This window comes from Paenibacillus nanchangensis (genome assembly GCF_046543445.1).
In the GTDB taxonomy this organism is placed as follows: domain Bacteria; phylum Bacillota; class Bacilli; order Paenibacillales; family Paenibacillaceae; genus Paenibacillus_AQ; species Paenibacillus_AQ nanchangensis.
The window spans coordinates 57,672-115,342 of record NZ_JBHOFD010000025.1; the positions used below are offsets into that span (position 1 = coordinate 57,672).

Annotated in this window: 41 protein-coding genes and 1 riboswitch (2 of these 42 cut by a window edge); of the genes, 27 read left to right on the plus strand and 14 right to left on the minus strand. The window is 57.9% G+C overall.

Annotated elements, in window-relative coordinates; genetic code table 11:
- From ACE6ED_RS19595 to ACE6ED_RS19605, 3 genes are all read right to left on the minus strand, one after another.
- A protein-coding gene (locus ACE6ED_RS19595) for a Ger(x)C family spore germination protein (RefSeq protein WP_410828944.1) crosses the window boundary here: on the minus strand, positions 1–651 show its 5' portion. It extends 555 nt beyond the left edge of the window; only the first 651 of its 1,206 coding nucleotides appear in the window; its start codon is at positions 649–651; its stop codon lies beyond the left edge, outside the window.
- Between the two features lie 35 nt (positions 652–686).
- The gene (locus ACE6ED_RS19600) at positions 687–2,282 is read right to left on the minus strand and encodes a spore germination protein (RefSeq protein WP_410828946.1); all 1,596 of its coding nucleotides are present in this window, start codon (positions 2,280–2,282) and stop codon (positions 687–689) included.
- 171 nt (positions 2,283–2,453) lie between these two features.
- Complete coding sequence (locus tag ACE6ED_RS19605; protein ID WP_410828947.1) at positions 2,454–3,386, minus strand: AraC family transcriptional regulator; 933 nt, start codon at positions 3,384–3,386, stop codon at positions 2,454–2,456.
- 141 nt (positions 3,387–3,527) lie between these two features.
- Here ACE6ED_RS19605 and yicI point away from each other — a divergent pair, with 141 nt between their 5' ends.
- Positions 3,528–5,849: an alpha-xylosidase gene (yicI, locus tag ACE6ED_RS19610; RefSeq protein ID WP_410828948.1), complete on the plus strand. Its 2,322-nt coding sequence runs from the start codon at positions 3,528–3,530 to the stop codon at positions 5,847–5,849.
- Between the two features lie 191 nt (positions 5,850–6,040).
- Positions 6,041–7,276: an SGNH/GDSL hydrolase family protein gene (locus tag ACE6ED_RS19615; RefSeq protein ID WP_410828949.1), complete on the plus strand. Its 1,236-nt coding sequence runs from the start codon at positions 6,041–6,043 to the stop codon at positions 7,274–7,276.
- Between the two features lie 164 nt (positions 7,277–7,440).
- Here ACE6ED_RS19615 and ACE6ED_RS19620 read toward each other — a convergent pair whose 3' ends face one another.
- From ACE6ED_RS19620 to ACE6ED_RS19635, 4 genes are all read right to left on the minus strand, one after another.
- Positions 7,441–7,941, minus strand: coding sequence for a YbhB/YbcL family Raf kinase inhibitor-like protein (locus ACE6ED_RS19620; RefSeq protein ID WP_410828951.1), 501 nt, complete (start codon positions 7,939–7,941; stop codon positions 7,441–7,443).
- 111 nt (positions 7,942–8,052) lie between these two features.
- The gene (locus ACE6ED_RS19625) at positions 8,053–8,421 is read right to left on the minus strand and encodes a winged helix-turn-helix transcriptional regulator (RefSeq protein WP_410828952.1); all 369 of its coding nucleotides are present in this window, start codon (positions 8,419–8,421) and stop codon (positions 8,053–8,055) included.
- A 17-nt stretch (positions 8,422–8,438) separates the two neighbouring features.
- A complete protein-coding gene (locus ACE6ED_RS19630) occupies positions 8,439–10,250 on the minus strand; it encodes a helix-turn-helix domain-containing protein (RefSeq protein WP_410828953.1) in 1,812 nt (603 codons plus the stop codon).
- Complete coding sequence (locus ACE6ED_RS19635; RefSeq protein WP_410828955.1) at positions 10,247–12,067, minus strand: cache domain-containing sensor histidine kinase; 1,821 nt, start codon at positions 12,065–12,067, stop codon at positions 10,247–10,249. Before ACE6ED_RS19635 ends, ACE6ED_RS19630 begins: the two co-directional genes overlap by 4 nt.
- A gap of 134 nt (positions 12,068–12,201) precedes the next feature.
- Between ACE6ED_RS19635 and ACE6ED_RS19640 the strand changes: the two genes are divergently transcribed.
- From ACE6ED_RS19640 to ACE6ED_RS19655, 4 genes are all read left to right on the plus strand, one after another.
- The gene (locus ACE6ED_RS19640) at positions 12,202–13,083 is read left to right on the plus strand and encodes a carbohydrate ABC transporter permease (RefSeq protein ID WP_410828956.1); all 882 of its coding nucleotides are present in this window, start codon (positions 12,202–12,204) and stop codon (positions 13,081–13,083) included.
- Positions 13,083–13,916, plus strand: coding sequence for a carbohydrate ABC transporter permease (locus ACE6ED_RS19645; protein WP_410828958.1), 834 nt, complete (start codon positions 13,083–13,085; stop codon positions 13,914–13,916). The genes ACE6ED_RS19640 and ACE6ED_RS19645 overlap by 1 nt, the downstream gene beginning before the upstream one ends.
- Before the next feature lie 75 nt (positions 13,917–13,991).
- Complete coding sequence (locus tag ACE6ED_RS19650) at positions 13,992–15,305, plus strand: ABC transporter substrate-binding protein (protein WP_410828959.1); 1,314 nt, start codon at positions 13,992–13,994, stop codon at positions 15,303–15,305.
- Positions 15,306–15,494: 189 nt separating this feature from the next.
- On the plus strand, positions 15,495–17,486 hold the full coding sequence (locus ACE6ED_RS19655) for a beta-galactosidase (RefSeq protein WP_410828961.1): 1,992 nt from the start codon (positions 15,495–15,497) through the stop codon (positions 17,484–17,486).
- Positions 17,487–17,678: 192 nt separating this feature from the next.
- Here the strand turns inward: ACE6ED_RS19655 and ACE6ED_RS19660 are convergent, their stop codons facing one another.
- On the minus strand, positions 17,679–18,512 hold the full coding sequence (locus ACE6ED_RS19660) for an AraC family transcriptional regulator (protein WP_410828963.1): 834 nt from the start codon (positions 18,510–18,512) through the stop codon (positions 17,679–17,681).
- A 116-nt stretch (positions 18,513–18,628) separates the two neighbouring features.
- Between ACE6ED_RS19660 and ACE6ED_RS19665 the strand changes: the two genes are divergently transcribed.
- The 5 genes from ACE6ED_RS19665 to ACE6ED_RS19685 all read left to right on the plus strand — a co-directional run bounded on the left by ACE6ED_RS19665 (position 18,629) and on the right by ACE6ED_RS19685 (position 27,142).
- Positions 18,629–20,659 carry a beta-galactosidase gene (locus tag ACE6ED_RS19665; protein WP_410828965.1) on the plus strand — a complete coding sequence of 677 codons (2,031 nt, stop codon included), beginning with the start codon at positions 18,629–18,631 and terminating at the stop codon, positions 20,657–20,659.
- A 204-nt stretch (positions 20,660–20,863) separates the two neighbouring features.
- Positions 20,864–21,445, plus strand: a complete 582-nt coding sequence (locus tag ACE6ED_RS19670; RefSeq protein WP_410828967.1) for a DUF1273 domain-containing protein — start codon at positions 20,864–20,866, stop codon at positions 21,443–21,445.
- A 109-nt stretch (positions 21,446–21,554) separates the two neighbouring features.
- The gene (locus tag ACE6ED_RS19675; RefSeq protein WP_410828968.1) at positions 21,555–22,526 is read left to right on the plus strand and encodes a DUF6612 family protein; all 972 of its coding nucleotides are present in this window, start codon (positions 21,555–21,557) and stop codon (positions 22,524–22,526) included.
- Positions 22,527–22,749: 223 nt separating this feature from the next.
- Positions 22,750–23,859, plus strand: a complete 1,110-nt coding sequence (locus tag ACE6ED_RS19680; protein WP_410829016.1) for a LacI family DNA-binding transcriptional regulator — start codon at positions 22,750–22,752, stop codon at positions 23,857–23,859.
- A gap of 124 nt (positions 23,860–23,983) precedes the next feature.
- On the plus strand, positions 23,984–27,142 hold the full coding sequence (locus tag ACE6ED_RS19685; RefSeq protein WP_410828970.1) for an alpha-mannosidase: 3,159 nt from the start codon (positions 23,984–23,986) through the stop codon (positions 27,140–27,142).
- A gap of 441 nt (positions 27,143–27,583) precedes the next feature.
- On the opposite strand, the gene ACE6ED_RS19690 is transcribed toward ACE6ED_RS19685, so the two are convergent.
- The 4 genes from ACE6ED_RS19690 to ACE6ED_RS19705 form a co-directional block, all read right to left on the minus strand.
- Positions 27,584–28,306, minus strand: a complete 723-nt coding sequence (locus tag ACE6ED_RS19690) for a hypothetical protein (RefSeq protein WP_410828972.1) — start codon at positions 28,304–28,306, stop codon at positions 27,584–27,586.
- 235 nt (positions 28,307–28,541) lie between these two features.
- Complete coding sequence (locus ACE6ED_RS19695) at positions 28,542–29,033, minus strand: hypothetical protein (RefSeq protein ID WP_410828974.1); 492 nt, start codon at positions 29,031–29,033, stop codon at positions 28,542–28,544.
- Positions 29,034–29,207: 174 nt separating this feature from the next.
- Positions 29,208–30,605 carry a HAMP domain-containing sensor histidine kinase gene (locus ACE6ED_RS19700; protein ID WP_410828975.1) on the minus strand — a complete coding sequence of 466 codons (1,398 nt, stop codon included), beginning with the start codon at positions 30,603–30,605 and terminating at the stop codon, positions 29,208–29,210.
- The gene (locus ACE6ED_RS19705; protein WP_410828977.1) at positions 30,593–31,273 is read right to left on the minus strand and encodes a response regulator transcription factor; all 681 of its coding nucleotides are present in this window, start codon (positions 31,271–31,273) and stop codon (positions 30,593–30,595) included. The genes ACE6ED_RS19700 and ACE6ED_RS19705 overlap by 13 nt, the downstream gene beginning before the upstream one ends.
- Before the next feature lie 181 nt (positions 31,274–31,454).
- Here ACE6ED_RS19705 and ACE6ED_RS19710 point away from each other — a divergent pair, with 181 nt between their 5' ends.
- From ACE6ED_RS19710 to ACE6ED_RS19735, 6 genes are all read left to right on the plus strand, one after another.
- Positions 31,455–32,162 carry a YceI family protein gene (locus ACE6ED_RS19710; protein ID WP_410828979.1) on the plus strand — a complete coding sequence of 236 codons (708 nt, stop codon included), beginning with the start codon at positions 31,455–31,457 and terminating at the stop codon, positions 32,160–32,162.
- 137 nt (positions 32,163–32,299) lie between these two features.
- The gene (locus ACE6ED_RS19715; protein ID WP_410828981.1) at positions 32,300–32,563 is read left to right on the plus strand and encodes an autorepressor SdpR family transcription factor; all 264 of its coding nucleotides are present in this window, start codon (positions 32,300–32,302) and stop codon (positions 32,561–32,563) included.
- Positions 32,564–32,565: 2 nt separating this feature from the next.
- Complete coding sequence (locus ACE6ED_RS19720; protein WP_410828982.1) at positions 32,566–33,240, plus strand: SdpI family protein; 675 nt, start codon at positions 32,566–32,568, stop codon at positions 33,238–33,240.
- A 63-nt stretch (positions 33,241–33,303) separates the two neighbouring features.
- Entirely contained in the window at positions 33,304–34,302 is a 999-nt protein-coding gene (locus tag ACE6ED_RS19725) for a Gfo/Idh/MocA family protein (RefSeq protein ID WP_410828984.1), read from the plus strand.
- 132 nt (positions 34,303–34,434) lie between these two features.
- Positions 34,435–35,385: an ADP-ribosylglycohydrolase family protein gene (locus ACE6ED_RS19730; protein ID WP_410828986.1), complete on the plus strand. Its 951-nt coding sequence runs from the start codon at positions 34,435–34,437 to the stop codon at positions 35,383–35,385.
- A 157-nt stretch (positions 35,386–35,542) separates the two neighbouring features.
- Positions 35,543–35,911, plus strand: coding sequence for a hypothetical protein (locus tag ACE6ED_RS19735; RefSeq protein WP_410829018.1), 369 nt, complete (start codon positions 35,543–35,545; stop codon positions 35,909–35,911).
- Between the two features lie 199 nt (positions 35,912–36,110).
- Here ACE6ED_RS19735 and ACE6ED_RS19740 read toward each other — a convergent pair whose 3' ends face one another.
- Positions 36,111–37,034, minus strand: a complete 924-nt coding sequence (locus ACE6ED_RS19740; protein ID WP_410828987.1) for a hypothetical protein — start codon at positions 37,032–37,034, stop codon at positions 36,111–36,113.
- A complete protein-coding gene (locus tag ACE6ED_RS19745; RefSeq protein ID WP_410828989.1) occupies positions 37,027–37,179 on the minus strand; it encodes a hypothetical protein in 153 nt (50 codons plus the stop codon). The genes ACE6ED_RS19740 and ACE6ED_RS19745 overlap by 8 nt, the downstream gene beginning before the upstream one ends.
- A gap of 277 nt (positions 37,180–37,456) precedes the next feature.
- Between ACE6ED_RS19745 and ACE6ED_RS19750 the strand changes: the two genes are divergently transcribed.
- The 10 genes from ACE6ED_RS19750 to ACE6ED_RS19795 form a co-directional block, all read left to right on the plus strand.
- Positions 37,457–39,295 (plus strand): vWA domain-containing protein, encoded by a 1,839-nt coding sequence (locus ACE6ED_RS19750; protein WP_410828991.1) that lies wholly within the window; start codon positions 37,457–37,459, stop codon positions 39,293–39,295.
- Between the two features lie 16 nt (positions 39,296–39,311).
- Positions 39,312–42,701 carry a tubulin-like doman-containing protein gene (locus tag ACE6ED_RS19755; RefSeq protein ID WP_410828993.1) on the plus strand — a complete coding sequence of 1,130 codons (3,390 nt, stop codon included), beginning with the start codon at positions 39,312–39,314 and terminating at the stop codon, positions 42,699–42,701.
- Between the two features lie 3 nt (positions 42,702–42,704).
- Positions 42,705–45,110, plus strand: coding sequence for a transcription initiation factor TFIID (locus ACE6ED_RS19760; RefSeq protein ID WP_410828994.1), 2,406 nt, complete (start codon positions 42,705–42,707; stop codon positions 45,108–45,110).
- A 53-nt stretch (positions 45,111–45,163) separates the two neighbouring features.
- Positions 45,164–46,426, plus strand: coding sequence for a vWA domain-containing protein (locus tag ACE6ED_RS19765; protein WP_410828995.1), 1,263 nt, complete (start codon positions 45,164–45,166; stop codon positions 46,424–46,426).
- Positions 46,401–46,634: a hypothetical protein gene (locus ACE6ED_RS19770; protein ID WP_410828996.1), complete on the plus strand. Its 234-nt coding sequence runs from the start codon at positions 46,401–46,403 to the stop codon at positions 46,632–46,634. The genes ACE6ED_RS19765 and ACE6ED_RS19770 overlap by 26 nt, the downstream gene beginning before the upstream one ends.
- A gap of 79 nt (positions 46,635–46,713) precedes the next feature.
- Complete coding sequence (locus ACE6ED_RS19775) at positions 46,714–47,346, plus strand: beta-mannanase (protein WP_410828998.1); 633 nt, start codon at positions 46,714–46,716, stop codon at positions 47,344–47,346.
- A gap of 122 nt (positions 47,347–47,468) precedes the next feature.
- Positions 47,469–48,731 carry a TRAFAC clade GTPase domain-containing protein gene (locus ACE6ED_RS19780; protein WP_410829000.1) on the plus strand — a complete coding sequence of 421 codons (1,263 nt, stop codon included), beginning with the start codon at positions 47,469–47,471 and terminating at the stop codon, positions 48,729–48,731.
- Complete coding sequence (locus ACE6ED_RS19785; RefSeq protein WP_410829001.1) at positions 48,728–51,931, plus strand: GAP1-N2 domain-containing protein; 3,204 nt, start codon at positions 48,728–48,730, stop codon at positions 51,929–51,931. Before ACE6ED_RS19780 ends, ACE6ED_RS19785 begins: the two co-directional genes overlap by 4 nt.
- 185 nt (positions 51,932–52,116) lie before the next feature.
- Positions 52,117–52,313, plus strand: a riboswitch (cobalamin riboswitch).
- A gap of 339 nt (positions 52,314–52,652) precedes the next feature.
- On the plus strand, positions 52,653–57,374 hold the full coding sequence (locus ACE6ED_RS19790; RefSeq protein ID WP_410829003.1) for an S-layer homology domain-containing protein: 4,722 nt from the start codon (positions 52,653–52,655) through the stop codon (positions 57,372–57,374).
- A 101-nt stretch (positions 57,375–57,475) separates the two neighbouring features.
- Positions 57,476–57,671 carry the 5' portion of a DUF4430 domain-containing protein gene (locus tag ACE6ED_RS19795; RefSeq protein WP_410829004.1) on the plus strand. Its footprint extends 815 nt past the window's final position, so only the first 196 of its 1,011 coding nucleotides appear in the window; it begins with the start codon at positions 57,476–57,478; the stop codon falls past the right edge of the window.

Below are 57,671 nucleotides of genomic sequence, written 5' to 3' on the forward strand. Positions count from 1 at the left end.
ACGGGTATCGATGCTTTGGACATTTTCGGGGGTTGATCCCGCCTCCGGGTCCCCGGCGATTTCCAGCCCGGTTAAGACGGGATGTTTACCTTCGCTGCTCAAATCGTCAACCAGTTCATCCAAGGTGACGGTTACGCTTGGCGCCCACACCCGCTCCGAGGTTTGCATCGAGTTGAACAGTTTATTGGCCGGAATGGGTTCCAGCGCAGTCATGATTTTTAAAGTTTCTTGGGCGGTAACGCCTTTGGTCGCCACAAGATAGAAATCGGTGCGGAATTCATGGTCCCTCAGCAAAAAGTCCAGCGTGTCGGAGATTCCCTGTCTGGCCATCCGTTCGCCGACCACAAACATCCGCAGGTGGGAAAAATAAATTTTTCGCGGACTCACCTGGGTCATTCGCCGGGCTGCTTCAAAAATCGTATCCCCTTCGGCGGTATATAACGTGGCTGGCGCTTGATCGCCGCCCGCTTTTTTGGAAGCCACCTGCCCGGGAACGACTACTTGAACGGACAACCGGTAACGGTCATCCACGCGGTCGACCCCGGCGGCTACGGCGATAGCCAGCTCATTTAATTCCCTCCGGTTCCAGCAGCCGCTGAGAATCGTCAGACCGAACAAGCACAGCAAAAGCAAAACCCCTTTTTTGTTCATACCGAACCAGCTGCCTTTCCCGGATGATCTTTCATTCAAGAGCGGGATTTCTTGGGCGGATAAGCCCGCCTGCGTGTCCTGTTCGTCTTGTTAAGCAGTCTGGGACGGGTAGTCAGCAGCCAATGCGGGAAACGCAGGATCGAATCTTTTTGCCCTTCGGGAATCAATGGTGCGAAAGGCGTCATATAGGGAACCCCGAAAGAACGGAGACTGCATAAATGAAGAATCAGGGCCATCACTCCCACAAAAATGCCATACAAGCCAAAGGAGCCGGCCAGTGCCATCAGCGGGAAACGCAGCATCCGGAAAGCGATCGACATATTGAAGGAAGGGAGCACAAAACTGGATATAGCCGTAATTGCCACGACAATAACCATGGCGGCGGAGATAATTCCCGCCTCGACGGCCGCCTGCCCGATGACCAGCGTACCGACAATCGAAATGGCGGAGCCGATGTTTTTCGGCAGCCGGATGCCGGCTTCCCGTAAAATTTCAAAGGTTACTTCCATCAGCAGGGCTTCAACGAATGCCGGAAATGGAATCTGCTCGCGCTGCGCGGCCAAGCCGAACAGGAGCTGGGTCGGAAGCATTTCCTGATGAAACGTCGTTATGGCGATGTACAGCGACGGGCCCAGCAGTGAAATGAAAATGCACAAGTAACGAAGCATCCGCAAAAAGCTGCTGATGTCCGCCCGCTGGTAATAATCTTCGGAAGCGTGCAGGAAAGACACCAGGAGAGCCGGGGCGACCAGGGCAAACGGTGTTCCGTCCACCAGGATGGCGACTTTTCCTTCAAGCAGTTCCGCCGCGATGACATCGGGACGTTCGGTATTGTAAATGGTCGGAAAAGGCGAAAAGGTGGTGTCCTGGATAAATTCCTCGATATAGCCGCTTTCCAAAATACTGTCCACATCAATCCGGTCCAACCGTACGCGCACTTCCTCGACGATCTTCGGATTCGCAATTCCGTTGATATACATTATGGCGACATCGGTTTGGGTTACCCGCCCGATCTGCTTTGTTTCCAGCCACAGGTTAGGGTCTTTGATTTTCCGGCGGATCATCGACGTATTGGTGCGGAGGGACTCAGTAAAAGCCTCCCTTGGGCCGCGGACGACATTTTCCGCGGACGTTTCCGTGACACCGCGGTCTTTCCACCCCCGTGTACCCGTAATAATCCCCTCGGCGGAGCCGTCCGCCAGAATAATAGTGTCGCCGGACAACAAGGAGTGAAACAGGGTCTTATAATCCTTGACCCGCTTGATGTCTTGCAAGTATAACGAGATTTCCGACAAAATCCGGTTTTCGCCAGCGGTGACGCCGGGTCCCGGAGCTTGATCCACGGAAGTTTTGGCGATATCCGCCACGGTTTTCATGATTGACTCAAAGATAATGGTCTGGTCTACCAAGCCGTCGGTGTAGAGAATTGCCACGTCCGGCCGCGATTCTCCAAGTGTGATTTCCCGGATGCCGATATCGGTGCTGTTTCCGAGCGCCTGCTTAATCTCCTTCAAGCTGGTCTGAAGGTCGGTAATCAGGGGACCCTCCGGCGGAGCAGGCGGAGGAGGACTTGGGTTTTGTTTGGGGCTGTCCGGGTTCCCGTTCTGGTTGTCCTGTCTGTGCTGCGGCATAGGGATCTTCTTCCTCTCAAGAGTGCTAATCCCATTATTTCCGCAGCGGCGGATGCTTAAACTAGGTGTGCGGGTCCCGGTGCCGCCGTCAAAGGCGGCGCCAGGGGAAATCAAACGCGGAGATTGGGGGAAATCAAGTGCGGTTCTTATGCGGACGTGCTCTGGCTGCGCCTACCCCAGCACAGGATTGTCCAGCGGTTCGGTCCCCGCGGGTGCAGCCGCCGCATTCCGGCGGAAGCCGGACGGGGAACACTGCATGTTGCGGCGGAACACTTTTATAAAATAACTGACGTTATCGAACCCGACCTCCAGCGCGATGTCGGAGATTTTGCGTTCCGTCCGCTGCAGCAGATCGGCCGCCTGACGGATGCGGTACGTGTTGATGTAGTCGACCGGGGTCTTGCGCGTCATGCTTTTGAAGAACCGGCAGAACTGGCCTTCGCTCATTGGAATCAGGCCTGCCAGCTCCTGAATCCGGATGGGATCCCGGTAATGATCCTGAATGTACAAAATCACCTTTTTCAGCCGGTTGATTTTTGTGGTATCGGCTCCTTCGATCCGGCTGCGGTTGACGGCATGGTCTTCGGCGAACAGCTGGGCCAACATCACAAGCAGCAGGCCTTTGATCAGTACGGGATAGCCGGGACTCCGCTGTGTATAAGCTTCCATCATCCGGCGGAGATACCCGATCAGTTCGGCCTGCCAGGCCACTCCGGGAGTAAGCAGCCGGGGGAAAGTCTGGCGTTTCTCCACAAGCGGCAAAACCGCCGTCTGCTGGATGGCGTCGTAACGGGCGGAAGCGAGCAGATCGGGGTCAAAGACGAGCGCAGTGTATACGCATGGCTCTCCGTTCAGCGGATAAGCGGCGTGAATGTCGCCGGACTCAATAAATACCGCTTCGCCCGCCCGCAGCGTAAAGGAATCGGTATCGAGCTGGAACAGAATTTCGCCTTCATGCAGCAGGAAAAACTCGACTTCTTCATGCCAGTGCATATCCAGCACATGCGCGCCTCCGGGCACTTCCATGTCGTATACGGCCAGCGGAAACATATCGTCGCCGTGAAAACGGTTCTCCTTGAGCAGACGGCGGGAGGTGTCATCCATTTTTTATTCCTCCAAACATCAAAATTGTAGTATAAATCAGCTATATTTTATTAGTTTTTGAACAATATTATCAGTATAATGCAATTGTAAGCGAAAACAAGCATGTTATTTTAAACCAATGCGAGAGGTGGCACTTTCCCAATGAAATTCACTGACGGCAACTGGCTGATCCGCGACGGATTCACTCTGGACACGGCGGTACAGCATTATGATACGGAACGCACGCAGGAAGGCCTGACTTCGTATGTCTCCACGACTCCGATTGCAGGACGCGGCAACATGATTAACACGACCCTCCTTACGGTCAAATTCCATTCCCCGCTCCCGGGTGTGATCGGTGTGAAGCTGATTCATTTTGACGGCGTGCAGGAACGCGGACCGGTATTTGAACTGGCCAAAGGCACTGGCGACCATGTGCAGGTGGAAGAAAACGACAACGAAACGGTGCTGAAGAGCGGCAACCTCAGCGTTGTCATCCGCAAAGGCAGCCAGTGGGCGGTTGATTTCTACCGCGGCTCCGAACGGATCACCGGCAGCGGCTACAAATCGATGGCGCACGTAACGGACACCGATGGCGCTACTTATATGCGCGAAGAGCTGGATCTTGGCGTGGGCGAGTGGGTATACGGTCTGGGCGAGCGGTTCACCGCGTTTGTGAAGAACGGCCAAGTGGTCGACATCTGGAACAAAGACGGCGGCACCAGCTCCGAGCAGGCGTATAAGAACATTCCTTTTTACGTAACCAGCAAAGGTTATGGCGTATTCGTCAACCATCCGGAACTCGTTTCTTATGAGATCGCTTCGGAGAAAGTAAAAAAAGCTCAGTTCAGCGTTGCGGGCGAAAGCCTCGAATATTTCGTCATCGACGGCCCGACAGTCAAGGAAGTGCTCTCCCGTTACACCGAGCTGACCGGCAAACCGGCGCTGCCGCCGGCCTGGACATTCGGCCTGTGGCTGACGACTTCGTTCACGACTAACTATGACGAAGAGACGGTCAACTCGTTTGTAGAAGGCATGGCGGAGCGCGATCTGCCGCTCCACGTATTCCATTTTGACTGCTTCTGGATGCGTGAATTCCAATGGACCGACTTCAAATGGGACGAGCGCGTATTCCCTGACCCGGAAGGCATGCTGAAACGTCTGAAAGAAAAAGGCCTGAAAATCTGCGTCTGGATCAACCCTTATATCGGCCAGCGTTCCCGTTTGTTTGAAGAAGGCAAACGCAACGGCTACCTTGTGAAAAAGCCAAACGGCGACGTATGGCAGTGGAACCTGTGGCAGCCGGGCATGGCACTCGTGGACTTCACGAATCCGGACGCATGCGAATGGTTCGCAGGGTACCTGCGCGAGCTGGTGGACATGGGCGTGGACAGCTTCAAAACCGACTTCGGCGAGCGCATTCCGACGGACGTCGTGTACTTCGACGGCTCCGATCCTTACAAAATGCACAACTACTACACACATCTTTACAACAAGGTTGTCTTTAACGTTCTGGAAGAAAAACTCGGCAAAAATGAAGCGGCAGTTTTCGCCCGCTCCGCAACAGCCGGCGGCCAGCAGTTCCCGGTTCACTGGGGCGGCGACTGCTACGCCGACTACGAATCCATGGCGGAAAGCCTGCGCGGCGGCCTGTCGCTGGGCCTGTCCGGCTTCGGTTTCTGGAGCCATGACATCGGCGGCTTTGAGAACACGGCACCTGCGCATGTGTTCAAACGCTGGCTGGCCTTCGGCCTGCTGTCCAGCCACAGCCGCCTGCACGGCAGCACCTCTTACCGGGTGCCGTGGGCGTACGATGACGAAGCGGTTGATGTTACACGTTTCTTCACGAAGCTCAAATGCCGCCTGATGCCGTACCTGTTCGACGTAGCCGGACAAGCGGCGGAGCACGGCTGGCCGTCCATGCGCGCCATGGTGCTGGAATTCCCGGAAGACCCGGCCTGCGAGCTGCTGGACCGCCAGTACATGCTGGGCGATTCGGTCCTCGTTGCACCGGTCTTCCACGAATCCGGCGAAGTGAAATACTACCTGCCTGCCGGACGCTGGACACATCTGCTGACAGGCGAGACGGTGCAGGGCGGATCGTGGCGCAAAGAAACCCACGGCTTCATGAGCCTGCCGCTGTTCGTCCGCCAGAACACGCTGCTGGCGCTTGGAGCAAACGATACACGTCCGGATTATGATTTTGCGGACGGCGTAAGCTTGGGCCTCTACTCGCTGGAAGACGGAGCAACCGCTTCGGCTACAGTACGCGACGTGAAAGGCACGCCTGAGCTGAAGGTTCAAGCTGCCCGTCAAGGCTCGACAATTACCGTATCCGCCGAAGGCAGCGGCAAGGCGTTCAGCCTGACGCTGAATGATCTCGGAGCGGCCGCATCGGTAGACGGCGCGGAGCTGGCCGATGAGAAGACAATTAACGTAGCTGCCGGCTCCAAGCAGGTAAGCTTCACGATCACGTTGAAATAAATGGACATCGAAAGCGGATGAGAGCGGGGGCTAGGGTTAGGGCGAAGGAGCATCTTTAACCCGCTCCTGTTCCTTTTTCCGCTAAAGCAGTCCGCCGCAGCCTTTCCGAGCCGATGCTTTATGCCGGCGCGGAAAGGCTGTTTTGGGTCTTTGGCCCAAACATCTCTTAGGGAGCAGGAAGGAGCAAGGACGTGAAGCATTCAGAGCAGTTTAACGGGGCGGAGGAGCCCCTGCATTCGGGTTATGTGTCGGCGACGCCGCTGTCCACCGCGGCCAATCACATCATGAACCGGGACGGAGCTTTTACGCAGACGTTCCGTTCGTATATTCGCCTGAACGGCACGGGAACGCTGCCGCTGCGGTTTTGGCACAGCAATGCCGTCGATTCGACCTGGGATCAAGGCCGGGAAGCGCTGGGCGGCGAGCCGGGCGGAAGCTGGAGAATTGAAGCGGCGTATATTGCTGATGGAGGACCCGCGCCGGACGGGAGTGCCGCTGCGGGAACGGAGGAACCGCGGACCGGCATTGGCAGTGCCTATGGCAGCGTTGTTCCCGGCACGGAAGTCGCTGTAACCTTTGATGGCGCGGTTTCCAGGGAGGTAGCACCCGGAGAGTGCTTTTGGAGCGACGAGGCGGTAATTGATCTGCCCGAAGGCCATCTTCTGGCGTTTACCTGGACGCTCTCCACACCTGCGGAGGGCAAGTCCATTCCGTTTAACGTTGAAGGGAATCTGGCTTCGGGTTATGAAGCGGCGGGCAGCCGGGCGGCGGAGAGCGGAGCCGAAGGCTTCAAGCGCACGGACAACCAGCTGGTGCTGCCGTCTTTTATCGGCTGGCGCAAGCCGGGAGCGCGCAGTCTGGTGATGCTTGGCGATTCGATTACCCAAGGCGTTCGCACCGCCCGCGACGGGTATGAATATTGGGCGGCCCGGATTGCAGCGGGTCTCGGCGAGGCTTGCGGCGTCTGGAATATCGGCTCGGGTTGGGCAAGAACGTACGACGTGCTGTCCGAGAGCGGAAGCTGGCTGCGCAAAGCCCGTCAGGGGGACGAGCTGCTGATCGTGCTTGGCGTAAACGATCTCGATATCGGCCAACGTACGGCGGCAGAGCTGCTGAACGATCTGGAGAAAGTCATCCGCGAAGTGAGGCGCGTGAATCCGGCTTGTTCCATCATGCTGGGCACGGTGCCGCCGTTTAATTTTGCCGCCGAACGGGAAGGGTACTGGCGCGAGGTGAACGGGAAGCTGCGGACGAATCCGCCGGAAGGCGTGGACCGTGTCTTCGATATCGCCGAGGTGCTGTCCGTGCCGGAGCCTGATGATCACCGCATCCGGCCGGAATACATGAGCAACACGGAAGATCCGCACCCGAACGGCGAGGCGGGCAAAGCGGTCGCCGAGGCGTTTCTTGCGTGGTACCGGAAGTAAGGCGGTTGAACCGCAGCCATAGATAATGAAATTACACGGATAACGAATGTAAGCAAATCACCCGCCGGCTCAGCCTGAACAGGTTAAGCGGCGGGTGATTGTCTATTATTGGCGTATAGTCCGGCCAAGCGGAAGCAGCCTTTGAAAGGGCCAGATGCCGTTTTCTAATGGCGATAGATGCCGCGTAACAGAGCTGTGCCGAGAACTTTACCATCCATTGCACGGTAGAGCTCGTTCAAGTAAAAACCATTCGTCAGATCAAGCGTGGCGCTTAAGGCATACACGCGCAGCTCGTATTCATGCGGACGATCCGGCGGCGTCATTCCTCCGTATTGGGAGCAGCGCATCCGGTCCAGGCTTCCGCCAAGCGGACTGATCCAGCTGTTCGCCCCCTGAACCCAGTCCGTTGCCGCCATGCTTTCATTTTCGAGCAGTTCCGGCCGCGGCAAATTAGCTGCGGTCCAGTGTACCCAGGAGAATCCCACAACTGGGTAGGCGTCGATATCCTCAAGCACCAACGCAAAGCCAACCGTTCCTTCCGGATAACCGGAAATGCTGAGGGGCAGAGAGCGGCTTGGCACCCCGGCTTCATTGAAGTCAGTGCCTCTTTTGCCAAACCGGTCCTGAATATATCCGTCTATAATTCCTGTACTTGTCACAATCATGCTGGTTCCTCCCCAAGATAGCAAATCCCGGGGACTGCGCAGTTCCCGATAAGAAAAGTATAGAATGGCAGGAGCTGTTTGTGAATTACTTACTTTTTTGTGGGTAGGCCGCTATTCCGGCGTAGGACTGCTCTCTTCAAGGACAACGGGTTCAATGCCCATCTGCCGCAAATAGCCGATGCCGATCTGCTGCATGATACCGAGCGCTTTAAGGATGTCCTTGCCCATGGGCTCCGTCAAATAATACTCAACCTGCAGCGGGTAACCGGCCGAGGCGGTTTTTCCGACAAATCCGTATTCCATCAGTTCCTTCAACTGCTCCAGCAGCATTTTTTGGGTGATGCCCTCTATGTCCTTTTCCAGTTTGGACAGCGATGATCCCCCGAGCCGGAGACGCCATAAAATAATCGGCTTCCATTTGCCTTTGATCATGTCGTGTACCAGCTCCAGGGGGCAGGTAAAACGGCTTCGCAATTTCATTCGTCTAACGCTCCCCGTCAAGCCTCCAGCTTGTCCCGGTATTCTTTCGGGGTGAGGCCTTCTTTCTTTTTGAACACCTTGCTGAAATACTTCACGTCATGGAATCCGACCATCTCCGCAACCTGCGACAGCTTCAGATGGGGGTTCAGCATAAGCTGCTTGGATTTGTCGATCCGGTAATTGGCGATGTAATCCGAAAAATTGATGCCGAACTCCTGCTTGAATTTGCGGCTGATGTACTCGCGGCTGACAAAAAATCGGCCGGCTACCTCCTGCAATGAGATCTCCGATTGATAATGCTGCTGAATGTACTTAACGATTTCGGCCATCGGATTGCCTTCCGCATGCTGCCGCTCCGCCAGCTCCCGGGAGAGCCGGGACAGCAGCCCTTCCGCCCAGTCGCTCCAGGCGAACTGGGAGAACGGGGCATGGACCGGTGGCGCCGGGTGCAGCGCATCGGCGCGCTCCAGCACGGTCAGGGCGTCGCCGACTTCCTCGCCAAGCGTCTCGCGCAGCAGCTGGGAACGGAACAGCAGCGCGGAGGACTTCCAGCCGGCGAGCATCTCCGGCGTAACCCGGCCGCGGCGGGTCCATTCCTCGATCCAGTGGCGCGCAGCCTCTGCGATCAGCTCGCCGCGGCGGCTTTCGGCGGCAAGGCGCCAGGCTTCCTGCACCTGCGGGAAAATGAGCGGGGGTTCCGCGCCGGAGCCGGAAGAAGATCCGCCCGAAGCGACTCCCCAGGCCCCACCGGCCGAAGCCCCGCCGGCCGAAGCGCTGCGGCCCGAGCCGCCGGCAGCGTCACCGGATGCCCGGCCACCGCTTCCGCCCTGCGTCCAGCCGCTGCTTCCGCCAGCCGCTGGCCCGCCGCCCGCCCAACTGGCACTCCCGCCAGCCGCCGTCCCGCCCGGAGAAGCGAGGTGGCAGTATTCGTCCGGGGCCAGCAGATTGCGCCGCATCAGCGCGGCGGAAGCCTGCGCATACTGCTCCGGCAGGCTGCCCGGCAGCCCGCCTTCAATGCTGGCGCCAAAATGCAGCCGCAGCTGCAGCGTGCGGAAAAGCCCTTGGTTAAGCGAATTCACCAATTCGCCTACACGGTCCATGTTCTCCCACAGCAGAATTGCAACCTCCGAAGGTGCTCCCCAATAACGGAAAGCGATGCCCTTGCGCCCCTCCAGCATAAACTCGTTGCAGATGTTGACGATGGCGTAATGCATCAGCTCGTTGTCCCCGCCAAAACGCTTCAGCAGCGCGCCGTCACCCGTATCCGTCTGGAGCAGCAGCAGCCGTACGCGGCGGACCTCCGCAGGCAGGACGCCTTCGTCGCGCAGCCGGCGGAGCGCTCCCTCGGCGGTTCCGCTGTCGTCGATCAGCGCCGAGAGCAGCTTCTCGCCGTAAACCGGCTTAAATTCATTCAGCCGGATGTTCTGGCGCTGTCTGCTGCGGCGTTCTTCCTCTTCGGTCTGCCAGGCCGCAACCGCTTTGGCGACCGCGTTGTTGATCGCGTCCGCCTCGATCGGCTTGAGCAGATAGTCAATCCCCCCATGCCGGACCGTGTGGCGGACAAAATCAAAATCGTTATGCCCGCTGACGACGATAAATTTGACCGTATCCGCGAATTCGCTTACCCAGGACATCAGCTCCACGCCGCTGCCGTAATCCATCATCATATCCATAATCACGAGAGCAGGCTTCGCCTGGCGGATGATTTCGATGGCTTCGCTGCCGCTTTCGGCCTCCAAAATTTCCTCAATACCGTGGGCGGACCAGTCGACCAGCAGCCGCACCGCTTTTCTTACCCTGGATTCGTCATCTACTATTAAGGCTTTCATGCCAGCTCACCCTCCGTTTTGATCTCGAATTCCAGCCGTACCGCGACGCCGCCTTCCGGCAGATTGTCTACCGTAAGCGAAGCGCTTGCGCCGCTGACCAGCTTCATCCGGGCCAGGACATTCGCCAGGCCGATGCCTGAGCCGGGAGCGTCTCTAAGGCCGTGGTCTTCCCGCATGGCGCCGAGGTCCAGCTCGCCGGGGCGTTCCAGTTCGGCGTTCAGCAGCGCCAGCCGCCGCTCGGGGATGCTTGAGCCGTTGTTGCGGATGACAATTTCCATCCGGCCTTCGTCCAGCGGGCGTCCTGTCAGCTCAATCCGGCCGCCGGTCTCGCTGCGCTCGAAGCCGTGCTTGAAGTAATTTTCGACAATCGGCTGCAAAATCATTTTTGGCATGGCCTTGTCCAGCAGCGCGGGGTCCACCTCGGCGAAGTAGGCGAACCGTCCTTCGTAGCGTTCTTTTTGCAGCTCGGCATAGGCTTTGACATGGTCCAGCTCGTCCTGCACGGTCACTACCTTCTCATCGTTGTGCATGCTGTAGTGCATCATTTTGGCCAGCGCCGACAGCAGGGCGTAAATCTGCGGCACCTTCAGCTCCAAAGCAAGCGTTCCGATAATCTGCAGCGTGTTATTCAAAAAATGCGGATTGATCTGCGACTGCAGCGCCCGCAGCTCGTTGGTGCGGTTCGCCAGTTCCAGCTTGTACTCCCGCAGGATCAGGTTATTGATTGTATCCATCATGCTGCGGAAGCGTTCGGTTACGATACCGATTTCATCCTTGCCGCCCGGAACAATATCGATGTCCAGCTTGCCGGTCTGCACCTGATTCATATACCGCGTCAGCCGTTTAATCGGCGCGGTGATCCGCAGTGAAATCAGAATGATAATGGTCACAATTAAAACAAGCAGCAATGCGAGCAGCAGCAAATTGATGGTGACGGCTTCGTTGGCTTCACGCAGCAGGTAAGGGACGGGAATTTGTTTGACCAATGTCCAGGAAGCGCCGGGGGCCGGCACCTTCTGATACACAAACACGGCCTTGTCCTGTTCAAAATCGCCGTTGTCCGGTTCGCTCGCCTGAACCCGGTCCTTGTACCAATCCGCGGTCAGCCGGCCGCCATAGGCGTCGGGCCGGTTGGTATAAACGAGCTGTCCAGTGTCATCCAGCAGATAAATACGCTCCTGCTCCTGTTCCACAAGCTGATCCACAATGTTGGCCAGAGCGGACAAGCGGACGTCGATCGACAAGTAGCCGATCGGCCGGGGGGAAGGGACCTTCTCGATCCGGCGGTGGACCGTAAATACCGGCTCGATCGCGGACTGCGGGTTCGGGGCCGTAAGCCCATAGGAGTGGCTGAGATGCGTGCTTTGTACAACCAGCGGCTCGCCTTCTTCGATCCGGGAGGCCTCGAATGGCGGCGTTCCCTGCCAGCGTTTGGGGGTGTTGTAGGTGATCAGTGTGGACTTGCTGTCCTTGACGCCGTACAGATAGACCTGGGCGATATCGGGCATCGCGGTCGCGATGTAACTCAAGGAAGCATAAATGCGGACATTGGCCGTCATGTCTTCATCACCGGCTTCGATCAGCCGGTAAAACTCCGAGTCGGAATAGACGGTCAGCGACAGCCGGTTGATCTCCTTAAGCAGACTGCCGAGATTCTGCGCGCCTTGAAAAAGCAGGTTCCGGTTCTCATCGACGGCTCTGGAGCGCAGCGACTCGGTTGTATAGGAATAGCTGATGAACATCGTTGCGCCGACAACGAGAATGGTAGGCAGCAGTAAAAAGACGATCAGCTTGGTCCGTATGCTGTTCCATTTCACTTGGGGTGTCACATCCGATCAATATTTTACACCCATTCGATCACTAGCGTAGGTGTATGGGAACATGAAGAAAATAGATAATAATTATAGATCATAAACAAGTGAGTGAGCAAAAGAAAGGGGGGGACGATAAAATGAGAGGCAGTAAATTGTCCCGGCTAGGCCAGCAGATGTTCTTCGTCGGACCTGCGGCGCTGTTTTTTGTCCTGATCATGGTGATACCCTTCCTGATGGGGATGTATTATTCGTTTACCGACTGGAATGGGGTATCCGGAAACGTCGCCTGGGTGGGATTCGATAACTTCAGCCGGATCTTTACGAACGACCCCGATTTCTGGTCGTCGTTCTGGTTTACCGTCCGGTTTACGGTGCTGGGGGTCGTGCTGACCAACGTAGTAGGGTTTTTCCTGGCGTATTTCCTGACTAAACCGCTGAAGACCCGCAATATGCTGCGGACGATCTTTTTTATGCCGAACGTAATCGGCGGTCTGCTGCTCGGTTTTATCTGGCAGTTTATCTTCATTAAAGGTTTCGCCACCATGGGTGAAATTACAGGCTGGTCGTTCTTCCAGCTGCCGTGGCTCGGCGATGCGACTACCGGCTTCTGGGCGATCGTGCTGGTGTTCATTTGGCAGTCTTCCGGTTATCTGATGGTCATTTATATCGCTTCACTGAGCAACGTGTCGCAAGAGGTGCTCGAAGCGGCGGAGATTGACGGAGCAAAAAGAGGACAAGTCCTTCGCAGTATCATCGTTCCGCTGATTATGCCCGCGGTTACCGTCTGCTTGTTCCTGGCGATATCCTGGTCCTTCAAAATGTTCGATCTGAACTTGTCCCTTACTAAAGGCGGACCATTCAAATCGACAGAATCCGTTGCAATGAACATTTACAACGAAGCCTTCCTGAATAACCGTTACGGCCTGGGAACCGCCAAAGCGCTGCTGTTCTTCGTCATTGTGGCGATCATTACGCTGGTTCAAGTCCGCCTGACGAAAAGCAAGGAGGTTGAAGCCTGATGAATGCCAAAGCAAAAGCCAGATGGAATATCGGCACAGAAGTGCTGATGATCCTCTTAGCGCTGCTGTTTCTATCACCGTTTTACTTTTTGCTGAGCAACTCGGTCAAATCATTTGGCGAAATCTTAAGCGATGCGGCCAGCTGGCCGAAAGAGTTCATATGGTCCAACTACGCCAATACCTGGAACCTAGCCCGCTTCACGGAAGCCTTCCGCAACTCGCTGATTATTACGGTTCTCAGCGTTGTGCTGATCTCGCTGATCAGCGCCATGGCGGCTTACCGGATGGTCCGCGCCAACTCGCGTTTTAACCGGATTTTCTTCCTGCTGCTGGTTGCGGCGATGGTTGTGCCGTTCCAGACGATCATGATTCCGATCCTGAAAATCGTTAACCTTATCGGCGTCAACAATAGTATTGGCGGTCTGATTATCACGTATCTGGGACTAAACGTTCCGATGGCCATCTTCCTGTTCCACGGATTTATCAAATCGGTTCCGCTGGAGATTGAAGAAGCGGCTACCGTGGACGGCTGCAACCCGTTCACCGTGTTTTTCCGGATTGTGCTTCCGCTCCTGAAGCCGATGCTGATGACAACGATCGTGCTGAACGCCCTGGGGGTCTGGAACGACTATCTGCTTCCGTCCCTGATTCTGCAGTCGCCCGAGCTGCGGACGATTCCGCTGGCAACGTTTTCGTTCTTCGGCCAGTACACGAAGCAGTGGGATTTGGCGCTGCCGGCCCTGGTGCTGGGCATCGCTCCGATTATCGCGTTTTACCTGCTGATGCAGCGTTACATTGTTGAGGGAGTAGCGGCGGGCTCGGTCAAAGGCTAATTGCCGGGCCCCCCCGTTCCATATAAATAACCGTTTTAACATTACAGCTTCAAAAAGTAGAGAGGGGATTCTATCATGAAGAAAAAGCGCACAGGAGTCATCCTGTCGGTTCTGCTGACCATGAGCATGCTGCTTGCCGCTTGCGGCGGAAACAATGCTGCAGGCAATAACGGCGCATCCACCGACGGTCAAAATGGAAGCGCTGGCAGCGGCGGCGAGGTGAAAACGGTTAAAATTTTCCAGTTCAAGACAGAGATTGTCGAAGGACTTAATGAACTGAAAACGGAATTCGAGAAAGAGCATCCGAACATTAAACTGGACATTCAAACGGTAGGCGGCGGTGCCGACTATGGCGCGGCGCTGAAAACAAAGTTTGCTTCCGGCGATGCTCCCGATATTTTCTCCAACGGCGGTTATGCGGAAATGGACACCTGGATGGAGAACCTGGAAGACCTGTCCGACCAGCCTTGGGTGAAAGATCTGATTCCTTTGGCTGCAGAACCGATGACCAAAGACGGTAAAGTGTACGGCATGCCGATGAACCTTGAAGGTATCGGATATGTCTACAACAAAGACCTGTTTGAAAAAGCCGGCATCACCGAAACGCCAAAAACCATCGGCCAATTGGAAGAAGCGGCGAAAAAACTGCAGGGAATCGGCGTAACACCGTTCGGCAACGCTTATCAGGAATGGTGGCTGCTGGGCAACCAAGGCATCAGCGTAGCTTTTGCTCAACAGGATGATGTTGATGGATTTATCAAAGGATTGAATGAAGGCACGGCCTCTATCGTAGGCAACGAACGCTTCCAGAAGTGGGCCGACCTGCTCCAGCTGACCGTGAAATACGGACAAAAGAACCCGCTGACGACTGACGCCAACACGCACCTGGCTATGTTCGCCAAAGGCGAAACAGCGATGATGCAGGAAGGCAACTGGGCGCAGACGCTGGTTGACAACATTACGCCAAACATGAACATCGGCATGTTCCCGATGCCGCTTGACGACAATGCGGAACGCAACGACAAAATGATGGTCGGCATTCCTGCCAACCTGGTTGTAAACAAAAACTCCGCCTCCAAGGAAGAAGCTAAAACATTCCTTAACTGGCTTGTTACTTCCGACATCGGCAAAGAGTATATCGTGAAAAAATGGAAGTTCATCCCGGCGCTGTCGACAATCAAAGCAACGCCAGAGGATATCGGCGCTCTGGGCGCAGACGTATTCAAATATGTGCAGGACGGCAAAGTTTACGGCCTGCAGTCTTCCAAGTTCCCGGACGGCGTAACCCAGGAATTCGCAAGCGTGATTCAGCAGTTCATCGCCGGACAAACGGACGTAAACGGCTGGATGAAGGGCATGCAGGACGCTTGGGATAAGCTGAAGAACTAACGAACCCGCGGCGGTTCAGCCTGAGGGAGGGTACAGCTTCACTTGTATCTAACTTGAACCCAAGATCCATATTTGAGTTAAAACCAGCATATTGTACACCAGGGGCGTTCCCGTTATCCGCTAGCTAGCTTGCGGGGGCGGGACGCCTTTTGCCGTTTTAGAGCCAATTCAAGCAGGGAGGGAATGCGGATGGAAGAGGTCAGCCGTCTGCGGGCCGGCGTTGATTATTACCCCGAGCATTGGGAAGAATCGCTGTGGGAACCGGATGTATTATTAATGAAGAAAAGCGGGGTACGGATCGTCAGGGTGGCCGAATTTGCCTGGAGCCGGATGGAGCCCCGGGAAGGTCAGTTTGATTTCGGCTGGCTGGACCGGGCGCTGGATCTGTTCCACCGGCACGGGCTGAAAGCCGTGCTTGGCACGCCGACTGCCACACCGCCGCGGTGGTTGACCCGCGCTTGCCCTGATGTGCTGCCGGTATTTGCCGGCGGCGAAGTGTTTCATCCGGGCGTGCGGGGCCACCGCTGCTATAACAGTCCGTCGCTGGCACGCTACGGCGGCCGGATTGTTGAACGGATGGCGGAGCGCTACGCGGATCACCCGGCGGTAATCGGGTGGCAGACAGACAACGAATTCGGGATGACGGACTGCCACTGCGCCGCATGTACGGAGGCTTTCCGCAGCTGGTTACGCGGCAAATACGGCACGGTGGAGGCGCTGAACCGGGAGTGGGGAACAGTCGTCTGGAGCGGAGAATACAGCGAATGGGAAGAGGTGAACACGCCGCTGGGCGGTTCGCCGCATCAAAATCCTTCGCTGCTGCTCGATTACGAGCGGTTCCAGTGGGATTCGGCGGCCGCGTTTCAAAAGCGGCAGATTGCCATTCTTCGCCGGTTGTGTCCGGAGCATGTTATGACGCATAACTTCCACTCCTATCCGCAGCGGCTGGATCTGCATCTGCTTGGGGAACCGCTTGATGTGGCGTCATTCGATTATTATCCGAACACGTCTCCCCGCAAGCAGGCGACCGCGCCTTACAGCGGCGCTTTGTCGCTGGATTTGACCCGGGGCATCAAGCGAAGAAATTTCTGGATCATGGAGCAGCTCAGCGGAGCTGCCGGCTGCTGGATGCCGATGTGGAGAACGCCGCATCCCGGCTTCATACGCGCTTATGCCTGGCAGGCGATCGCACGGGGCGCCGATACGGTGGTGCATTTCCGCTGGCGAAGCGCCACCGCCGGCGCCGAGCAGTTCTGGCACGGGCTGATTGACCACAGCAACGTCCCAGGCCGGCGTTTAGCTGAATTCGCCCGGTTCTGCGGCGAAGTGAACGCATTGGCGGGCAAGCTGGAGGGGACCGTCTTACGGAACGAAGCGGCAATCCTGTATTCAGCCGAGCAGCTGGCGGCGCTGCGCATCCAGCCCCAGGCGGCAGGAATGGACTACTACGAACACATCAAGCTTTATCACCGCGCGCTTACTAAGCAGGGGATCGGCTGCGATGTGGTAGACCTGCGGGCGCCGCTGGAGGATTATAAGCTGGTCATTGCACCTTCCCTCTATCTGCTGGACGAGTCCGTTGCCAAGTCGCTGACGGCTTATGCGGCGGGCGGCGGACGGCTGGTGCTGACCCACCGTACAGGCGTCAAACACGGGAATAATCAATGCGTGATGCTGCCGCTGCCGGGTCTGCTCGCCGAATGCGCCGGCGTTACGGTGGAGGAATACGACCCGCTTGGCGAAGAAACGATCCGGATCCGGAATAGGGAAGGGGAGCTGTACCGCTGCGGGCAGTGGTGCGACCTGCTGCGTCCCGTTACGGCCCGGCCGGCTGCCTGGTACGCTGAAGATTATTATGCGGGGACCCCAGCCGTGACAGTAAACGACTACGGCAGAGGAAAGGTCTACTATATTGGAACGCATGCGGAAGAAAGGTATTGGGCGAATTTAATTGGTGAAATTGCCGGTGAAGCCGGTGTAAACCGGATAGCCGGGCTGCCGGAAGGTGTTCAGGTCACGGTCCGTTCCGCCCCTTCGGGACAGTTTCTGTTCGTGCTCAATCTGAACCGGTCCGCGGCGGAGGTGCCGCTTCCTGAGGGAGGAACCAGCCTGCTGGACGGCTCGCGCAAAAGCGGGAAGCTTCAGCTTGAGCCGTACGGCGTGGAGATTCTGGAGTTATAGGAGAGCTTCGGATGGGATGCTCCGGGCGGAATCCCTCTGGGTGGAGCACTCTGGATGGAACGCTCCGACGGGGCATCCGGTGAAGCATTTCGGATGAGGCGTCGCGGATGGAACACTTTCGATGAAACGGACCGATGGGTCTCCGATGAAAGCCCTCGGGATGGTATTGGGCTGGGGTCTTCGTCTAATCGCTTAATGCAGCCGGCGAAACTGTTCCGGCGTTGTACCCGACTGCCTGCGGAAGGTGGCGACAAAATGGCTGGCGTCCCGGAAACCGGCAAGCGCGGAAATGGCTTTGACCGTCTGATCGGGGTAACGGACCAGCAGCTCTTTTGCCTTGCGGATGCGCAGCCGGACAAAATAAGCGTACGGCGACAGGTTGAAGGTCTGCAGAAACAGCGCGTTCAGGTATCTGCCCGACACGCCCAGCTGTGAAGCAAGGTCCTCCAGCCCGATGGAAGGGTCGCCGTAATTTGCCTCCATCCACTCCAGCAGCGGACGCAGCTTCAGCAGATTCCGGGAAACCGCCGTATTGTTCTGCAGGCGCCCGTATTTGGAAAGGGTGAGCAGAAAGCGGTACACCTCGGTGGAGGAATCGAGTCCGAACATATCGGGGGCCGTTTCGCGGCTGCGCAGCATACTTTCCAGCAGCCCTTCAAGCGGAGATTCCCGCTCCCACTGATAAAAAGCGGAGAGGTGTACGCCCAGCGATTTCAAAATCGCTTCGGCGGAAGCGCCGGCGAAAGTGATGTAATAACTGCTCCAGCGCCCGTTCTCCGCTTCGTATTCATGCGGCACGCCCGGCAGCAGCAGGACGCCGCTGCCGGGCGTCAGCGAATAGGTCCGTTCTTCAAACGAAAGCGCGCCGGAGCCTTCAAGTGTCTGAATCCAGTGATAGGTCGGGTAGCCCTCCCGGCGCACCACCCGCTCCTGCTCGGGGTTATATCCGATGCTGTCGACGGCAAGCGGAAGACCCTGCCCGCCTTCGTGGGCAAATTGGATTCTGCGGTATTCCAGTGTGTTCAATACAGCTCACTCCGTATTCAATTTTATTATATGTAGGGTCCAAAATATTATATTTAAAGCGGAACTACGTACGCTTACAATAAAAATATACTTATACTATAAAGGAAGTGTATACCTTGATCAACGATAGACTCCCAAAAATCTGGTACGGCGGCGACTACAACCCCGAGCAGTGGGACGCGCCTGTCTGGGCCGAAGATGACCGGATGTTCAAGCTGGCGGGAATTGACGTTGCGACAATCAACGTGTTCTCCTGGGCGATGATTCAGCCTTCCGAAGACGTTTACGATTTCACTTTCCTGGATGAGACAATGGACAGATTGCATAAAAATGGGGTTTATGTCTGCCTGGCCACGGCGACAGGCGCTCACCCTGCCTGGATGGCGCACCGTTACCCGGAGGTCACCCGCGTCGATGTCCAAGGCCGTAAGCGTAAATTCGGCGGACGGCACAACTCCAATCCAAACAGCCAGGTTTACCGCAAATATGCGGCGCTTCTGGCCGGGAAGCTGGCGGAGCGTTACAAGGATCATCCGGCGCTTGTCGCCTGGCATATTTCCAATGAATACGGCGGATACGACTACTCGGAGCAATCCGAAGCGGCTTTCCGCGTCTGGCTGAAAGAACGTTATGGAACAATGGAGGCGCTTAACAAGGCCTGGAATACCCGTTTTTGGGGCCACACGTTTTATGACTGGGACGAAATCGTGGTGCCAAACGAGCTGAGCGAGGAGTGGAACGGCAACCGGACGAACTTCCAGGGGATTTCGCTCGACTACAGACGTTTTATGTCGCACAGCCTGCTGGAATGCTACCGGCTTGAATACGACGCGATCCGCGAGCACAGCAAAGACGTGCCGATCACAACAAATTTGATGGGCTTTTACCCGGAGCTGGATTATTTTGAGTGGGCCAAATATATGGATGTCGTCTCCTGGGACAACTACCCGTCCCTTGATACGCCTGTAAGCTTTACGGCGATGACGCATGATCTCATGCGGGGCCTCAAAAACGGGCAGCCGTTTATGCTGATGGAGCAGACGCCAAGCCAGCAGAACTGGCAGCCGTACAACTCGCTTAAGCGCCCTGGTGTAATGCGGCTCTGGAGCTACCAGGCTGTTGCGCGCGGTGCGGATACGGTGATGTTCTTCCAGCTGCGCCGTTCGGTCGGCGCCTGCGAGAAATACCACGGCGCGGTGATCGAGCATGTGGGACATGAGAATACACGTGTGTTCCGCGAAAGCGCGGAGCTGGGTAAAGAGCTCCAGCTGCTTGGCGGCCAGCTGCTTGACGCCCGCAGCGCGGCAAAAATCGGGATTGTCTACGACTGGGAAAACCGCTGGGCGATCGAGCTGTCGAGCGGCCCTACGGTAGCGCTGAATTATGTGGATGAAATCCACAAATATTATGATGCGCTGTATCAGCAGAATATCGAAGCCGACATGATCGGCGTCGAAGAGCAGTTTGACCGTTATGAAATTGTGATTGCGCCGGTGATGTACATGGTGAAGCCGGGTTTTGCGGAAAAAGTAGAAGCATTCGTACGCCGCGGCGGAACGTTTGTAACAACCTTTTTCAGCGGCATCGTTAACGAAAACGATCTGGTTACGCTGGGCGGCTATCCTGGCGAACTGCGCAGCGTTCTGGGCATCTGGGCGGAGGAAATCGATGCGCTGCTGCCGGGGATGGGCAACCAAATCGTGATGGAACAGGCATGGGGAGGCTTGAACGGCTCCTATGAATGCGGAATCCTGTGCGATCTGATTCATACCGAAGGCGCGGAGACGCTGGCGCGTTTCGGCTCGGATTTCTATAAAGACATGCCGGCCGTGACGGTCAATAACTTTGGCGAAGGCCGGGCCTATTACATTGCTTCGAGTCCGGACGCAGCGTTCCTGCGCGGTTTCCTCGGCAAGCTGTGCGAAGACAAAGGGATTCGTCCGCTTGTGTCTGCGCCGGAAGGCCTGGAATCGGTACAGCGGGTAAAAGAAGGAGCGTCGTTCCTGTTCCTGCTGAATCATACGGCAGGCGAACTGTCGGCCGATATTGGAACCGGCGAGCGGCTGGACCTGTTGAGCGGGGACAAGGTTAGCGGATCGGTGACCGTTCCGGGACGGGGCGTTCGTATCCTGAAGGCGGAAGCTTAAAAATCAGACGCGGAGATTTGCACGATTTTTCGTAATTGCGAAGGTGAAATGTTAAAATTTCATATATATGAAACGGCGGAATCCTCCCTCGGAGGCCGCCGTTTTTTTAATTTCCAACTAATGGCGGATGCCCGGGTGGAAGGAACGCTGTTATAATTGCATTTATGCTTTTGCCCAAATTGAACAACAAGGAGAACGACACACTTGCCATCTAACGAACCGCAAGGGGGACCCGTCAGGCATTTGCTGGTTACGGGATACCGGGCGCATGAACTGGGGATTTACGACAGCAAGCATCCTGGTATTCCATGGATAAAAAAAGCGCTCGCGAACCGGTTGATTCCGTTGGTGGAGGAAGGACTGGAATGGGTGATTACACCCGGCCAGTACGGTGTCGATCTTTGGGCCGGCGAAGTGGTGCTTGAGTTAAAACAACAATATCCGCACCTGAAACTGGGGATCATTACGGCGCACGCCGGTCCGGAAGAGAAATGGAAGGAGGAAAAACAGGAGGAGTATCGGCGCGTCACCGCCAGTGCGGATTATTACGGCGCGGTCAGCAACCGTCCTTATGAAGGAAGCTGGCAGTTTCGGGCAAGAGACGATCTTCTGTTCCGCAAGACCGAAGGCATTCTGCTGTTCTATGACGACGAAGCTGCCGGAGGAAGCCCGAAATATACCAAAGAACGGGCGGAGAAGCTGCGGGAGACGCGGGATTACGCGGTGTATATTATGCGCAGCGAAGAGGTGCAGAGCCTGGCGGATGATGCACAGTGGGATACATAGAGTGGAACCGCAGGGGGAATATCCCAAGGAAAATGTTACATGGCCTCTGCATATGGTTAATAGAAAACGTGTGACTAAATTTTATAAAGAGATCTAGGAGGAAATTAAATTGAAGAAATGGACGGCAGCAATTCTGGGGGCAGTTCTGACAGCAAGCATCACAGCATGTGGAAATAACGAAGGCGGAAACAACGCTCCTGCGGCAAGCAGCGCACCAGCAGCTACAGCACCAGCGGGATCGGCGGCACCTGCGGCAAGTCCGGCAGCGGAAGCTTCCGCGGCACCTGCGGCGCAAACCTCCGGTGTACCTACAGTTGAAGAACTGATCACCAAAGCAACGGAAGCAGGCCAAGACCTGAAGAGCTTCCAGATGGATATGACGACCGCTCAGAACATCAAAGTGACCCAAGGCGAGCAGTCGCAAGAGATGAAGACTAACATGAAGACGAAGTCCGACTTCACCAAAGAACCGATGATGATGCATCAGACGGTGACGATGACCGATCCTACGGGTCAAGGCGGAGCCGACATTGAGATGGAACAATACATGACCAAAGACGGCGTGTACTCCAAAACCAATGGACAATGGATGAAGCTTCCGTCTTCCATGACAGCTCAATTGACGAAGACGCTGGAGCAATCGGTGAACCCGTCCGCACAGCTTGAACAGTTCAAGACGATTACAGACAGCTCCAAAGTGACCGAAGAAGGCGATAGCTATGTGCTGACCGCTGACGTGTCGGGCGACCAGGTGAAAGAGCTGGCGAAAAGCTACATGAACCAAAGCAGCAGCAGCAACGAGCAAATGGCTGCAATGATGGATCAAATGAACATCAAGAGCATGAAGATCGTATACGGCGTGAACAAAGAAACTTACCTGCCTACATTGACCAATGTAGTAATGGTTATGGACATGAGCGCGGAAGGACAGTCCATCAACCTGGATATGAACATTGAGAGCACCATTTCCAAGCACAACGAAGTTGCGGAAATCAAAGTGCCTGACGAAGCGCTGAAGGCTCAGGAAGCGCAAATGCCAGCAGCCGGAACCGGAACAACAACGGCACCTGCCGCACAATAAGAAGGACGTTTGCGCGGCTGCCAGCAGCCGCAAGCTCGTCTAAAATAAGCGCCGGATCGCGTTTGTGACAACATACACAACAGCGCGCCGGGGTGCGGGAGGTTCCCGCGGTCCACAACCGTCCACCCTATGGGGAGGGCGGTTGTTTATTTTGAGGGCCATTGCGGAATCTGCCAGATTAACCGTTTACAGGCTGAATAACACGTGTTATATTAGCGGTGAGGTGGAGTCATTGAGCAGAAAAAGAGTCACCAGTTTCGATGTGGCCAAACTAGCCGGCGTATCCCGCAGCGTGGTGTCGGCGGTGCTGAACGACACGCAGGGGATCGGTGTCAGCAGTGAGAAGCGGGAGGCGGTGCTGGCGGCGATCCGGGAGCTGAACTACCATGTGGACGCGCAGGCGAGGGCGATGAAGACCGGGCAAAGCCGCAGCATCGCCGCTTTTGGCGATATCCGCAACCCGCTGTTTCTCCAGGTGCTGGAAGGGATGCAGCGGACCTGCGGCGAGCGGGGCTACCACCTGCTGATCAGCGGCCAGGGCGGACAGGAGGAAGGAAGATCCGAGCTGATTAAGCTGTTCCTGGCCAGAAAAATCGACGGGATTGTGTCGCTGGATAAAGTAAGTTATGCCGATGAGGCGTGGCTGGAGGAAGTCCGGCAGTCCCGGGTGCCGTATGTGTCGGTGGAAGGGTATGCCGAAACGGCGGGTGTGGTTTCGGTATTGGCCGATTACCGGCGCAGTGTCACCGATCTGCTGGATATTCTTCATCCGCCGGAACGGGGAGGCGAGCTGCCGGTTTATATTCAGCTGTATCATGGCGGCAGCCGGGAGAACTGGGCCGAACGGGGCCGTGAGGAGGCATACCGGGACTGGTGTGCCGCGAGGGGAGCCGATCCGGTGATCTTTCCGGTTGAAGAACGGAGGCCGGACGCGGTGCTGACGCTGGTTCAGGACCTGGCGCAGCGGTCTATCGGCATCCCGGTCCTGCTCTGCAACTGGTCAGCGGGCGCGATTGCGGTATACCGGGCGGCGCATACGCTCGGCCTTGAAGTCGGCAGAGCGATTCGGGTTGCCGCAGCGGACAATACGCTCAGGGCGGCAAGCCATCTCGTTCCCCGGCTAAGTGCGATGGAAATTCCGTATGTCCGGATGGGCGAGCAGGCGGTAACCTGCCTGCTGGAGATGCTCGAAGGTCATAAAAACGTCAGGGAAATTGATGCGCCGGGCGGGTTTAGGACTAGGGAGGAAGGAGCTGACCCAGCCGGAGCTGGCGCAGAATCCGCGCAAAAATATTGGCTGTATGCGGATTATCTGCCGGGTGAAAGCTGTTAGGGCGGCAAGGCGGAAGGAGGAAGGTGGCGAAGCCCCTCCTCAGCCGGCCGGGAAGGAGCGCGAGCAGGACTCTTTTTTTAACTGGTTATAACACGTGTTATATAGGAAATGGAGGGTGAAAATTATGTTTTGGACGGAAGACAAAATTCAGAAGCGCATTAACGAGCTGGAACCGTATCGCTACCGGGAGGCTGTAGTTTTGGGGGAATGGGCTTCGCAGACGGATGAGACACCGGGAAATGGCGTTAAGCCGCCAGCTCCGGATGAGGGGAACTGGGGAACGCTGCGGCTGGGGGAGCGCTGGAAAGGCCGCGATCTGTACGTCTGGGTCCGGAAAACGGTGGAGGTTCCGGCGGCTTGGGCGGGCCGCACCATTGTCGGTGTTTTTGATTTCGGCAAAACAGGCGGGGGCAATAACAGCGGTTTTGAGTCGCTGCTGTACCTGAATGGCGAGCCGTACCAGGGGGTGGATTCGAATCACCTGGAAGTGTTTCTCCCGGAAGGCAGCGCGGGACGGCAGTTGGACTTCTGTTTCCGGGTATGGTCCGGACTGGAAGGCGGCGGCGTCCCAACGGAACAGGAGCACTGCTTCCGCCGGGCGGAGCTGGCCTGCCTGGACGAAGCGGCGGACGATCTGTACTATACGGGCAGAGCCGCTTTACATACCGCGCTGGCGCTTGAGTCCGCTCAGCCGGAACGCCAGGAGCTGCTGATGGCCGCCGACCGGGCGATCCGGGTGATCGACTGGTCGCGTCCGGGATCGGAGGTATTTTATGCGAGTGTGGCCGAGGCCGCCGAAACTTTGCGGACCGCCGTGTCTGGCTGGGAAAAACGCCACGCCGTCACGGTCCGCTGCATCGGGCATACGCACATCGACGTCGCCTGGCTGTGGAGGCTGACGCATACGCGCGAAAAAGCGGCGCGGTCTTTCTCCACGGTGCTGCGGCTCATGGAGCGGTTTCCCGAATATGTCTTCCTACAGACGCAGCCGCAGCTGTACGAATATATCAAGCAGGACTATCCGCAGATCTATGAGCAGATCCAAGCCAGGGTTGCCGAAGGCCGCTGGGAGGCCGGCGGCGCAATGTGGTTGGAAGCCGACTGCAACCTGACGTCGGGCGAGTCGCTGGTCCGCCAGATTTTGTACGGAACCCGTTTCCTGGAAGGGGAATTTGGGGTGGAATGCACCTACTTGTGGCTGCCTGACGTCTTCGGCTACAGCTGGGCGCTGCCGCAGATTTTGAAGAAATCCGGAATCGATACGTTCATGACCACCAAAATCAGCTGGAACCAGTACAACCGCATGCCGCACGACACCTTCCGCTGGCGCGGGATCGACGGCTCCGAGGTGCTGACTCATTTCATTACCACACCGGAGGGGCCAAAATCCACAAATTGGTGGTACACCTATAACGGCCTAATCGAGCCGTATTCCGTCAAAGGGATTTGGGACGCGTACCGGGACAAGGAAGTGAACCGCGAACTGCTGCTCTCCTACGGGTACGGCGACGGGGGCGGCGGCGTGAACCGCGAGATGCTGGAAATGCGCCGGCGGCTGGACACGATGCCGGGACTGCCGCATGTGACAACAGGACGGGCGGATGATTATTTTGCCCAATTGCAGCAAACGGTGAAGGAAACCGACCGGTATGTCCATACCTGGGACGGCGAGCTGTACCTGGAGTATCACCGGGGAACTTACACAAGTCAGGCGTATAACAAAAAAATGAACCGCAAGCTGGAGCTGCTCTACCGGGACAGCGAGTGGCTGCAGTCGCTGCGGGCGGTGGAATCGGGCGCCTGGGACGCTTATCCGCAGGAGCAGCTGTACGACGGGTGGCGCACAATTTTGCGCAACCAGTTCCACGACATCATTCCCGGATCGTCGATCCGCGAAGTGTACGAGGACAGCCGGGCGGAATATGAAGCAGCCGAGGCGAACGGCTGGGCCGCATGGGAAGCGGCGGCTGAGGTGCTGGCTGTTCCCGGAGACCGGATTCAGCAGAATAACAGCCGCTTTTTTACGGTATTTAACAGCGCCGGGCATGCACGCGCCGATCTGGCGGAGATTGCTGCGGACGGACTGGATGAAGGCGGCGGCTGGGTCAGCGACAGCGGGGAGCGTCTGACGGCGGTTTGGCAGGATGGCCGCTGGCTCGTGCGGACGCCGTCTCTTCCGCCGCAGAGCGGAAGAACGTTGACCTGGCAGCCGGGCGAGCCGGCTCCAGAGCCCGCCGCTCCGTTTGAATATGCGGAAGGCAGCCTGAAGACGCCGCATTACCAGATTTGCTGGAACGAATCGGGACAGCTGACCCGTATTTATGACGTGACGGCGGAACGCGAGGTGCTCGCGGAGGGAGAACGGGGCAATGTGCTGCAGGTATTCGAAGACAAACCCAAAAGTTTTGAAGCCTGGGATATCGACCTGTTCTATCAGGAAAAAGTACGCGAGATCCAAGATCTGAAGTCGGTCTCCCTGACGGAGAGCAATGCGCTGCGTGCAGTCGTCCGGTTTGAGTGGGCTTATATGGACTCCCGGATCACCCAGGATTTGACCGTGTATGCGGACAGCCGCCGGATCGACTTCCGGACCGAAGCGGACTGGCGGGAGCCGCAGCAGCTGCTGAAAACCGCTTTTCCGGTCTCCGTCCGTGCAACGGAAGCGACGTACGATATTCAATTCGGCAACGTGAAGCGGCCGACGCACTGGAATACTAGCTGGGATTATGCGCGGTTCGAGACGGTAGGCCACCAGTGGGCCGATCTGTCCGAGCGGGGGTACGGCGTCAGCCTGCTGAACGACTGCAAATACGGCTATGACGTCAAAAACCATGTGCTCCGTCTGTCGCTGATCAAATCGGCCACCTATCCCGATCCGCACGCGGACCAAGGTCATCACTCCTTCACTTATGCGCTGTATCCGCACCAGGGAGACTGGGTGGAAGGCCATACGGTTGAGGAGGCGTGGGCGCTGAACAACCCGCTCCGGCCGGTGGCGGGAGAGCTTGCTTTTCCGGGACGTTCGCTGCTGAAGCTGGATGCCGGCAATGTATTCATCGACTGTGTAAAAAAAGCCGAAGACAGCAGCCGCTTGCTGGTCCGTCTGCATGAGTATACGGGAGCGCGCGGCCGGGTAACCTTGAGCAGCGACTTCCAGATCCGGTCTTGGCAGGAGACCGACCTGCGTGAACGGCCGGTCGGCGAGCAAACGGAAGACACGGCTGTTGCATTCGACATCCGGCCGTACGAGATCAAAACCTTTGTTCTGGATTTGGCCCGCTAAACGGGCGGGTTTCAGGCGGTATCCTCTCAGAAGAACCAACTGGGAAGCCTGACATGGAAGCCAAACATCGAAGCCAAACATCAAAGCCTAACATCGAAGCCTAACATCGAAGTCTAACATGGAAGCTGACCTGGAAGCTTAACCTGGAAGCCTACTAACCCGAAAGCCTAACCTCTAACCCGGGTAAGCCAGGTTGGATTGGTTAAATCAGATTTGGGAGGTTGGATTGGCAAGGGCAGGGACGTAGAACGAATCGGGAAATTGCAGCGGGGTAACACAGATCCATTAAAAACGAAGGCCGCCCGGTCAAGGTGAAACTCCTTGACCAGGCGGCCTGTTTGACGTTATAAACATGCCGGAATAAAATGACAGCAGCCCGCAGCTTGGCGGTATCCGTCATCGATCCGAATCATTGCAGAAACCGGTATGCGCCGCTGACGATTAGAACGGTGAAAAGCTGCTGAACATGCCCATGGCTGCACCCGCAACCGCGGAGACGATCAGCCGGTAGAACAGATAACCTGTCACGGCGTTTGCCAAAAAGACGGCGAATACCGTGTCCAGCGCTCCCGGGTTTTTCCCGAGCGGATAATGGTAAAGCAGCGTGTTCATGGCCACAAATACAAATAAATACCCGAGCAGCAGCAGCGTAAGCGACAGCGAGTAGAGGTTGATCGCCAAAAACAAGATGGACAGCACCAGCAGCGCCGCGGCAGGAACCAGCAGGGTGCCGAACTGGGCAAGCAGCATCCGCGGAGCCGCGCTGATACGCTCCATCCGCAATAAGAGGTACACCGCGCCAAAGGCAACCACTAAACCAAGGGCGGTCAGCAGCAGCGGAGTGACGAATCCGGGGCCAAAGACGGAGTTCACCTCCCACTTACTGAACAAAACAAGGTAGTATAATGCGGACAGTACCGCAACGATACCCATCGTGATCGCCGCGTTGTTCATTTGGCGGCCGTCTACGTTCCGCATCGTGCGGTACGGCTTCAGCAGCGCGCCCATAAAGTAGCCCGAATATTGCTTGCCAGCCTGGCGGGCCTGCTGCACCCGTTCATGATTTTTTAGCGCATTCCATTGTTCCGCGGGAGATTGCCGGTCCGGATCATTGGGGGGACGCTGGGGGTCGGGTCCGGTTGGACCCATTCCTGGATTACCCATTTCTTCATTCCTCCTGGGGGATAGTTAGGGAATTCTCACTGGTCACAGTATAGCGTGAACCGGCAAGGACTTCCAGATAAAAAGCCGAACCCGGCCCGATTTGCGCGCCAAAAGAAGCGGTTATACCCGCTGGTCTGTATCCAAGCGGTACAGAATCTGTGTGCCGTATGCCGGACATCAGCCAGCAATCAGACAGCAATCAGCCGCGGGCCGTACAAACTGGCGCACAGCTGCATTACTCCGATTTGCGGACAAATCCCTCTTCGTCAAAATAGGCCAAGGCCTCATCTTTTGTCTCGAACACCATTTCCAGGCTGAGGCCGGAGTAGACATACCACAGATCGTCTTCCCGTTTCAGGGTGAGCAGGGCGCCTTCCTCGTTAATCCAGAGCGCGTCTTCCTTACGGGAGCGCTTTTTGGAGGGGGCTGGGGCTTCCGGCTCCGGCGGCTCGGCGGACAGGGCTTCCAGTGCAGCATCCAGCAGCGTCCGCAGCGCGTCTTCGGTGAAGTCGCGGATGTTCACCATGCCTTTCGCATCCGTCTCATATCCGTCGAGCAGTCCGGCGTACACATAGCCGTTGCCGTTCGGGTGAAGATGATAGGCGACGGTCTTTTTTTCATGCCGGCTGCCTTCAAAATGATAATTGACCCGTCCAAGCGACACGTCCCTGCGCTCCAGCTGAGGGTACGAGTCGAGAACAGCCAGTTTTTGTTCAAACGTAAGCATAGTCAAGTCCTTTCGGTAATGGAATGGTCTGCCAGCCGATTATACCATAAAGGCACGACTGGTATTGACAGGTAACGACAGGTCCTTTAGCGGCGGTTTGGCTTTGGCCCCGGCCTGCCGCTGATGCCATTAACGTAAACCGTAATGCGTCAGAGCCGCCAAGATACGTGTTGCTCAGCGGCTGAGCGGCAGGGTGAGCGCAAATCTGCAGCCTTGTCCGTCATCCGGGCGCAATTCAAGGGCTCCGCCCATCGCTTCCGCCAGCAGACGGCTGAAGGTCAGACCTAGACCGAGGCCGCGCGGAGCTGTTTTGCGGGCGCCAGAGCTGAAAAACGCCTCGAAAATCCGCTCCCGGTTCTCCGGCGGGACGCCCGGGCCGTTGTCGGCGATGCAGATTTCCGCTTCGCCCTGTTCCGCCGCCGTCAGCACCGCGCGCAGCCGGACAGGCGTGCCCGGGGGAGCGGCCTGCACCGCGTTGTTCAGCAGATTAACGATAATCTGCTGAATCCGCAGCGCGTCGCCACCGATCAAGACGGGCCCCTCCGGCAGCTCCACTTCCGGCTCCAGCACATGCGCGGGCTGGGTCAGCTTCCACTGGTAGACGATCTCCGCCAGCAGCGGTCCTGCTTCCAGTTTGTCCCGGCGGACCGATACCATACCGGCCGTCAGCGCATTGTAGTCCAGCAGATCGGCGACCATCCGCTGCAGCCGCTCCGTCTCGTGGAGGGCGGTATCAAGAAATTCCTCGGCTTCGGCCCCTTCGACGACCCCTTCCCGCACCGCATGGACCAGGCCTTTAATTGAGGTGACAGGAGTCTTCAACTCATGCGAGACGCCCGCCAGCATAACGGCCCGCGAGTGCTCGAACTGGCGCAGCTTGCCCGCCATCTCCCGGAACGAGACGAGCAACTCGTGAATCTCCCGTTCTTTGGCGTCCGCGTTCAGCCGGATGTCATATTGTCCGGCGCTGATCTGCGACGCGGCCGCGGCTACCCGCTGAATCGGCTTTGCCAGCTTGCGGGACAGCAGATAAATGGTCAGCCAGCTGAGAACGATCAGAAACAGCAGGAGCACCGCAAAAAAGCGGATTTCCTCCTGCGGAATGTACCGGAGCGCTTTTTTCGATTGAAGAACGTAGACGATTCCCAGGCTTCCGTCCGGACCGATCCCCGCTGTAGCAGCCTTAAACTCGGGACTGCGGGCGTCGCTGCGGTTGTCATTCAGCTTATGCTCCATCTCGTCCTGCGTCAGCAGCGGCATAGAAAAGATAAGCCGATCCTGGCCGTCGGCAACAATAACGCACATTTCCGCGGTCAGCTTAAAAAAACGTTTGCGGTCCTCAATCAAATGGACCAGTCCCGCAGGAACCCTCAGTTGTCCGTCCTCGCCCACCGTCCGGTCGGCGATTTCCTGGGCCATGAGGCCGGTGGTCTGCATCCGGTTGGACATCGCTTCTTCCCGGATCCACCAGAAGGTGGCCGCCGCAGCCAGCAGCAGGCCGATGCTGATGATGATTAAATACCGGATCGTCCAGTAAGAAAGGATGGAGGTCCGGCGTGTCAATTTGCCCATAGCTGATACCCCGTTCCCCGCAGCGTGCGGATTTCGCCTTCGGAAGCCGGCCAATGCGTCAGCGCTTGGCGCAGCCGTTTGACAGACAGATCCACCGCCCGGTCGCTGCCGTCGTAATCCATGCCCCATACCTGATCGATCAGCTGCTCCCGCGTACAAATCTGGTTGGGACGTTCGGCGAGGAACAGCAGCAGCGACAGGTCGCGTGGACTTAAGTTCACTTCCGCGCCGTTCAGGAACACACTGCGCGCGCTGTAATCAACAAGCAGGCTGCCGAAGTGCCGTTTGCGGCTGCCGTCCGTCCACTGCGAAGGACGGCGGAGCACCGCCTGAACGCGTGCAACAACCTCCTCGGGCACAAAAGGTTTCGTCATGTAGTCGTCCGCGCCGCCGTTCAGCCCGCCCAGCCGGTCGCCGATGGCGTCGCGTGCGGTCAGCATGATGACGGGACAGCTGCTTTTTGCGCGGATCGTCTGCAGCAGTTCGAAGCCGTCGGTGTCCGGAAGCATGATGTCGAGCAGGATCAGCGACGGCGGGGAGCGGTGGAACAACTCCAGCGCGGACTGTCCGTCGGCTGCGCGTTCGGTGTGAAAGCCCGCTTTTTTCAAATAAGCTGCCAGCACGCGTGCAATGGCTTCTTCGTCTTCTACAATTAGAATGGTCTTCAACGCTTGTGTTCCTCCCTGCCGTCGCTGGGGTGTCCTGTCTATTCGTCCCCGCGGTATTTAAAATTATGAACAAGTGTACCACAAACCGGGCGGCCCCGCTTTGACATCTTCCCGACACATTCCCCTGCTAGAATGGGGTTCGGACAAGAGTGCCGATACCTTGAGCTGGAGGGGAAAGACGATGAAGAAAAAACAATGGGCAGTACTGATCGGCGGGATCCTCGCCGCGCTGGGACTCACCGGCTACATCTTGCTGGACCGGACGACGGGAAACAACGTGGAAATCGAAAGCGTGTTGCCCGCGCAGACGCAAGGGGCTGAAGCCCAAACAGCGGATGCGGCGCCAGCCGCTTCGGCTGTAGCGCCCGATGAACTGAACGGCGAATGGAACATCGCCGAAGGCTCCAAAGTCTATTGGTCCGTAACGACATCGAGAGAAACGGTGAATTTTGTAAATGAAGGCGTGCAGGGCTCGTGGACGGTTAACGTAAGCGACAGCGCGGCCATGAAGGGAGAAGGCCGGGTCGACATGAGCCGGTTGGACTCGGGGAACGCGCAGCGGGACGAGCATGTGAAGCAGGCTGATTTTTTTGATGTAGCGGCGTATCCGGAAGCGACGTTTACTGCCACTTCATTTTCCGCTTTACCTGCGGAGTGGACGGAAGGAACCTCCGTACCGGTGGAAATGAAAGGAACGATGACGGTTAGGGGAGTCGAGAAGGAAGTGGTTTTTCAAACAGAAGCGGCGTACAGCGGCGGACAGCTGATGCTGTCGGGTACGACGACGGTAACCTTCTCCGATTTTGGCTTGACGAATCCGCACAGCATTGTGCTGGAGACGGAAAACGAACTGGAGGTCCGGCTTGAACTGGTTTTGGCCAAACAATAAGCGAAGCACAGCCCGCGGCGGATTTACGCCGCGGTTTTTTTAGTTTATTAAGTTGATTTTACAGGGGAACAAGAATACTCTACATATAGAAGAAAATCGAAATGATATTGATCTAAATGTTCAGGACGGAGGTGCGCATGGGAATCAGAGAAACGTTCAAGGCGCTGTCCGACGATTACCGGAGAGAAATACTCGACATGCTGAAGAACGGCAGAATGACGGCGGGGAGCATCGGCGAACGCTTTGAAATGACGCAAGCAACCGTGTCCCATCATTTGTCGGTACTCAAAGAAGCCGATCTCGTCCGGACCGAACGCGACGGCAAATATATATATTATGAGTTGAACACTTCCGTATTTGATGACTGTCTGAGCTGGATTCTTTCTTTTAAGGAGGAGTGACCATGTCCCGTATTAAAGCTACCACCTTGCTTTCACTTTTTACCGCAAGTCTGCCGCTCGCATTGTATGTTAAGCTCTATCCCGCCATGCCCCCGGAAGTGCCGATCCATTTTGACATGAAGGGACAGGCGGACCGGTATGTGTCTAAGACTAGCGGTGAGGTGATTTTTCTGGCCGCGCTGGGCCTTGTCGGGTGGGTAGTATTTAAGCTCATCTTTTATTTTTCGCTCCGCTTGGCGGCGGGGAAGGGAAACCTCAAGGCTGTTCAGACCGGCAAAATCTTGGATCTGTCAGCACTGTGTTTCACGCTGGTGATGACAGGGATTTCGGTCCAGGCGCTCCTCGTTCAGGCAGGGGGGCTTGAGTTCTCGGGGACGGACCTTAGCCGGGTGTGTGTCGGCCTAATGGGTGTAACGCTGGTCGCCGTCGGCAATCGTATGCCGAAGCTGTCCCGCAATTCGTTGGCCGGTTTGCGGACCCGGGAAACGCTGCAGAGCGACGAGTTGTGGTTCAAAGGACAGCGGGCGGCAGGCAGAGCGTATGTCGCTGGAGGGCTGCTTATGCTGCCGTGTTGTCTCCTGCCGGGCCTGTGGGTGCTGTATACAGCGGCGGCGCTGTTTGTACTCGCCAATGTGGTTCCGGTTGTGTATGTAAAGAAGCAAGCGGCCCGTTTGTAATGGCCGTCCGCGGTCTGATAGAATCGTAGAGAAGAAATACATATTACGAGGGAGGTAACGTTCGTGGACAGAAATTCGGACGCCAAACTGAAATGGGGCATTATCAGCACCGGCGGCATTGCGGAAACGTTCGTAAAGGATTTGGCCTTCTCTGAGCGCGGAACGGCATACGCCGTCGGGTCCCGCTCGCTCGAAAGCGCGAAAGCGTTTGCCGGCAGGCTGAATATTCCGCACGCCTACGCGACGTACGAAGAGCTTGTGAACGATCCCGAGGTGGATGCCGTGTACATCGGCACGCCGCATCCTTTTCACAAAGAAAACGCGCTGCTGGCACTGCGGGCTGGCAAAGCCGTGCTGTGCGAAAAGCCGTTTACGCTGAATGCCGGGGAGCTGGAAGAGGTCGTTGCGGCTGCACGGGAGAGCGGACGGTTCCTGATGGAAGCGATGTGGACGCGGTTCATTCCGGCGATCGTTCAGACCCGCCAGTGGATTGCCGAAGGCATGATCGGTGACCCGCGTTTAGTAAAAGCGGACCTCGGCTTCCGGGCGGGCTGGGATCCCGAAGGGCGGCTGCTGAATCGGAGTCTGGGCGGCGGCGCGCTGCTGGACGTCGGAATTTACACTGTCTCTTTTGCCTCCATGATCTTCGGGCCCGAGCCGGAGGAAGTGTTCAGCACGGTAAAAATCGGCGAAACCGGCGTCGACGAACACTACTCGGTTCTGCTCTCCTACGGAGACGGACGGACGGCCTCCCTGAACGGCGGAATCCGGCTTAACATGGAGAATGCGGCGGCCATTTACGGCACGGAGGGCCGAATCGAGCTCCCGGCCTCGTTTAACGATACCCGGAGCGCGGTTCTGTACCGCAACGGCGAAGAACCGGTAACCTTCACCGACGACCGGAAAGCCGCGGGGTATGCGTTCGAGGCGGATGAAGTGGCGCGCTGTCTGGAGGAAGGGCTGACCGAAAGCCCTGTTATGACGCTGGACGAATCGCTTGGCATCATGCGCCTCCTTGACCGGATCCGGAAGCCGTGGGGACTGGTGTATCCGGGAGAATAAGCCCGGCCGTCTGCACCTTGGTCTCTTGACTGCCGGAAGTTCCATATTGATAGAAGAAAGCCGGTATTTCTTGCGCCAAGGAACCGGCTTCTTCGTTTATATCAGCCTATGATGAACGGAGGAAACACATAGATGAACAAAGAGACGATAAGCGCGTCACCCGAGGAACGGTACGCGGGTTGTCTGCTGGGCTTGGCCGCCGGCGACGCACTGGGAACAACGGTGGAGTTCAGTCCGCCGGGCAGTTTTGCGCCGGTGACGGAGATGACGGGCGGTGGTCCGTTTGCTCTCCGGCCGGGCCAGTGGACGGACGACACGTCCATGGCGCTGTGCCTTGCGGACAGCCTGCTGGAGTGCCGGGGATGGGATCAGACGGACCAGCTGCGGCGGTATATGCGCTGGTTTCGGGAAGGTTACCTGAGCAGCACAGGCGTCTGCTTCGATATAGGAAACGCTACCCGCTCGGCGCTGTACCGGTTCGAGGTAACGGGCGAGCCTGAGTGCGGATCAGCCGACCCTTACTCCGCGGGCAACGGCTCCATTATGCGGCTTGCTCCAGCCGTTATGTATTATGCGGAGGACGGAGCGCTTGCTGCCGAGATGGCGGGCCGCAGCTCTTTGACGACGCATGGCGCAAAGGAGTGTGTGGACGCGTGCCGGCTGATGGCCTGCAACATCACAGCGGGGCTGAAGGGCTGGAGCAAGGAACGGATCTTAAACGCGGGAGAATGGAGAGATTGGCTGGGCGGGGAACCGCTGGCTCCTGCGGTTGAGGACATCGCCTCAGGCTCTTACGCCGGTAAACAGCCGCCTGAGATTCAGGGCTCCGGCTATGTGGTAAAATCGCTGGAAGCGGCGCTGTGGGCGTTTGCCCATTCGTCCGATTTTGCTGAAGGAGCGTTCCTTGCGGTTAATCTGGGCGATGATGCGGACACGACGGCGGCGGTATACGGACAAATCGCCGGCGCGTATTATGGCGTAAACGGAATCCCGGAGGCTTGGCGGGAGATGCTGGCAATGCGCGAGCTTATCGAGGACTGGGCGCTTCGGCTTTACCGGGAGAGACCAGGCGCCCCAGTGTAAGAAGCGGATGTACCAATCCGCCGCAGGAACAGTCAGCTTGCTCAAATTTTCTCTGTTTGGCCCATACAGTTGAACACCGATAAAGTAAAGGAACGCTGCTGAATCAAGCTGCCTGATTCCATGTTCAAAAGGGAAAGGAGGATGCCAGGTGGATACAATGGACCTGCTTACTTACATTTCGCTGGCCTTGTCTCTGCTGCTGCTGCTTCGCGTGCTCGTGCTTCAGGCCCGGATCGGAGAGCTGCGCCGGGACCTGGAACGGCTGGAAGGGCGGCCGGACTCTCTTCAACAGAAAGCGCCGGCCGCTCCGTCCGGAACGATGCCTATTGATTCGCAGCCCCCTTATGCGGGACAAGGAGAGCGGACAGAGCTGGGAGAACGGACAGAGCTGGAACAACAGCTCGCCGGCCTGCTGCGGGCGGGGAAGAAAATTCAGGCGGTCAAAGAACTGCGGATAGCCACCAATCTTTCGCTAAAAGAAGCCAAAGATCAAATCGATGCCCTGCAGCAGCGGCTGCATTTATAATCCCTAACCGCTATCCAATCAAAAACGGCTTTCGCTTCATGCGAAAAGCCGTTTTTTGCGTACCTTTTTGTCCTGAAAATCGCGGAGAAAAAAGAAATGTGCAGAATTGTCCACAAAAATCTCATTTTCTGCCGCAGGGATACGCCGATAAATTACGTCTTATAAAAAGCGAGACAGTTTGCAGTTGTCTTCTTCATAATTACATCTCGGCATCGTAGCGGTATTTCTGCTCCCGGACGCGGGCCACTTTGGCATCCAGCCCGTTCCACGGCTCATAAGGATAAGCGCCCACCAGATAAGCCAGCCGGACGAACCGGTCCCGGGGGAGCAGCTCGGCGTAACGCGCAACGATACCGGAATACAGCAGCGCATACCGCTTGGAGCGGACGGCGGCGCCGGCGACGGCAGTCAGAATCGACAAGCCCTCCGGCATCCGCAAAATTTCCACTTCATGGTCCTGCACATACCGGAAGGTGCGGTCTTTGATCAGGTCGCGCCTTACTTTGGCGACTTCGCCGATATATTTGGCCAGCAGCGGTTCAAAATCCGCCAGCAGCAGCTGTTCCATCTCCAGGTCCATGTCTTTGCGGATGATAAAGCCGCTGAGCAGAGCGATCCGCTGGCGGCTCACCCGGTCGCCGCGCAGCAGGACGGCGACTTCGCGCAGCTTCTCGTAAGCGAGCACGTCATCCTCCCGGAGGACGGAGACCGCTTCGCGGCGGTTGACCTCCAGCCCCTCCTTGATCGGGATCAGGCTGCGCTTCAGCAGCGTCTCCAGCGCGCGCCAGTTCTGCACCCGGCGGGAGCGGCGCTGGGCGGCATACAGCAGGCCGCACAGCACAAGGCCCGCGGCCGCGCAGAGCAGTCTTTGGCCCGTATTGTCAGCGAGGTACACGGCTGCCGCCGCCAGCAGAAGGGCCAACATCAGCCGGACCGCCATGCTGCGCCCGGCGGCGCGTGCGGCATACTCGCGTACGGGTTGAAGCGCGGCCCGTCCGCAGCGGGTGCACCGCTCTTCGGACAAGGCGGTAAATTGGCCGCACCGGCGGCAGATTCTCAGCTTATCGAACGCGTACCGGGGCATTTGAAAGGGACGGAAAATCACAGGTCTTTGTTTAGCCAAGTCTGCGTTCGCCTCCGTTCAAGCTGGCCAGCAGCTTTTCGTCGATTTCTTCGGGAGCAGGCGATTTTCGCTGAGTGTAAGCGTACAGCGACACTTGAACAGCAACAAAAAGGAACAATACTCCTAAAAGAACGTATGAAATCATGGAACGAATCCTTTCCGTTCACCGCAAACCCTGCGAGACCCTTGCGCCGCCTGTTCGGCAGCTGGCGGAAGGCCCGGGCATACGGCCGTAAGTTGAAGTTTACAAGGTTTAATTATATCATTATGGCATACTCTCGGCAGGTTCTCCAGATCCGCTTCGGGCCTGGCCTGACGAGCTTTTAAAGCCGCTTGAAGGCCGTGTTCCCGCAAGCTGGGGGCCGATCTGCCGCAGCGGATTTCCACTACTCACTATTATAATTACAGAGGAGCCACCCGCTATGTTATATCCATCCACAACACGTTTAAGCCTCCCGGGACGGCTGCGCCGTCTGCTTCCGGTTCTGCTGCTGGCCATCTGCCTGACTGCAGGCGTTCTGGGCGGCGGTACATCCGCCGGAGCATCTGCAGGCTCGTCAGCCGGCCAGAACGCCTCCGGGGGGGCGAATATCGACGCCGTACTGGTGCTCGACGTCAGTAACTCCATGAAGACAAGCGACCAGAGCAACATCGCCGGCGAAGCGATGAAGATGTTCATCGATATGCTGTCGGCTAAAGGCGACAAGGTGGGCATAGTTGCTTACACGGACAAGGTCCAACGCGAGAAAGCGCTGCTGACCATCGGCTCAAACGCCGACAAGCAGGACTTGAAGGATTTTATCGACCAGCTGGACCGCGGGCCTTATACGGATATCGCCGTCGGCGTCGAAGAAGCCGTCAAGGTGCTGAAGAACGGCAGCGATGCCGGGCATGAGCCGATGATCGTGCTGCTGGCGGACGGAAACAATGACTTTAACAAAGCGTCCGGCAGAACGGCGGCGGAATCGGACACAGAATTGAACGCGGCTGTAGCCGAAGCAAAGAACAACGGCTACCCGATTTATACGATCGGCCTGAACGCGGACGGCAAGCTGAACAAAGAGAGCCTCGCCCGCCTGTCCGATGAGACCGGAGGCAAAGCCTTCTCCACCAATTCGGCGGACGACCTGCCGCAAATTTTGAGTGAAATTTTCGCCAGCCATCTGAAGCTGAATATCGTGCCGGTCCAGTCCCTGACCGCCAGCGGCGGGTATCAGGATGTGACGGTGAGCGTACCGAATGCCAGCGTGCTGGAGGCGAATATCTCCATTATGTCCTCCCAGCCGGTATCGGCGAAACTGACGGACCCTTCGGGCGCCGCTGTACAGATTCCATCCGGCAATGTCCTGCTGTCCAAGTCGAGGACCTACAGCCTGATCAAGCTGCTTACGCCGCAGCAGGGGGACTGGAAGCTGCAGATCAAAGGCGTGCCGCAGGATAAAATCGACATCAATCTCGTTTTTAACTATGATCTGGAGCTGAGAGCCGAACCGCTTGCCGCCTCGTCCTACAAAAAAGGCGACAAAATCGATATTTCGGCTTCCTTATACAGCAATGGCCAGAAGGTCACCGAGGCTGGCCTGTATCAGAACATGAAGCCCTCGCTGCTGGTCAAAGATCTGGACACGGGCACAACCTCCGAGCAGCCGCTGAATAGCAGTGGCGGCGCGTTCACCGGCGAATTTGAAGTGCCGGACAATCATAACTATGAATTAAAGGTCCGTGCGGTGGAGCGCAGCTTCTACCGCGAGAGTGCGCCGCTTGCTGTGAATGCAGGCGGCGCCCCGGCGCCTTCTCCCGCCGGCAACCAGGCGGCGGCTCCGGCAGCGGAATCGGGCGGATCGAAATGGATGCCGCTCCTCATTGGCGGCGGCGTCCTGCTGCTGGCCGCGGCTGCTGCTGCCGTCTGGCTGATGATGAAGCGGTCGAACCGCGGATTCGTTGGACAGCTGGTCATCGAAGTCGTCGATGGCAACACCGGAGAGAAGACCTATCCGCAGTACAAGAAGCTGAACGGCTTCCGGGGCAAATTTACGCTCCATCAGCTGCTCCAGCTGGCGCCTGAGTACAAAGAAAGCGAAAAGATAGTATTTACGCCCGGCGCCAACGACCGGCTCCGGCTGCGGAGCGCCGAAGTTCCCGTCGAGAAATCGGGGCGGAACGTGGACACCGCAAACGGGCTGGAGCTGAAGAGCGGAGACCGCATCTCTGTCCCGCTCACCGGCACGGATAAGACGATATTGTTAGAGTATTTAGTATAGATCAGGGGGAGCGCACATGAAACCGGTAGTCAGAGAGCATATACAGCAGCTTGACGTCTCGCTTGGCGGAGGTATCGTCAGCGACAAAATCAGAGTTGATACGATCGATAACCCGATCCTTATTATCGGGCTTGGCGGCACGGGCATCGACGCCCTGCTGCGTTTGAAATACCAGATTAACCGCAGATTCAAGCTGCCGGAAGACCCGATTTCAAAGAAGAAGCGGGAGAAGCCGGATAACGTCGAATTTTTGGCGTTTGAGACGAACGAGCAGGACCGGGGCAAGAAGTACAAAGGCATCGGACTGGACTCGCAAAATGAATTTGTGCTGCTGGCCAACGCCGAAATCGGCGGACTGCTGCAGAACCGGAGTATTCTGGAGCCTTACATTACGGAGTGGCTGTCGCCGGAGCTGAGCATTACCGACGGCATGAACGGTGCGGCGGGGGTCCGGCAGGCGGGCCGCCTGCTCCTTTTTACCAAGATTAATCAAGTGGTCGGAGCCATCGACAAAAAAATCAAAACCCTCTCCGTCGGCACCAACAAAAAGCTGATGGTGTTCCTGCTCTCCGGCCTCTCCGGCGGCACGGGCAGCGGCGCGTTCCTCGATATCGCCTACATTGTGCGCGGCATCATTGAACGCGACTACGGCTCGGCCGGCATTGACCGGGTGAACACGCTGGGCTATCTGTTCACGCCCGACGTGAACCTGTCGAATAAAAGCCTTAGCGAGCATACGCGGGAGTACATCCGCAAGAACGGTTACGCGGCGCTGAAGGAACTGGACTACTGGATGAATGTGGACAGCCGGGGCGAACGGTTCCGTCAGGCGTACGGCAATATTTTGACCGTCAACTCGCCGCTGCCTCCGTTTAATTTATGCCATCTGATTTCGGCGACGAACACGGAAGGCAAGCTGCTGGAGAACGCGTATGATTACTGCATGAACGTAACGGCGGAGAACATCACGAACTTCATGGCCAGCGAGGAAAAACAGTCGGGCGAAGAATTCGCCATTCACGACTATATCAGCAACATCCGCACCAATATCGCGCAGATGAACAAGACGTACCCTGCGAACTATGAATACAACATTATCGGGGCATCGTCCGCCGTGCTGCCAATCGAGGAAATGACGACTTATCTGGCGTACCGGCTGTTCGAGAAAATGGAAAAAATGTTCCGCCAGGCTCCCGGCCAGGAAGAGGTCGAAAAATTCGCCCGCAAGCTGGGGCTGGACCTGGAGACGATGGTCAAGACGTTTGAATCGCGTGTTCCCGAGCCGCTGCCCGGCTATCAGAACAGCGAGCGGCTCAGCCATGCAAACGTGGTGAAAAACCAGGTCGTCAGCATGGACACGGAGCTGGAGCAGAATTTCCTCGCCCGCGCGCGAGAGGAATACATCAAGTCGAAGAAGCAGCTTCCCGGCGAAATCGCTGCACGGTTCGGCGAGGAGATCGAGCGGATTTTCCTCCATCCGGAGCAGGGGCCGTTTTACGCGTCCAGACTGATCTACACGGAAAAAGGCTTTTGCATCCTGAAGCTGATCCTCTCGTATATCGAAGCGCTGCGGGAGACGCTGCTGCGGCTGCCGCGGGAGATCGAGACGGCCCAGGAGCAGGCGGAGGAGAAGCTGGGCGACGCGCGGAGCGCTTTTGTCTCCAAGGAGAAAAAGAAAAACGCTTATATCGAAGCCAAAATCAACGAATACTGGCTGCACGCCGACGTGGAACGCTGTGAACGGCTGATCGAATTTTATGAAGATCTGTACGAAATCCTTAATGACGAGAACAGCCGGATTTACGGCGTGTTTACGGAGATTTTGAGCGCGCTTTGCTCGATTTTTGCCAAAAACGGGGACATCCTGCTGAACGGCGAAGAGCAGACCGACCATAAAGGCAACAAAACCTACTATTGGAATATCGTTAACGTGCCGGATATTTCCCAGACCATCTCCAGGCTCATGGACCAGAAGGACGGCGACGATCTGATCCGCGATTTCACCCGCGATATGCTGAAGCATTCGGAGCGGTGGGTCAAAGAGCAGGAAATCGACATTGTCCGCTCCATTTCGGAGTTCCTGACCGACAAATTCGGCGATTTGATTACCCGGTCGATGGAGGATTTTCTCGTGATGAAATACGGGCATGAAGAGCCGCTGGATAAACTGGTGGAACGCTTCATCGCCGGCAAGCTTGACGAAGAGGCCGTCCCGACCTTCCATTTGAGCAACAGCTCCGGCAGTCTTCATTTCCCGTCCTGGGGTTTTGTGTCGGTGCCGGTGAAGGCTCCGTCTATCCTGAAGGGCATCCGGAATTACCAGAATAACGCGCTTGGCAAATCCCAGTTCACGATCAAGGAAAGCCAAGTCAAAAACCGGATTTTCTGGCTCAATACGCGCAACGGGGTGCCGCTGTTCGTGTATACGCCGCTCCGGGTCTATGAAGAGAACTACGAGCGTACGATTCTCGATAAGGAAGGCATCGGCCGCCACCTCGTGCAGACCGACAAAAACAACTGGACGTACCTGCCGTCACCGATCCCCGAGCGGTCCTGGGGCGATACGTATGCGAACCCCCGTGTCCGCGAGTATAACGCCAGAGTGCGCGCCGATTTTGCCAAAGCGCTGGAGCTTGGGGTGATTATTGAAAAAAGCGTTGACGACAACACCAGCAACCGTTATTCGGTAGTATTTACGAAGCCGTTTGATGTGAATGTGCTGCTGCAGGGATATGATCTGCAGCTGCAGTCCGCCCGCCCGAATCTCGGCGAGGTGAAAAAAGCGGCTGATGAGCTGAAGCGGCTGCGTGAAGGCGGGCTGGAACGCGAAGGCAGCAAAGACATTTTCGGCAGCATTAACCGGGAACAGGCGCAGGAGAATCTGATCCGTTCGCCGCAGCTGATCACCCGGGTGCGTGAGGAGCTGGCCAAATACGAAGGGCTTGCCGCCAAGGCGGAAGAGCTCGAAGGCATACTCCGGCAGTATCTCGATGAGGAGAAGTGGCTCGACCAGTTTATCGAAGCGCTGTACACCGGTACTATCGTCAAAAAAGGTGCGCTTTACGTCTACGACCGCGACGAAGAAGAAGACGCGTGGGAGCCGTTTGCCAATTTGATGAAAGAGCGCAATTACGTGGAGTACGCGGTATACCGCCACTTCCGCGGTTTGGACGAACGCAGCCGGAACGTACTGCTGCGCAAGGCTGCCCGGCGCGCGGGCGAAATGACGGCGTCCGAAGACGTATCGCCGCTGTTGTACCAGCTGGAGACGCTGTATGTCTCGTTCCTTGAAGCCAGAGACAGCCTGGAATACGAGCGGGTGGAGCATGCCGACGGCGACGAAATGTACCAGTTCTACAAAGCGGTGACCGGCAAGCTGGGCGGCATCCGCAGAAAGCTGAAGTAAGCCATGGTCAAACCGTTAGCCGTACGTTACGCAGAAGCCTACGCGCTGCGGGAAGACCGTCTTCTGGATCAGGAGGACGGCCGCAGCAGCATTCATTATCCCGCGCTGTTTTTGTTCGCGGGCGATCTGAGCCGGGATGCGGTCATGCCCGTTCTGGCCTGCTGCCGGCGTAAATGGGACAATGCCGGCGGCGTAATGGCGGTCCAGGCGGTCTCCGAGGACGGTGCTACCGCCGGTTCTCCGGCGGCTGCCGGACCCGGGGACGGGCCGCGCGCGGAGAACATCCGCCAGCTGCTGCTTCCCGCCACACGAGGACGGGACCCGAAGACGGTCCGCCGCGACATCGGCCGGGATTTCCGGCAGGACGGCCGGTATCTGGCCGGCATGAACCGGGTGCTCCGGCAGATCAGCAACAGCATAGCGGATTACGGCCGGCTGTATTCTTCCTTCGACGTTATCCATCTTACTATCATTACGCGGGTCGACGACCCGCTTAATGTGTTCCTGCCGGAGCTTACGCTGCTGGCCCGGACGATTTTAGGCCAGTCGTTCAAATCGGTGCAGACCGATCTTTATGTGCTGATCAACGAACGGGAGCAGGAGAATCACTATGCTTATTCCAGCTCGCTGGGCCTTGCTTTTTTGCGTGAGCTGGAGGGGATGCAGTCCCCTGATTACGCTCTTACTGCGCCGCTGCTGGTGACCGAAGACGGCCTCTCCATCCCGGTCGTTCACGGCCCGGCGCCGCTGTTCGATCTGGTTTATCTCCTGGGTGACAAAAATGAACGGGGGATGATGCCGGCCGGCGGCATGCACGACAACTACGAGATTATCGCCCATATCAGCCTGCTGAAAAACCGGGTCCGTACTTCGGCTGACGCGGCGGGCCAGGGCGGTTACAACAATATGACGTTTAAAAGCGGCATCCGCGGCGGCTCCGGCCGCCAGGGATATGCCTCCGCGGGCTGGTCGGGCGTTAAACGCCCCAACCGGCAAATTGCTTTGGCCGTGCTTTACCATGCGTTCCGGGTGCTTGCCGGCAGCATGAAAAACTCTGCCCCGTGGAGCCTCAAAGAACGCCAGGGCTACCTTGGCCTGGACGCGGAGCATCTCCGGGAGGAGACGCTGCGCCTGCTGCCCGAGGAAGCGGGGCTGGAGGAAATGACCGGGCTCATGAGCCATGGCCGTCCATCGTATCAGGAGCTGAAGAACCTGTCGCTCCTGGAAGCGGAACGGACGCTTTTTGGCGGCGGGGCCGAGGAATATTTCCGCGGCAATTTTGAGGCCGAAGCAGCGCGCCGCCTGGAGGAACGCCAGCCTGGCAGGGAATGGGCCGGTCTGCTTGCCGCGCATGAGGCGGGTCCGCCGGTGGTTACCTTCTACCAGCTGGCGGATTGGACCGGTGAACGCGAAGACGCCGGCAGCGTGCTTGTTCCGCTGCGGCAGCATATGCGCAGCCTGGAAGCCGCGATTCGTACCGCCCGCGGGGAACTGGAATCGGTGTACGCAGACCGTGTCGACCGGCAGCCGTTCCAGCGGGTGCCGCTCCTGGACAAACGGACCGTCCGCAATTTTATCCATTACCTGTTCTCTGAGATTTACGGCAGAAAATACGAGCTTTTGCGAATGGAAACGGAGCTTGCGCTGTGCCGCCGGCTGGAAAGCGGGCTGGAGGCGCTGCACGGAGAATGCTCCGCCCGCGTCCGGCTGATGGAATCGCTGGAGCGCGAGCTGCGGGAGATTGCTGAGGAAAGCGCCGGAAGCGCCGGAAGCGGTGAAATCGGCCAGAACATCATGGAGTATTACGGCGCCGTCACCGAAGAAACGATGCGGGAGACCGAAAGCCGGCGCGGACCCGGCTTCTGGTTCGGGGAACGGGCGCTTGGCAGCGTATCCGTCCTGCTGGACCGGGGCAAAGAGGCGCTGGTCGCCAGACTCGCCGAAGTTTGCGAGCGGGAGGTGCTGACGCACGACGTGTTTTCCCTGTCGTTCGAGGAGGAGCTGCTCCGCCGGGCGAATGTCGCTGCGGCTTACGAAAACCGTCAGATTTTGACCAAGGAAGAGCTGTTCAAGCGGCTGTATTTCAGTCTGGAGCAAGGCGCGGTGGCGAACGTCCGGCTGTTTGAATATACGCAGGAGCACCGGCATGAAGAGAAATATTTCTTTGGCGACAGCCGCTCCGAGTTCCTCCGCTACGCCCAGGAGGCCGACGAGACGACGCGGACATACCGGCTCGGGTTTGTGCATGAACAGCGCCGCAGCGGGGTGGAGAAGCTTAACCTGATGGGCGGTTTCCATTTGGAGGACCTGCTCTACTATCGCAACGGCAAAATGTACTACGAAACCTATGCGGCAAGCGGTTATTCGCTGCACGGGGACGATCCCGGCCCGCTGCCCGAGCTGCGTTAGGGCGGGTACGCAGCAGAAGGAACGAAAACTTCCGGTAAAGGAATGATAACGCGATGCAGCGTAAATTGAATGTTCTCCTGCTTCTGTTCAGTCTGATTGGCGGAGCCGCAGGTTTCCTGGCCGGCGAGCTGCTGCTGGCCAAGACGGACCATTGGCCTTCGATTATTACCATCGGCCTGTATTTTGCGCTGGTGGCGCTCGGGATCATGCTGGGCGCGCTGATTGCCGAGATGACCGCGCCCCGGCTGAACGGCGCATCCTGGCGGCAGCGGTATGTCGGCCTGTCCTGGAAGCTGCTGCCGCTGGCGGTTGTGCTGCTGCTGGGCTTCGGCCTTGCCGCAGAACTGGTCTATGAGCTGAACTTCGGCGGAACGAAGACGGTCAAGGACGTTGTGATGGTGATCGACGATTCCGGCAGCATGGAGCAAAACGATCCCGACAACCGGCGCCATGCGGCCGCACGCGATCTCGTGATGCAGATGGATAAAGATAACCGGGTGGCGGTTATCAGCTTCAGCGATCAGGCAGCCGTGGTGCAGCCGCTCACGAAGGTGAAAAAGGACGCCGACCGGAATCAGGTCATTGCCGCCATCGAAGGCCTGCAGACGACAACCGGGGGCACCAACCTGGACGGCGCGCTGCAAGAAGCGCTTGGAACGCTTGGCGGAGAAGATGCTTCCCGGGGCGCGATGGTGATTCTGCTGTCCGACGGCGCGAGCCAGCTTGATCCGCAGCGGGATCTCGAGGCGTACATCAGCCGCGGCATCGCGGTCAACACGGTTGGGCTCAGCCTGCAGGAGCCGTCGGGAGCGGAGCTGCTGAGACAGATCGCCGGCGCGACAGGCGGCCAATACTATGATGTAGACGATGCCGGACGGCTTGCGGAGGTATTCCGTGAGATCTACGACCGTCTGGGCGACCGGACGCTGGTGACCGAGCGGACGGATGCGGCGCAAAACAGCCCGTATTATGCCGCTGTCCGTGTGCTTTCGCTGCTGCTGATCGGCGCGGCGCTGGGCGTAGGGCTCGGCATCGTGTTCGACAACCGGCATTTGGCGAAAAGCTTCGGCGTCGGCGGCGCAGTGGCCGGTCTCTTGTCGGGGCTGACGCTGGAATACGGACTGAGCGGCCACCCGCTTGGCGACTCTTTGGTCCGGCTTGCCGCCGTCCTGCTGCTTGCGGGCATCATCGCCTTGTTTACGCTGATCATCCCGGTCGGCGAAGGCCGGTTGACCCGCCGCGGTTCGCGCGGTGCGGCGAATCCGTCTACGGATAGCACACGCCGTCCGCGTGGGGGAAGCAGCCGGGGATTTTAAGACCCGGCTGCCGGCAGGATCGTTGGCTGCGGCCGGGCGCGAAATTGGCTGCTGGGAGCGGCATGACGGCGGGATCGGTTGCAGAACGATGACGGGACCGGTGCAAGCGGCATGGCTGCGGAATCGATCGCAGGACCGGCGGCAGAACGATGACGACACCAGCCGCAAGGAGCGGCATGGCGGCAGACTCGGCCGAAGAGCGGTATAACGGCTGAACCGGCCGCAGGCGGCGCATGGCTGCGGCGGCCGGGCGGGCTTACGCATAGAGTGATAGGAGGATCTTGACGATGAACTACGCAGAAGAGAACGGTCTTCCGGAAATCAGCGAGGTCACTTCCCGGGTGGAGGACCGCGTCTGTACGCTGCGCTGGCGCTGGCCGGACGGCGTGCAGGCTGTATGCATCCGCAAAGCTCCGGCGGAGGAAACGGACGATTCCTGCAGCCCTCCGCCCGGCCTCAGGTTGTACACCCGGGAAGAATACAAAGCGAACAACGGTTATCACGACCGGCTGGATGAAATCGGGCTGGTCGCTTATACCGTGTACGTCCGCCTGGAGACGCCGTCAGGCGTGGTCCTGGTCCGGCAGAGGAACGAACACAACCGGATTGTAGTCAGCGCGGGTAAAGCGCGGATTTTTTATTCGATTCAATATAAACGAGCCTTGTTCCAGAAACGCCAGTCGGTACATATGCAGATCCGGGCGGAAGTTCCCGTGCCCAAGGAAGCGCTCTGCTACGTTAAAAAGAAAGGCGGCATCCCCGCCGGCAAGGAAGACGGCACGCTTTATCCGTTCGTCCGGGATTTTGATCCCGGGCGGAACGAGCTTCCGCCGGTGGAGATCGGACGGGAGGACCGAATCCGGATCTTTTTTACGGACGGCCCGAAATACGGCCGGTTTTTTGAACTGGTGCCGGAGTAGGTCAGAGTACCCTGCCGCCGCGGCGGTCAGGTCCGCGGGCTTAGGTCCGTTTAGTTGTCGCTCGCAAATACGGGTCGTCCGCTCCTGGCGGCGCCCCCGTTTTTTTGGAGGAGGAACCGAAGATGTCTTTTTTTAACCGCTTCAAGAAAAAAAATCAACCCGAACCGCGCCCCTTGTTCTACGATATCGTATGCCCTTACTGCTTCAGCAAATTCGCGCCGGAGGAAGTGGTGTTCCGGGCGATGCACAGCCGGGAAGACGACGAGAATTATGCTCTCGGCGAAGACGAGGCGCTTAATAAGTACCGCGAACGTTTTGGCCTCGATTCGGTTGGCGATGTGGAAGCCATTATCCGTCCAAGCGATATTCCGGAGGAATATCACCACTATACGGACCATGTGCTGGTTGGCTTAACCGACCGTTACGGCGTGCTTACCCGGCGGCGGTTGTGTCCGTTCTGCCACAACGAGCTGCCGATTACGGCGGGCAAGGTGCCGAGCAACATCATTTCGATCATCGGCGCTTCCCAGGTGGGCAAGTCGGTGTACATGACCTCATTGATTCATACACTTCAGCATACAACGGCGGGCCACTTCAATGCGGCGTGCATGCCGCTGAATGCGGAGATCAGCCGCAAATTCCGGACACTGTATGAGGAGCCGCTATTCGAGCGGGGTGATCTCCTGGCTTCCACCCAAAAGGAGAAGATGCAGGAGCCGTTTATTTTCCAGTTCGTTTTTAAGGATGAGGAGAAACCTCCGCTGACACTGGTTTTTTTTGATGTGGCGGGCGAAGGTATGGTCGATCAGGACTATCTTGGTCTGCATGGCCAGCATATCCGTAATTCGGCGGGGATTTTGTTTATGGTCGATCCGCTGCAGATCCGTTCGGTCCGGGACAAAATCCGCATTAACCTGGGCGACCGTCCGGGCGAGTGGGTGTCGCAGTATGATGAACCGCGCGATGTGGTGCTGACGCTGTTTGGCGATTTTATCGCCTACCAGGAGAAAAGCAAAACCGATATCCCGACAGCCGTTGTACTGACCAAAAGCGACATGCTCCATTCGCTGAAGGACGAAGACGGGGAATACATCAAATCGAACAGCAATGTGTTCAACAATTATGTGCACAAAAACCGGTTGAACCTGAACGAAATCGAAAACATCGACGGCGAAATCCGCCGTTTCATCGGCAGAGTCGACCGTCCGTTTAAGGACACGATGGATGTGTATTTCTCGAATACAGGGTATTTTGCGGTGTCCGCGCTCGGCAGTAATCCGGTGAATCAGAAGCTGGAGGGAGTTGTCAGCCCGATCCGGGTGGACGAGCCGTTCCTATGGCTGCTGCATAAGCTGAAATTCATCGAGGGGAGCGACGGACTGTGAACCGTTCGGAGGCGGCGGGAATCCGCCAGCAGATGTATACCCGCGCGCGCAGCGGGGTGTTCCGTACGGCCGAAGGCTTTGATACGGTAGCGAAGTCGGACTCTCTGGACAATACGTTTATCAAAAAAACGCTGCATCCGTTCTGCGTCTACGACGCGCCCGCGGAGCTTACGGCCCGGGGGGAAAAAGACGAGTCGCGTTATCCGGCTGCGCTGCATTTGTTCCACGCGGAAAACGGCGACACGGTCATCGGCCGCAGCGTGTATGTGGCGACGGATTTCACCGGCCTGCGCAGCGCGTTTTTTACGCATAACTTCATTGTTCCGGCTTCCCGGACGGACGAGATCGTTCACAAGTTCGGGGAGTGGCTGCATGCGGATTTTGCCGGCGGCTACGCCGGAGAGCCGGGCGGGACGCTGCCCGAGCTGGAGTCGGTTCCGGTCCGCAAGGACTGGAGCCGTCCGGACCCGTTAGCAGTGCTTCAGCCGCTAGGGGTGGACGAAACCCGGTTCAAAGCGCTGCTGCAGGCGGCGATGGCGTCGGTAGCCGGCAAAAAGAAAATGTACGTTACACTGGACGTTCCGGTAGAGGAACTGTCAGAGCGGGCGGCCGGGCTGACGGAGGTGCTGTTTGCCGCGCTGCCGTTTGAGTACCGGCGCAGACTTGGCGTGCTGACTTACGCGAACGAGCCGCAGAGCCGGAAGTTCATCCATTTGACCTTTGTAGAGAAGGGCGCACTGCGGCCCGGGGACCGGGCGACGGAAAAGGACTTTTTATTTGATTTTGCCGCCGGGCGGATGGTGAATGTCGATTTTGGCGAGACAAACGCGGGATATGCCGATTTTGCCTGGCGGATGCTGGAGAGCGGACGGACCGAAAAAATTGCGGACTACGGGCGTTTTGCAGAGCAAATGCTCGCCGGAGGCGGCGGGGAACGCCGGACCGATCCCGGCTTTTACAATGAATTGATCGTTTTTTACGAGATCGAGCAGGGCAGCGAGCGCCGCTATGAGGACAATAAAAGCGGGGTGCTGGCCGGACTGCTGGATTTCTTGTCGGTGCCGGGCGCGCTGGAAACGCGCATTCGGCTGAACGACCTGTTCCTTGAACGCTTCGACCGGGAGTTCGACGCCATCCGGCGGCAGGGGCTGCCCGAGCCGGAGGTGCTTGAGAGTTTCCGGAGATATTATCTGCTGGAAGGGCATAATTACCGCGCAAAAATCGTGGATTATTTCATTAACGCCATGCTGAATGCCGCGGGCGCGGATAGAGACGATCTGCTGGACACGGCCTACGGTATCGCCGAAGGCGAGCCGCTGCTGGCGCAGGCGCTGTTCGGGCGGCTGCTCGCCCAGCCCGTCTTCCGGAAACGGCTGTTTGAGCCTTATGTGGAATCCCGGCTTGCAGCCGCGCCCGATGCGGCCGACCTGGTGTCGCTGATCCGTTACTGGGGGCAGCTGGACCCGGCTGTGCTGGACGAGCCTGCGGTGCATGCCCACGCCGCGGATTATCTGCTGGAGAAGCTGCGCCGGGAAAGCGATCCGGCGGCCGCGGTATCCGCGATGCGGGAAGCGGCGGACAAAGCTGAAAAGACGCTGCGCCGCGGAAGCGCGGGGTATGCCGCCGCGCCGCTGATCCACAGCCTGCTGTCCGCGGCGGACCGCTATCTGCTGTACGCGCTGTCGCTGGATGATATGACCGTGGAGCAGCTGTTTGATCTCGGGTTTGTGCGGATGCCCGCCGAAATGGCGGAATGGCACCCGCCGCTGGACATCGAAGGGCAGCGCAAGGAAAAGGTGCTGCGCACGATGTTCCGCTGGTTTGGCGAAGAAGCGCCGGATGAGCGGATATTCGACGGCCTCACGCCGCAGGAGCTGGATATGGCCCAGCTGCTTGGCCGGCGCTGGCTGCGCGAAGCCCGGTCCGCCGAGCCGTTCGACCGGCTGCCGCTGGCGTATTATCACAGCAGCGGCAGAGAGGAAGGCCCGCTGGACTATGAGGCGCTGCTGGACCATATCCGGTCCAAAGCGGGGGGAAACAAGGATACCGTCTACCGCTTCCTCGCCTGGTCGCAGGACCGCCCTTTGTTTGCGCAGTCGAGGAAAAAGCTGTATCCCGGCTACCGGCGGGCGATCCTGAAGTATTTTGAACGGTATGACAGGGAAGCCTTCAAGGGCCGGGAGTTCCGAAAGGCTTATGCCGATCCGGCAGGCCCGGCGCTGCAGGCTGTATACACCGAAGCGAAAGGGGCGGCGGCTTCGCCGCTTGCACGGTGGATGCGGAAAAACCGATTTCCCGTCCTGATCTCGGGTTCGCTGATTGTGATTGTCCTGATTCTGGCGCTTGTGCTGCAGAATCTGATGAATTCGGACCGCCAAGCGGCGGCGCCGTCTGCCTCCGCTTCGCCGGTCCCATCGGCGGCCGCGGAGGTGGATGCGGCTGAAGTGTATCTCGCTTCCGGGGACTCAGGCGCACCGGAGCTGCTGTTCCGCTTCGCGGGGGCCGGCGACTGCCTGGCGTTCCAGCCGGAGAGCGTAACGGTGCACGGCGCGGCCGGAGAGCCGCAGTCGTACGCCGTGGAGGCGATGTCGGCGTGCGGGGAAGCGCCGGTGCCAAGCGCGGCGGACGGCGGCGGCGCAGGCGGCGATCCGGCGGCTTCCGCCGGTGCCGGTACGGCCTCGCCTGGCGCGACGCCGGACGCGGCCGGCGGGACGGACGCCGGCGGTGACGCGGGCGGCGCGGCAAGTGCAGGTACGGCCGCGGCGGGCGGGAGCGCCGATGGCGCCGGAGCCGGTGACGACGCGGCTGCGGTGACGGCAACGCCTGGCGCGACGCCGGATGCGGCGGACGGCACGGCCGGCGGGCCGGAGGGCACCGCTGCGCCGGAGGGCGCTGGCGCAGACGCTCCGGCAGCCAGCCCGGGCGCGGCAGCCGTATCGCCTTCGCCAGGCGGCGGCGCCCGCTATGACGTCCGGGTGCAGCTGGCCCCGGACGCGAAGCTTGCGGCGGGCGATATGATCACCGCCGACGGCTTTACGCTTCCGCTGCTGGCTGGCCCCGTGCCAGGCGGCGCGGCGCCGGTGACGGACCTGCCGGAAGCGGGCGCGGCGGCAACCGCCTCGCCGGGCGGCGCAGATGATGCGGGCGATGCCGGCGCGGCAAGCCCCGCCCCGTCAGCCTCGCCTGCGGCGGCGGAATAGCAGCCGCAGACTCAGGCGTGTACTAGGCGGAAGCTTGAAATCCAGAAGGCAATCCCCTGCCGGGAGAATCCGGCAGCAGGGATTGCTTTTTATTTTTTGAGGGGAAGAATTGGCGGTGCAGAATAAGCGGGAGAAATTGTAGACAGGGTCCGCAATAATAGCTATGATAAAAAGTAATGAAAATCACATAGCACGAAAAAAGAGGTGCGGACCTCCCACAGGTCCGCTTAAAAGGGAAGCCGGTGCAAATCCGGCGCGGTCCCGCCACTGTGAACGCGGAGCGGCTCTTCCGGTAAGCCACTGTTTCCGGCAAGGAAATGGGAAGGCGAAGAGAGGCGATGAAGCGTGGAGCCAGGAGACCTGCCTCTTTTTGTAACGGTTTTTTATTCTTCGGGGGGTAAGAATGAGAAACGCCCGTACGGTTGTCCGGATTGCAGACCGCAGCATTGGCATGGCTGCGCGCAGGTTCCGGCCGCCAGGCTACGCATTCTTCCGAAACCGCCCTAAGGGCGGTTTTTTTGCCGTTACGTGTGTTGATTAAAGGGAGCCGCAACCTTGTTCAAGTGTCAGCCAAAAACCGGTTCATCAGGCCGGTAGACGGCTCACGCTTGACCGCTCCCGGTGCAGCTGATTAACAGAAAGAGAACCAGTGAGCCCAGGCTGCGGGCCAATCCGCTGGTCAAACTGATGCAAAATCCATGATGGGAAAGAGAGGCTGATTATGAAAAAGCTGTTGACCTCCAGGCCGTTTGCGCTTGGACTGGCTATCCTGATGGTCATTTCGGTGTTGGGAACTTCCCTCGTGCCGAATGGGCGGGCGTACGGAGCGGCGGGAGAGCCGCAGGCATCCGGCGCGAAGGCTGCGGCCGAGCAGGGGACGCTTAAGCAGGCGGCCGATGCCGCTGCCAAATATGTGATCGAGCAAGGCGTTAATTCCGAGTGGGAGGCCATTGCGCTCGCTAAAGGCGGGTATCAAGTGCCGGACTCCTACCGCACGAATTTGGAAACGGCGATTAAAGATGCGGGAGGAAATTACCGGAAAATCACGGATTACGCTCGTATTGCGCTCGCTATTACGGCGATCGGTCAAGATGCGACAAAATTCGCAGGTTATAACCTGATTGAACGCATTTATAATTTCAAAGATATTACGCTGCAGGGCAATAACGGCCCGGTATACAGCCTGCTGGCATTGGACGCGGGACACTACAACGTGCCGGCCGATGCGAAGTGGACAAAAGAGAAAATCCTCGAAACCATCCTCAAGGGACAAAATGAAGATGGAGGGTTTGCTCTTTATGGCACCGTAAGTCAGCCGGATATGACAGCGATGGTGCTGACAGCGCTGTCCAACCATTGGGATCAACCAGAGGTGAAGGCAGCCGGCGAACGTGCGGTCGCCTGGCTGGCGAGCCATCAGCAGCCTCATGGCGGATACGGCACCGATAGCGAAAGCGTATCGCAGACGATTATTGCCTTAACGTCGGTCGGCATTGATCCTGCTGGTCCGCAATTTACAAAAGATGAAGGCAATCTGCTGGACAGACTGATGAGCTTCCGGATGGCAGACGGCGGATTCGCCCACCTTGCGGAGTACGGATCGGACGGTATGGCAACCGAACAGGCGCTTCAGGCGCTGGTTGCCTATCAGCTGTTCAGCGGCGGACAAGGCGGCAAGCTGTACGACTTCAACCAGCCGGTCTCCCAGCAGCCTAAAGTTGCCGCTTCCTTAGCGATTGAAGGTCCAAGCGGCCAACTGGCGCAAGGAGACATTCAGGCGACGACCGCCATGGAGGCGCTTGAACTGCTGGCGGGCAAAGCCGGGCTCGAGCTGAATATTGAGCACCACTCATTTGGCGATTTTGTAAGTGGGATTGGCGGGATTACAGGGGATGACTATTCGTATTGGCTTTTTGCCGTTGTTCGCGGCGGGGAATGGATTTATCCAAGCGTCGGCATGAGCGCTTTCCGTCTCCAAGCGAACGATAAGATCGTTATCTATTTTGGCGGTATGGACACACAGCTGGTCCAATTCGTATCTTATGAACCGGCCCAGCCGGCAGCAGGGGAAACGGTAACCGCGAAGGTTACGCAGATCACCTGGGTGTATAACTCTGCAACCTCCACTTCCGAGCCAAAAATTACGCCTGCTGCCAACGCGAAGGTTGCGATTGCCGGGCAAACGGCTGTTACGGACGCACAGGGAGCGGCTGTATTTACAAACGGATTGCCTGAAGGCAGCCATACGGTAGAGGTTACCGGTTATCGGGAGGGGCAGACGCCGCTTCTGGTAAGAGCTGCTTCTAACGTCACGGTAGCAAAAGCGACTGAAGTGGTCACTTCCCTCTCCATTGAAGGGCCGAATGGCCCTCTTGCAGAAGGAAAGGTAGAGGCATCGACGGTCTTAGAAGCGCTGAAAAAGCTGGCTGCACAGAAACAGCTTAAACTGGACATTATAGAGTATCCGTACGGACCGTTCGTCAACGAAATCGGCGGCGTTGTTGGAGATGGCAGTAACTACTGGAAGTTTGCTGTCCAGCGTAACGGAGAGTGGATTGAACCGAGTGTGGGGATGGGTGCGTTCAAACCCCAGCCAAATGATAAGGTTCTGATTTATTTTGGCGGAGCGGACACACAAATTGTTGATTCGGTCAAAATTGAACCCGGTCAGCCTGTCGCCGGGCAGGACTTCAACGTAGTAGTATCCCAGGTGTATTGGCCGTATGACCCGGTCACTTATGAAAGCAAGAAGGTTGTTACCGCCGCGGCTGGCGCCAAGGTAACGGTTGGCGGCCAAACAGTAACTGCGGATACGTATGGAGCGGCTGCGATCAACGGACTTCCGGCAGGCACGTATGAGCTTACCGTTTCCGGCTTCCGTGAAGGTAAGGTTCCAAGCCTTGTGCGGCACAGCCAGCAGGTAACGGTTGTTCCGGCTCCGGATAACGGGGGCGGACAGCCCGGCGAAAATCCGGGTGAGAACCCTGGCGGCAATCCGGGCACCGGCAATCCGGGCGAGAATCCTGGCGGCAACCCGGGTACCGGCAATCCCGGCGAGAACCCTAATGGAAATCCGGGTACTGGAAACCCGGGTACGGGAACTCCCGGGGAGAAACCGGGCAGCGGCAATCCAGGCACGGGTAATCCGGCACCCAATCCGGCCAGCCAGAGAGTTTCCCTCTCTGTAACCGGCTATGGCGGTGATGTGGTTTACCCGACGACGGAAATCGCCGTACAAACAGGAGCTACGCCGTACAGCGTGCTGAAAGAGCAGCTTGGCGGGCGCGTCGTGTCGACAGGCAGCGGCTCTTCGCTGTATGTCATCTCGATCGATGGCGTAGGGGAATTTGATTATGGTCCAAAAAGCGGCTGGCTTTACTTTGTAAACGGCGTGAAGCCGGGAATCAGTGCCGGTAGCTATACACTAAGCGCCGGAGATGTCGTCGAATGGAGATACACCATTGACGGTGAAACCGGCATGAACGCTCTTGCGAGCGGAGCCGGCGGATCATCCACTCAAGCGGGAACGGTGGCAATTAATGAGAACAATACACTGCCCCTTAACAAAGTAGGCAGAACCACCAGCGTTGCGAACGCAGGTACACCAATGACGGCCGCGCAGGCTGCGGAGCTGGCGAAGACGCTGGCCGGGAATACGGTCGCCGCTTCGAAGGAAATCAGCCCGGGTGCGGCTGCGGTTGTCAAGGACAACATCGGTGAAGTAGAGCTGAACGTGCCGGCAGGTGCGTTAGCCGCAAAAACCACGATCTCGGTGCAGGAGCTGAGTGACAAGCGGGCTGAACTGGCGTCCGCCATTTATGAGTTCACACCAAAAGGTACGAAGTTTGCGAAGCCGGTAGATCTGTCTATCCGGGTGCCGGTCAATACATCTCATCCGGAGAACCTGGCGATGGCCTGGCTGGATGAAGCCGCCGGAAGCTGGATTCCGGTTCCATCCGTGCTGGATGTGAAGACCGGAACGATGACAGGGAAAGTAACCCACTTCACGAAGTTTGCGGTTGTCGACCGCAGCAAGCTGGAGACGGGACGCGCACAGCTGCAGGCGGATATCGCGGCTGCTGTGAAGCGTGTTGCCGCATCGAAGGAACTGAGCGACTGGCAGGCGCTTGCGCTGGCCCGTTCCGGAGCTGCCGTTCCGGCAGCCTATCTAAAGAGCGTGCAGGAGCAGCTTACTGCCAGCAAAGGCGAGTTCCGCAAGGTCACCGATTACGAGCGGATGGCGCTTGCTGTAGCAGCAGCTGGGGGCGATCCTGCCAGCATCGCAGGTTACAATCTGATTGAAAAAATCTACAACAACGCCAATATGACGAAGCAGGGCAGCAACGGTCCGATTTTTGCTTTGACTGTACTGGACAGCGGTAACTACACGGTTCCAGCAAATGCGGCCTGGACCAAAGACCGCCTGATTGACTGGATTGTCAAACAGCAGGGCACGGACGGCAGCTTCGCTTTGACCGCCGGAGAAGGCGGCAATGTGGACATTACGGCAATGGCGGTAGCAGCGCTGGCTCCGCACCGTGAGCGCGCTGACGTGAAGACGGCGGTGGACAAAGCCTTGAACTGGCTGTCTGCTGCGCAGGACGCAAACGGCGGCTTCAAACTTGCCGGCCAGGCCAACAGCGAAAGCGCGGCTCAGGTGCTGATCGCGCTGACGGCGGTTGGCTCCGGCCCGAACGACGCCCGCTTCGTGAAGCCGAACGGAACGCTGCTGAGCAACCTGGCCTCGTTCAAACGGGCTGACGGCGGTTACGCCCATGTGCCTTCCGAGACGGCCAGCAGCGACATCGCCACCGAGCAGGTACTGCTCGCACTGGTATCGTATGAGCGGCTCCTCGCAGGACAATCCGGCGTATACGCTATTGGTACAGACCGTCCGGCCGCGCCGGAAGCAGCTGCATTTGTTTTTGCCGATGAAGCCAAGATTTCGTCTTGGGCCTCGGCAGCCGTTCACGCGGTGTACGGCAAAGGATGGATGGAAGGCGTTGGCGGCGGAAACTTTGCGCCGAAGCAGACGATGACCCGCGCTCAGCTGGCCGCGCTGCTGGTACGCCTGACGAACGAGACGCCATCGGCGTCTGCGGCTTCTGTTTTTGCGGACGTGAAGCAGGATGCATGGTATTATGGATACGTGATGAAAGCCAAAGAATTGGGTTACATCAACGGGATATCGGCAACAGCGTTCAAGCCGAACGCACCGGTCACCCGCCAGGAAATGGCGGTTATGATCACCCGCGCCTTTAAACTGAACGCAAGCAGCACGGAGCCTGCTTACGGGGATGCTGCGAGCATTGCAGCTTACGCCCGCGATGCGGTTCGTGCGGTCAGCGCGAAAGGGATAATGGAAGGTACAGGCGGCCGGTTTGATCCTTCGGGCCAAGTGACCCGGGAGATGGCAGCAGTGATTGCCGACCGGCTGGAATAGTTTTTTTCGCGGAAAGTACAGGTAAGGGGTAATAGTTCAATTACGGAACGGGGGGAGCAGGGGCCTCCGTTCCTTCCCATTTTTGGAGGTGAACCGGATTTATGGCAAGAAAAAAGCTGCAATGGTTATATGCTGCAGGTTTAGCGGCTGTGCTTGTCATCGCGGGCGGTTGTTCGTCCGCTTCGCCTGAGGCGGCTTCAGACACGCCGCGCGAATCGGCTGCGGCTGTCGGCGGCAGCCCGGCTCCGGAGGCGTCGGCGGTGGCGGTGGCGTCACCGGCGCTGCCGACGGCTAGTG

Excerpts from the sequence above, each read along its gene's own strand:
- ACE6ED_RS19600 (WP_410828946.1), bottom strand. The coding sequence starts at position 2,282 with ATGCCGCAGCACAGACAGGACAACCAGAACGGGAACCCGGACAGCCCC.
- ACE6ED_RS19605 (WP_410828947.1), bottom strand. The coding sequence starts at position 3,386 with ATGGATGACACCTCCCGCCGTCTGCTCAAGGAGAACCGTTTTCACGGC.
- yicI (WP_410828948.1), top strand. The coding sequence starts at position 3,528 with ATGAAATTCACTGACGGCAACTGGCTGATCCGCGACGGATTCACTCTG.
- ACE6ED_RS19620 (WP_410828951.1), bottom strand. The coding sequence starts at position 7,941 with ATGATTGTGACAAGTACAGGAATTATAGACGGATATATTCAGGACCGG.
- ACE6ED_RS19625 (WP_410828952.1), bottom strand. The coding sequence starts at position 8,421 with ATGAAATTGCGAAGCCGTTTTACCTGCCCCCTGGAGCTGGTACACGAC.
- ACE6ED_RS19630 (WP_410828953.1), bottom strand. The coding sequence starts at position 10,250 with ATGAAAGCCTTAATAGTAGATGACGAATCCAGGGTAAGAAAAGCGGTG.
- ACE6ED_RS19640 (WP_410828956.1), top strand. The coding sequence starts at position 12,202 with ATGAGAGGCAGTAAATTGTCCCGGCTAGGCCAGCAGATGTTCTTCGTC.
- ACE6ED_RS19645 (WP_410828958.1), top strand. The coding sequence starts at position 13,083 with ATGAATGCCAAAGCAAAAGCCAGATGGAATATCGGCACAGAAGTGCTG.
- ACE6ED_RS19650 (WP_410828959.1), top strand. The coding sequence starts at position 13,992 with ATGAAGAAAAAGCGCACAGGAGTCATCCTGTCGGTTCTGCTGACCATG.
- ACE6ED_RS19655 (WP_410828961.1), top strand. The coding sequence starts at position 15,495 with ATGGAAGAGGTCAGCCGTCTGCGGGCCGGCGTTGATTATTACCCCGAG.
- ACE6ED_RS19685 (WP_410828970.1), top strand. The coding sequence starts at position 23,984 with ATGTTTTGGACGGAAGACAAAATTCAGAAGCGCATTAACGAGCTGGAA.
- ACE6ED_RS19690 (WP_410828972.1), bottom strand. The coding sequence starts at position 28,306 with ATGGGTAATCCAGGAATGGGTCCAACCGGACCCGACCCCCAGCGTCCC.
- ACE6ED_RS19695 (WP_410828974.1), bottom strand. The coding sequence starts at position 29,033 with ATGCTTACGTTTGAACAAAAACTGGCTGTTCTCGACTCGTACCCTCAG.
- ACE6ED_RS19700 (WP_410828975.1), bottom strand. The coding sequence starts at position 30,605 with ATGGGCAAATTGACACGCCGGACCTCCATCCTTTCTTACTGGACGATC.
- ACE6ED_RS19710 (WP_410828979.1), top strand. The coding sequence starts at position 31,455 with ATGAAGAAAAAACAATGGGCAGTACTGATCGGCGGGATCCTCGCCGCG.
- ACE6ED_RS19715 (WP_410828981.1), top strand. The coding sequence starts at position 32,300 with ATGGGAATCAGAGAAACGTTCAAGGCGCTGTCCGACGATTACCGGAGA.
- ACE6ED_RS19720 (WP_410828982.1), top strand. The coding sequence starts at position 32,566 with ATGTCCCGTATTAAAGCTACCACCTTGCTTTCACTTTTTACCGCAAGT.
- ACE6ED_RS19730 (WP_410828986.1), top strand. The coding sequence starts at position 34,435 with ATGAACAAAGAGACGATAAGCGCGTCACCCGAGGAACGGTACGCGGGT.
- ACE6ED_RS19735 (WP_410829018.1), top strand. The coding sequence starts at position 35,543 with ATGGACCTGCTTACTTACATTTCGCTGGCCTTGTCTCTGCTGCTGCTG.
- ACE6ED_RS19745 (WP_410828989.1), bottom strand. The coding sequence starts at position 37,179 with ATGATTTCATACGTTCTTTTAGGAGTATTGTTCCTTTTTGTTGCTGTT.
- ACE6ED_RS19750 (WP_410828991.1), top strand. The coding sequence starts at position 37,457 with ATGTTATATCCATCCACAACACGTTTAAGCCTCCCGGGACGGCTGCGC.
- ACE6ED_RS19755 (WP_410828993.1), top strand. The coding sequence starts at position 39,312 with ATGAAACCGGTAGTCAGAGAGCATATACAGCAGCTTGACGTCTCGCTT.
- ACE6ED_RS19760 (WP_410828994.1), top strand. The coding sequence starts at position 42,705 with ATGGTCAAACCGTTAGCCGTACGTTACGCAGAAGCCTACGCGCTGCGG.
- ACE6ED_RS19765 (WP_410828995.1), top strand. The coding sequence starts at position 45,164 with ATGCAGCGTAAATTGAATGTTCTCCTGCTTCTGTTCAGTCTGATTGGC.
- ACE6ED_RS19775 (WP_410828998.1), top strand. The coding sequence starts at position 46,714 with ATGAACTACGCAGAAGAGAACGGTCTTCCGGAAATCAGCGAGGTCACT.
- ACE6ED_RS19780 (WP_410829000.1), top strand. The coding sequence starts at position 47,469 with ATGTCTTTTTTTAACCGCTTCAAGAAAAAAAATCAACCCGAACCGCGC.
- ACE6ED_RS19790 (WP_410829003.1), top strand. The coding sequence starts at position 52,653 with ATGAAAAAGCTGTTGACCTCCAGGCCGTTTGCGCTTGGACTGGCTATC.